Annotated in this window: 37 protein-coding genes (1 of these 37 only partly in view); 17 read left to right on the forward strand and 20 right to left on the reverse strand. The window is 66.5% G+C overall.

The annotated features are described in order from the left end of the window. Positions 1 to 100 precede the first annotated feature (100 nt). The 3 genes from BM009_RS20515 to BM009_RS20525 form a co-directional block, all read right to left on the reverse strand. Positions 101 to 820, reverse strand: coding sequence for a hypothetical protein (locus BM009_RS20515; protein WP_139216697.1), 720 nt, complete (start codon positions 818 to 820; stop codon positions 101 to 103). Next, positions 792 to 2,276, reverse strand: a complete 1,485-nt coding sequence (locus tag BM009_RS20520; RefSeq protein WP_175488146.1) for a LysM peptidoglycan-binding domain-containing protein — start codon at positions 2,274 to 2,276, stop codon at positions 792 to 794. The genes BM009_RS20515 and BM009_RS20520 overlap by 29 nt, the downstream gene beginning before the upstream one ends. A 302-nt stretch (positions 2,277 to 2,578) precedes the next feature. After that, entirely contained in the window at positions 2,579 to 3,310 is a 732-nt protein-coding gene (locus BM009_RS20525; protein WP_093299080.1) for an SDR family oxidoreductase, read from the reverse strand. Positions 3,311 to 3,498: 188 nt separating this feature from the next. On the opposite strand from BM009_RS20525, the gene BM009_RS20530 reads away from it, so the two are divergent. After that, positions 3,499 to 4,395, forward strand: a complete 897-nt coding sequence (locus BM009_RS20530) for an AraC family transcriptional regulator (RefSeq protein ID WP_093299257.1) — start codon at positions 3,499 to 3,501, stop codon at positions 4,393 to 4,395. A gap of 96 nt (positions 4,396 to 4,491) precedes the next feature. Here the strand turns inward: BM009_RS20530 and BM009_RS20535 are convergent, their stop codons facing one another. The 5 genes from BM009_RS20535 to BM009_RS20555 form a co-directional block, all read right to left on the reverse strand. After that, positions 4,492 to 5,424, reverse strand: coding sequence for an N-acetylglucosamine kinase (locus tag BM009_RS20535; RefSeq protein WP_093299083.1), 933 nt, complete (start codon positions 5,422 to 5,424; stop codon positions 4,492 to 4,494). Then, positions 5,421 to 6,560: an SIS domain-containing protein gene (locus tag BM009_RS20540; RefSeq protein ID WP_093299085.1), complete on the reverse strand. Its 1,140-nt coding sequence runs from the start codon at positions 6,558 to 6,560 to the stop codon at positions 5,421 to 5,423. Before BM009_RS20540 ends, BM009_RS20535 begins: the two co-directional genes overlap by 4 nt. Then, positions 6,553 to 7,836, reverse strand: a complete 1,284-nt coding sequence (locus BM009_RS20545; protein WP_093299088.1) for a D-tagatose-bisphosphate aldolase, class II, non-catalytic subunit — start codon at positions 7,834 to 7,836, stop codon at positions 6,553 to 6,555. The genes BM009_RS20540 and BM009_RS20545 overlap by 8 nt, the downstream gene beginning before the upstream one ends. Before the next feature lie 69 nt (positions 7,837 to 7,905). Further along, a complete protein-coding gene (locus tag BM009_RS20550) occupies positions 7,906 to 8,817 on the reverse strand; it encodes a DMT family transporter (RefSeq protein WP_093299091.1) in 912 nt (303 codons plus the stop codon). Continuing rightward, positions 8,814 to 10,895, reverse strand: coding sequence for a glycoside hydrolase family 36 protein (locus BM009_RS20555; RefSeq protein ID WP_093299093.1), 2,082 nt, complete (start codon positions 10,893 to 10,895; stop codon positions 8,814 to 8,816). Before BM009_RS20555 ends, BM009_RS20550 begins: the two co-directional genes overlap by 4 nt. 136 nt (positions 10,896 to 11,031) lie before the next feature. On the opposite strand from BM009_RS20555, the gene BM009_RS20560 reads away from it, so the two are divergent. Then, a complete protein-coding gene (locus tag BM009_RS20560) occupies positions 11,032 to 12,135 on the forward strand; it encodes an amidohydrolase family protein (protein WP_093299096.1) in 1,104 nt (367 codons plus the stop codon). Positions 12,136 to 12,185: 50 nt separating this feature from the next. Here the strand turns inward: BM009_RS20560 and agaR are convergent, their stop codons facing one another. After that, the gene (agaR, locus tag BM009_RS20565) at positions 12,186 to 12,980 is read right to left on the reverse strand and encodes a transcriptional repressor AgaR (RefSeq protein ID WP_093299098.1); all 795 of its coding nucleotides are present in this window, start codon (positions 12,978 to 12,980) and stop codon (positions 12,186 to 12,188) included. A gap of 411 nt (positions 12,981 to 13,391) precedes the next feature. Here agaR and BM009_RS20570 point away from each other — a divergent pair, with 411 nt between their 5' ends. Continuing rightward, positions 13,392 to 16,244 (forward strand): TonB-dependent receptor, encoded by a 2,853-nt coding sequence (locus tag BM009_RS20570; protein ID WP_175488147.1) that lies wholly within the window; start codon positions 13,392 to 13,394, stop codon positions 16,242 to 16,244. A gap of 115 nt (positions 16,245 to 16,359) precedes the next feature. Here BM009_RS20570 and BM009_RS22815 read toward each other — a convergent pair whose 3' ends face one another. Beyond that, entirely contained in the window at positions 16,360 to 16,539 is a 180-nt protein-coding gene (locus BM009_RS22815) for a hypothetical protein (protein ID WP_217644235.1), read from the reverse strand. A gap of 168 nt (positions 16,540 to 16,707) precedes the next feature. Here BM009_RS22815 and BM009_RS20580 point away from each other — a divergent pair, with 168 nt between their 5' ends. Then, positions 16,708 to 16,965, forward strand: a complete 258-nt coding sequence (locus BM009_RS20580) for a hypothetical protein (RefSeq protein WP_093299104.1) — start codon at positions 16,708 to 16,710, stop codon at positions 16,963 to 16,965. A 101-nt stretch (positions 16,966 to 17,066) separates the two neighbouring features. Further along, positions 17,067 to 17,858, forward strand: a complete 792-nt coding sequence (locus tag BM009_RS20585; RefSeq protein WP_093299259.1) for a ThuA domain-containing protein — start codon at positions 17,067 to 17,069, stop codon at positions 17,856 to 17,858. 131 nt (positions 17,859 to 17,989) lie between these two features. Here the strand turns inward: BM009_RS20585 and BM009_RS20590 are convergent, their stop codons facing one another. Continuing rightward, positions 17,990 to 19,993: a response regulator gene (locus BM009_RS20590; protein WP_254772385.1), complete on the reverse strand. Its 2,004-nt coding sequence runs from the start codon at positions 19,991 to 19,993 to the stop codon at positions 17,990 to 17,992. Continuing rightward, positions 19,990 to 21,474 (reverse strand): ATPase domain-containing protein, encoded by a 1,485-nt coding sequence (locus BM009_RS20595; RefSeq protein WP_093299106.1) that lies wholly within the window; start codon positions 21,472 to 21,474, stop codon positions 19,990 to 19,992. Before BM009_RS20595 ends, BM009_RS20590 begins: the two co-directional genes overlap by 4 nt. Before the next feature lie 248 nt (positions 21,475 to 21,722). On the opposite strand from BM009_RS20595, the gene BM009_RS20600 reads away from it, so the two are divergent. Then, positions 21,723 to 22,109 carry a response regulator gene (locus tag BM009_RS20600; RefSeq protein ID WP_093299109.1) on the forward strand — a complete coding sequence of 129 codons (387 nt, stop codon included), beginning with the start codon at positions 21,723 to 21,725 and terminating at the stop codon, positions 22,107 to 22,109. Between the two features lie 13 nt (positions 22,110 to 22,122). Here the strand turns inward: BM009_RS20600 and BM009_RS20605 are convergent, their stop codons facing one another. The 5 genes from BM009_RS20605 to BM009_RS20625 form a co-directional block, all read right to left on the reverse strand. Continuing rightward, positions 22,123 to 23,613 (reverse strand): sensor histidine kinase, encoded by a 1,491-nt coding sequence (locus BM009_RS20605; protein WP_217644236.1) that lies wholly within the window; start codon positions 23,611 to 23,613, stop codon positions 22,123 to 22,125. 121 nt (positions 23,614 to 23,734) lie between these two features. Then, entirely contained in the window at positions 23,735 to 23,917 is a 183-nt protein-coding gene (locus BM009_RS20610; RefSeq protein WP_093299263.1) for a CsbD family protein, read from the reverse strand. A gap of 312 nt (positions 23,918 to 24,229) precedes the next feature. Beyond that, the gene (locus BM009_RS20615) at positions 24,230 to 27,100 is read right to left on the reverse strand and encodes a TIM-barrel domain-containing protein (RefSeq protein WP_093299115.1); all 2,871 of its coding nucleotides are present in this window, start codon (positions 27,098 to 27,100) and stop codon (positions 24,230 to 24,232) included. A gap of 35 nt (positions 27,101 to 27,135) precedes the next feature. Continuing rightward, positions 27,136 to 28,758: a DUF5597 domain-containing protein gene (locus BM009_RS20620; protein ID WP_093299117.1), complete on the reverse strand. Its 1,623-nt coding sequence runs from the start codon at positions 28,756 to 28,758 to the stop codon at positions 27,136 to 27,138. Continuing rightward, positions 28,755 to 30,962, reverse strand: coding sequence for a beta propeller repeat protein (locus BM009_RS20625; RefSeq protein ID WP_254772386.1), 2,208 nt, complete (start codon positions 30,960 to 30,962; stop codon positions 28,755 to 28,757). The genes BM009_RS20620 and BM009_RS20625 overlap by 4 nt, the downstream gene beginning before the upstream one ends. 171 nt (positions 30,963 to 31,133) lie before the next feature. Here BM009_RS20625 and BM009_RS20630 point away from each other — a divergent pair, with 171 nt between their 5' ends. The 7 genes from BM009_RS20630 to BM009_RS20660 all read left to right on the forward strand — a co-directional run bounded on the left by BM009_RS20630 (position 31,134) and on the right by BM009_RS20660 (position 44,767). Then, positions 31,134 to 31,985: a GDSL-type esterase/lipase family protein gene (locus BM009_RS20630; RefSeq protein ID WP_254772387.1), complete on the forward strand. Its 852-nt coding sequence runs from the start codon at positions 31,134 to 31,136 to the stop codon at positions 31,983 to 31,985. 203 nt (positions 31,986 to 32,188) lie between these two features. Continuing rightward, positions 32,189 to 35,251 (forward strand): TonB-dependent receptor, encoded by a 3,063-nt coding sequence (locus tag BM009_RS20635; RefSeq protein ID WP_175488148.1) that lies wholly within the window; start codon positions 32,189 to 32,191, stop codon positions 35,249 to 35,251. A 110-nt stretch (positions 35,252 to 35,361) separates the two neighbouring features. Further along, positions 35,362 to 36,861: a tryptophan halogenase family protein gene (locus BM009_RS20640; RefSeq protein ID WP_093299268.1), complete on the forward strand. Its 1,500-nt coding sequence runs from the start codon at positions 35,362 to 35,364 to the stop codon at positions 36,859 to 36,861. A gap of 43 nt (positions 36,862 to 36,904) precedes the next feature. After that, complete coding sequence (locus BM009_RS20645) at positions 36,905 to 38,476, forward strand: GH39 family glycosyl hydrolase (RefSeq protein ID WP_254772388.1); 1,572 nt, start codon at positions 36,905 to 36,907, stop codon at positions 38,474 to 38,476. 108 nt (positions 38,477 to 38,584) lie between these two features. Beyond that, the gene (locus BM009_RS20650; protein ID WP_093299125.1) at positions 38,585 to 39,520 is read left to right on the forward strand and encodes a 3-keto-disaccharide hydrolase; all 936 of its coding nucleotides are present in this window, start codon (positions 38,585 to 38,587) and stop codon (positions 39,518 to 39,520) included. A gap of 567 nt (positions 39,521 to 40,087) precedes the next feature. After that, positions 40,088 to 42,892 (forward strand): TonB-dependent receptor, encoded by a 2,805-nt coding sequence (locus BM009_RS20655; protein WP_175488149.1) that lies wholly within the window; start codon positions 40,088 to 40,090, stop codon positions 42,890 to 42,892. A 12-nt stretch (positions 42,893 to 42,904) separates the two neighbouring features. Then, a complete protein-coding gene (locus tag BM009_RS20660) occupies positions 42,905 to 44,767 on the forward strand; it encodes an alpha-L-fucosidase (protein WP_217644237.1) in 1,863 nt (620 codons plus the stop codon). A gap of 109 nt (positions 44,768 to 44,876) precedes the next feature. Here BM009_RS20660 and galA read toward each other — a convergent pair whose 3' ends face one another. Then, a complete protein-coding gene (gene galA, locus BM009_RS20665; RefSeq protein WP_093299130.1) occupies positions 44,877 to 47,384 on the reverse strand; it encodes a beta-galactosidase GalA in 2,508 nt (835 codons plus the stop codon). 183 nt (positions 47,385 to 47,567) lie between these two features. Here galA and BM009_RS20670 point away from each other — a divergent pair, with 183 nt between their 5' ends. Both BM009_RS20670 and BM009_RS20675 read left to right on the forward strand, forming a co-directional pair. Beyond that, a complete protein-coding gene (locus BM009_RS20670; protein WP_093299132.1) occupies positions 47,568 to 49,124 on the forward strand; it encodes an alpha-L-fucosidase in 1,557 nt (518 codons plus the stop codon). Between the two features lie 29 nt (positions 49,125 to 49,153). After that, complete coding sequence (locus BM009_RS20675) at positions 49,154 to 51,223, forward strand: beta-galactosidase (RefSeq protein WP_254772389.1); 2,070 nt, start codon at positions 49,154 to 49,156, stop codon at positions 51,221 to 51,223. 68 nt (positions 51,224 to 51,291) lie between these two features. On the opposite strand, the gene BM009_RS20680 is transcribed toward BM009_RS20675, so the two are convergent. Then, positions 51,292 to 52,074 (reverse strand): IclR family transcriptional regulator, encoded by a 783-nt coding sequence (locus BM009_RS20680; RefSeq protein ID WP_093299137.1) that lies wholly within the window; start codon positions 52,072 to 52,074, stop codon positions 51,292 to 51,294. A gap of 226 nt (positions 52,075 to 52,300) precedes the next feature. Between BM009_RS20680 and BM009_RS20685 the strand changes: the two genes are divergently transcribed. After that, complete coding sequence (locus tag BM009_RS20685; RefSeq protein ID WP_175488150.1) at positions 52,301 to 55,228, forward strand: TonB-dependent receptor; 2,928 nt, start codon at positions 52,301 to 52,303, stop codon at positions 55,226 to 55,228. 130 nt (positions 55,229 to 55,358) lie between these two features. After that, positions 55,359 to 56,864: a tryptophan halogenase family protein gene (locus tag BM009_RS20690; protein WP_093299140.1), complete on the forward strand. Its 1,506-nt coding sequence runs from the start codon at positions 55,359 to 55,361 to the stop codon at positions 56,862 to 56,864. Positions 56,865 to 57,145: 281 nt separating this feature from the next. On the opposite strand, the gene BM009_RS20695 is transcribed toward BM009_RS20690, so the two are convergent. After that, on the reverse strand, positions 57,146 to 57,671 hold the 3' portion of the coding sequence (locus tag BM009_RS20695) for a GGDEF domain-containing protein (protein WP_217644238.1). It continues 458 nt past the right edge of the window; only the last 526 of its 984 coding nucleotides appear in the window; its start codon lies beyond the right edge, outside the window; it ends in the stop codon at positions 57,146 to 57,148.

The raw sequence follows: 57,671 nt of genomic DNA on the forward strand, positions 1-57,671 counted from the left end.
CCGGAGAGGCGCCTCGAACACCGTGAATAAAGGAGGCGCGCGTGGCGCTGCCCAGCCCTTCGGGCCTCTCCCCCAAACCGAGTCGGGCGCCGCGAGCGACCTATCGCGAAGCTTCGCCCGAGCCGGCGTCTTGCGGCGCCCAATCCACCGAGCATGCCGCGATCACCTTCACCACAGTGCCATTGGTCTTGAGCAGCGCGGCATCCATGCCGTTGATCAGCGCGAACCGATAGCGTCCGGGCTCCAGAAACAGCGCCTCCGGCCTCGCTCCGCCGGGCCGCAGGCCGTCCAGATCGTCCGTGCTGACGGCGAACCGATTCTGGGTGCGGGCCTTGGCCCAGGAGATCGCCTGCGACGGGATGAGGAGGTCGCCCGCCTCCGCCGCATCCGCCTCATAGGGAGAGTAGATCTCCAGCAGCCCGCGCTCCGGGGTCACCGCCGCCAGCACGTGCCGGCGCGCGGACGCGTCGGCGGGCAGCGTAAGGGTGAAGGCCCTGGTAGCCGGGGTGGTCCCCACCAGCGCCGCGGGCGAGCAGTCCATCCCGCCGATACCGGTCACGCCTGCCGGGAAGGGCACCTTCTTCGCCCCCGCCACGGCCTGCGCCAGATCGGCGGCGTAGAGCGCGGCAGGGCTCGCGCTGGAGCTCGCCGCGGCATCGACTGCAGCGTTGGCCTGCGCCTGCGGTTGCCGCTGCGGTTCGGCGCCAGCAGCCTCATTGGGTGCGCTGCTTGCCCGATCGCACCCGCCGGCGAGCAGTAGCGCGACCGGCATAGCGGCTACCAGCAGAACGCTAGCGAAGCTGGATGTGGAGATGGTCATCCTCGATCCCTACAGACTGAACCTCGGGATTGTCACGTATGGCGGCCACCACAGCCTGGCGGCTCGTCGCGGGCGGCATGCGGATGTCGAGAGCGCGATCCGACATGTGGCGAGAGATCAGCACGCCCCGATCGACCTGACGTTGAAGGACGTTCGCCATGCCATCGACAATGGCTGCCCGTCCGAGACCCGCACGCCTGCCGGAAATATAGGCATCGCGAACCTCGTCGAAGGCGGCCTGGTTGGCGTAGCGGGGCGAACTGTTGTCCGCGAAATTGCCGTACATCGCCGACGCCTGGCGATCGGGACCACGCCGGCCGCTGGTCACGTGGATCGAATAGCCGGTCGCTGCCTGGACAGAATCATGGAGCGCGTTGGCGCTTCGCGTTGCCGCCGGCGTCAGGTCGATCCCGGGGCTGCTGGTGAAGCGGGCGGGCCCGTCGCCGGCCGCGGGGCGCGGGCTGACGGACGCGGTCGTGGCGCCGGTGGTAATTGCGGCGTCCATGTCTTGCATCCGCCGCGACTGGTCGGCCCGCAGCGTCCGCTGGACCTCGGCCTCCGTCGGTTTGCGGCCGAGCGCCTTCTGCGCGATGTTGACGAAGCCCGATCCTGCGCGACCTCCGCCGGACAGCGGGAAGCGTTCGCCGGTCGCTCGATCGATATAGGAGTGGATGCGAAGATCGGTGACGCTCTCCCGGGTAATACCGATCTCGCGCAGCGTGCCGATCTGGTCGAGAAAGCGGGCAGCCGCGGTCGGAGACTGATTGTACAGGTCCAGATAGCCGGTCGCGAGCGTCGCATTGTCGGGGTCCAGCCCGGCGGCACGGGCGGCGGCTTCGAACGCGGGAATTTGCCGGCTCAATCGCGCGAGCTGCTGGGCATCCGCCTGCTCCGGCGTCAGATTGCCGGCGTGCTGAAGCGAGAAGGAACCGCGGTTGCCCACGCCGTTGCCAGGATCGATATGCCCATAAAAGGCATCCCGGAAGCCGCCGCTCGGTGTGCGCGTTCCCTCGGCCTGACCGATGATGACAGCGCCGCGCGCGCGGCTGCCCAGTGCGGGGTCGAACATCGTCCGCACGTCATTGTCGGACTGCTGCGATACGGTAGGTGCAGTGCGTGTCGCGCGCGCCGTTGCCATTTCGGAGGCCTGGTTGGTGCGGCGGATCTCCTGTGGCGCAGGGAGGGTCAGCCGGTCGCCGGGATGGATCAGGTCCGGCCGCTTGAGGCCGTTCGCATCGATGATCGCCCTGGCTGAAACGCCGTGCTGGCCGGCAATGCCGCCGATCGTCTCACCGGCGCGAACCACATGGTTGGCGCCACCCCGGGTCGGGATGCGCACGCGATCACCAGGCAGGATGAAGTCATGGCTGGCGAGCTGAGGATTGGCGCCTTCGAGCTGGGCCAGCGACACGCCATAATGTCGTGCGATGCTCCACAGGCTGTCGCCGCGTTGCACAACATGTTCATTGTCCCCATCGGGCGGCGAACTACGGTGATCGGGGATCGCACCCACACGACTGATTTCGGGCATTGCTCAACCTCCTGCGGCGGATTCGCGCGTCGATGGGCAAAGTGCCACGGGTCTCGCGTCCCGTAACTAATCGGAACGCTTAGATGGGCGGGGCCCCGCAAGGCCGGGCGATCATCCGTCCCGGCCGCGGGCCGATCCTCCAGGACATGCCCGATACCTGCGAGCGCCTGATCATCGAAGCTGGACGGATGGCCAAGCCCAGCTATGTGGAACGCCGCTCTTCCCCGTCAGATCGTCGAGCGCACCGACCGGACGATCAGCGTATTGACGTCCACGTCGGCCGGCTGCTCCACCGCATAGGCGATGGCGCGCGCGATCGCGTCCGGGGTTAGCGCGATGGCGCGGAAGTCGATCATCGCCTGGGCCGCGACCGGATCGGTGATCGTATGGGCCAGTTCCGACTCCACCACGCCCGGTGCGATGATGGTGACGCGAATGTCGTCATGCTCCATGCGCAGCGCCTCGGAAATGGCGCGCACCGCATATTTGGTCGCGCTGTAGACGCCGCAGGTCGGCCACACGGCATAGCCGCCGATCGAGGCGATGTTGACGAACTGGCCGCTGCCCTGGCCCTTGAAGCGGGGAAGTGCCGCGGCGATGCCGTGGAGTACGCCGCGGATGTTGACGTCGATCATCCGGTCCCACTCGTCGACCTTGAGGCTGTCGAAGCGCGACAACGGCATCAGGCCCGCATTGTTGACCAGCACATCGACCCGGCCATGCTCGGCCTCCGTGGCGGCGATGAACGCCTCGAAATCGGCACGATCGGTGACATCGAGCGACCGGAAGGCGACCGTACCTCCCGCCGCGTTCAGTTCCTCTGCCAGCGCGGCGAGCCGGTCGGTTCGACGCGCACCCAGCATCAGCTTCGCGCCGCGCGCCGCCAGCAGCCGCGCCGTGCCTTCGCCAATGCCGCTGCTGGCGCCGGTAATCGCGATGACCTTGTCTTCGATAGCCATGAAAGTCACTCCGGTTCAGGCGGACCGACCCATCGATCCGATGTCGTGTAACTGGCGCCATCTGGGCGCGAGGCGGTAGAATGGTCGTGCGGAATGATTGCACGATATTCCAGATCCCGGCCGAAGGGCTGGATCGTCTCCCATCACCCGTGTAGGTTTACGGCTTGAACGAGGAGGGAAACGCGTTGGTGAGGCATCTGGGGCTGGCGGAGCAGATTGCCCAATATGCCGTGCAGGACGGCATCTTCGACACGTCCATCGCTCGCCTTGCGCTGGTACGCTCGGGCCGGAGCGGCGAGCCGGTGCACATGGTGCAGCGACCGGCGCTGTGCATCATCGCGCAGGGGGGCAAGCGCGTGCTGCTGGGCGACGCGGTGATCGACTATGGCCCCGCCAGCTATCTCGTCGCCTCGCTCGACCTGCCGATCACCGGCGCCGTGACGCAGGTGAGCACGGACGCCCCCTATCTCTGCTTCTGCCTCTATCTTGACCCCGCCCTTTTGTCGGAGATCGCGCTGAGCCTGCCGCCCCTGCCGGCCACCGCGGAGGATAGCGCCGGAATGACGCTACACCCGATGACGCCTGAACTGATCGACGCGGCGACCCGGCTGACGGCGCTGCTCGGCGATCCGGCCAACGCACCGCTGCTCGCGCCGCTGATCGAGCGGGAATTGCTGGTACGGCTGATGACCGGCCCGGGCGGGCCCGTCCTGCGTGCGATCGCCAGCGGCGAAAGCCGCACCGGTCAGATCGCCAAGGCGATCGCCTGGCTCAAGGCCCATTTCCGCGAGCCGTTCAGCGGGCCGCATCTTGCTGCCCTGGCCGGCATGAGCCTGTCGAGCTTCCATGACCATTTCCGCCGCGCCACCGCCATGACCCCGCTGCAATATCAGAAGCAGCTGCGGTTGCAGGAAGCGCGGGCGCTCATGCTGGCAGACCGGCTCGACGCGGCGGAGGCGGGCTTCCGCGTCGGATATGACAGCCCTTCCCAGTTCAGCCGCGAATATCGCCGCCTCTTCGGCGACCCGCCCCTCCGCGACATCGGGAAGTTGAGGGCGACGCCCCAGATGACGATCGCCATTTGAGGCAGGCCCCATGCCGCCCCCGCGCGGCGCCCGTCGGTACGCCCCGATCATGCCCCTGACCGCCTTCTCGTGCGAAGCGTAGAAGAGCTCGGTCCGTCAAGCGGCGGTGCGGCACCGCAACGCCGCGTACAGCGCGGCCCCGACGCCAGGCTCGTGCCGCGGGGGTACCACCGTATAGCGTCCGAGACTTGCGAGGCTTGCAAGAAACGAGTGTCGGACTTCTTCCAGCTTGGTCAGGACGCCGCCAGACCAGGAGAGCAACACGTTCTCTTCCGCCGAAAAGCCCAGTTGCTCCCGCAGCGCCTGCGCGATTGCGGCCAGCTCTGCGCCAGCACGGTCAAGGACCGCAGCTGCGTGAACGTCGCCGCTCCTCGCCGCCTGAGAGACGATCGGGGCAAGTCCGGCGATTGCGTCGCGGCCCATGCCGCGTTCGCCCATGATGCGGGCGCAAATGTCCAGATCACTGCCCAGCTCGAGCGCATCGCGGAACGCCTGCCACAGCGCCGTTCTGGCGAGGCGCCCGTCGCTCATGCGGGTGAACAGGTTAAGTCCCTGTATCGCGATCCAATAGGCCGAGCCTTCGTCGCTGAACACTTCGCCCCAGCCCCCGGCACGCGCCTTGCGACCTTGCCGCTCGCCATAGCCGATCGAGCCGGTACCGGCGACGAGGTTGATGCCGTCCTCGCAGGCAAGCGAGCCGGCCCAGCCGCACACCATGTCATTGTCGCAGGCATAGCGATCATGGCCCAGCAGCCTGCCACACGCGGCGGCGAGCAGCGGATCCACCGCCCCGTCCTCGCCATACGCCGGAAGCCCGAAAAAGGCATGCCCCAGATCGCCGGGAGCGATCCCCGCCTGCCCGCACACCGCAGCGATGCCCTCCGCCAGCCGCGCCACCGCGACCTCCAGCCCGACCTGCAGATGGTAGGTCGTGCCCGTCAGCGCGCGGGCGACGACCTTGCCGCCTGCCTCGATAAGGACGAACTCGGTCTTGGTGCCGCCGCCGTCGACGCCGAGGAACAGCGTCATGCGGCCAGCGTGTGGATTCGCACGCCCTGCACGACGCGGTTCACCGTACCGGCGGCGTTGGGCTGGTCCGGGGTGCGGCCAAGCCGCAGCGAGCAGTGCAGACCGTAGAGCTGCGCGAAGACGATATAGGGAAAGAGCAGGTCCGCGTCGGGAAGGTCGGCAGCATGCTCCACCAGCAGCGTCTCGCCGCCGGTTTCCTGCGCGGCGATGACCAGCACCTCGCTGCAATGACCGTCCGCGCGCAGTTCCTCGATGATGTCGAGGTCATAGCGCCGCGTCAGCGGATCGTTGGAAACGAACACCACCACCAGCGTGCGCGGCGTGACGATCGTCTTCGGGCCATGGCGAAAGCCGAGCGACGAATCGAACAGCGTCGGCACGGCCCCGTCGGTGAGTTCCAGCAGCTTGAGCGCGGCTTCGCGGGCAAGGCCTTGGAACACGCCGCTGCCGAGATAGACGACACGCTCGAAGTCGCGCGCGGCGAGCGACGCCGCCACCGCTTCCGAGCGACCGAGCATCGCTTCCACGGCAGCCGCGATCGCCTCCACCCTCGCATGCATGTCCTGCCCGGTGAAGATGGACAGCGCCGCCAGCAGCATCGCGCTGAAGCTCGACGTCATTGCGAAGGCGCGGTCATGCGTTTCCTCGGGCAGCAGCACGACATGGTTGTTGCCCGAACTCCGCCGCGACAGGGCTCCCTCGGCGTTGCAGGTGATCACGAGGTGGTGGACCGAGGCGATGCGCGCATCCGCCAGTTCCACCGCCGCGATGCTTTCCGGGCTGTTCCCCGAACGGCCGAACGACACCATCAGCGTCGGCCGGGCGGCGTCGAGATACAGATGCGGCGCGCTGACGATGTCGGTCGTCGCCACCGCTTCCACGGGCCGGCCGAGCGTCGCCGACAGCCAGGGGGCGAGGCACTCGCCGATGAACGCCGAGGTGCCGGCGCCGCAGAGGATGATGCGCAGGTCGGGCTGGTCGAGCAGCGGCTGCACGAACGCCGCGATCTCGGCCTGATGTGCATCGAGCAGCGCCTGGGTCGCGCGCAGCGTGGCCGGTTGCTGGAGGATTTCGCGCCGGGTCCAGCTCTCCGGGCTGGCGGACGGCGGGGCGTCCGCCGGGATCGTGTCACGCATTGGGGTTGCAAGCTCCATGATAGGCATCGAGCGTCGCGCCGATCTGCGCGACGATGAGGTCCTTGGGGTCGCGCGTCGCCGTCCCGGCGCGCACCGCCGCATAGGCAACGGGCATGTACTGGCTCAGCAGCGGCAAGGGCGGCACGGCTTCGCGCAGATTGGCGAACAGCCGCGCCTGGGCGTCGGCGATCTCGGCGTCCGGCCAATAATAGCGGATGCGGTCACTCAGCGAATATTGCAGCTGGAGATCGAGAGCGTGGCCGGCGTCGTGATAATATTTGCGCCAGTTGTTCGGCTCGGCCTTCATCCGCGCGATCGCGGTGGCGCGCAGGTTGGCGCGCTTGTCCGGCGCGACCGTCTCCTGCTCGATCGCGTCCAGCGCCCATAGCGCTTCGCGCAGCGCGAAGGTGACGCCCGGGCCGACCTTCAGGATGGCGAAATGGTCGCGCACCAGCGCGGCGAGCGCGCCGGCGGTCTGATAGTCCGTCGAGTGCGCCTCGAACACGATATGATCGACCGGCACGATCGCATCGCTGAGCGCGATCGCGGCGGCGGGCTGATAGTCGACCACCTTCATGTGGTCGAACTCGACGCCCGGCTGGACGACGGTGGCGATCACCCGCTGCCAGGCATCCGCCAGCCCCATTTCCGCGAACAGGCTGCGGTGCATGTCGAGCGTGGCGAGCGCTGCATCGGGCGTGGTCACGGCGAGCGTCTCGAGATCCTCCGCCGCGCCGCCGGGCACCGGCACTTCGGTACCGATCACATAGACCGGCGCGTCGGTAGGATCGCCGGTAAAGGCATCCTCGGCGACCCGGCACAGCCGGGCAGCCCGCTCCGCGATGGTGCGCTCGGGCAGCGGCGTCGGATCGTCGGCGCAGGACATCGAGCAGTCCAGGTGGATCTTGGCGAACCCGGCGCGGACATAGTCGGCGATCATCACCTCCGCCTTGGCCATGGCCGCTTCCGCCGGCAGGCTGGTCCAGGCGTTGGGGCCGAGATGGTCGCCACCGAGCACGAGCCGCGCGCGCGGAAAGCCGACGCGGTCGGCAATGCCTTCCACGAAGGCGCGGAAGTCGGCCGGCACCATGCCGGTATAGCCGCCGTCCTGGTTCACCTGGTTGGACGTCGCCTCGATCAGCACGAGCGGTGTTTCGTTCCGTAGCGCATGGGCGAAGGTTGCTTCGATCACCAGCGGGTGCGCCGAGCATACCGACGTGATGCCCACCGGCGTTCCGCGCTTGTGCTCGGAAACGAGAGTTCGAATCAACTGCATCCTAGTCTCCTTTCCCTGCGATCTACGGCGATAAAGAATATAACGCAATAAAGAGATGGAAAACGAAACTTATGCATTTTCCGGCGCAAGGGGTTCGGCACCATCGGGCTCTACCGCCAGCAGCAGCGAGGCCGCCACGGCAAGCACGATGCCGACCAGCTTGATGGAGCCCGGCATGACGCCGAGCGCGACGAGGGAGATGATCGCCGTCGCGAGCGGCGCGCCTGCGTTGGTGAGCGGCGCAACGATGATCGCCTTGCCGTAGCGAAAGGCGAATACCAGCGTCAGCGCGCCGATCGCGTTGAGGACCTGGATCACCGCCGCAAGTCCCGGACCGTCCAGCCCATAGTTGATCGGCCGGCTGAAATCGGTGAGCGCCAGCGCGACCGGCACCAGCCCCAGCCCGGTCACCATCATGTAGAAGAAGATGCTCTCGCCCGACATGATGTGGTTGGCGGATTTCATGAAATAGGCCTGGAGCCCCCAGCACAGCATCACGATCAGTGCGAGCAGCAACCAGCCGCCGCCCTGCGCACTCCCGCCGGGCGCGAAATCGAAGGTGGGCAGCGCGAGCAGCGCCAGCACGATGCCGACGGCACCGAGCCGACCCGTACGCTCGCCCATGAACAGGAAGGAGAGCGCGATCGTCACTACGGGCGACAGCGAGATGACGGGGAAGATTAGATAGGCCGGCCCGCGCGTCACCGCGTAGAACAGCACCATCTGCCCCCCTGCCCCAAGCGCGCCGACGGCGAGGCCATAGGCGATGGCGCGCGGGTTCAGGTCCAGCTTCCACTTGGCAAGTGCGAGGACGATCAGCGCGGGCGGGATCATCGTCAGCGCCCAGACGCAATAGACCAGCGTCTCGGGAAAGCCGTGCTGCGGCGACAGGCCGGAGAACGCTCCCCAGATGCCCCATAGCAGCACCGTGGTCATCGCATTGAGCAGCCAGGCCCGGCCGGTGGCAGCAGGCGCGGTCATGCAACAGCCTTTCCGTCGAGGGGCGCGGTCTCGAGCACGAGGAAATGGGTGAAGCGCGCAGGCAGCATCGCTTCCGGGCCGCTGACGGTGCCGAGCGACTGGCCGGTGAAACTGTCGGTCACGCGGTGCCGCCCCGGGGGCAGCCCGCGCAGCGCGATGGGGCCCGACCAGCTATCGGCATAGAAGGCATAGTGCATGCGCCCGTCCTTGCGGACCGCATGGCCCTCGGGCTTGTCGAAGCCGATGTCATAGAGCCCGCCGAGATACTCGCCCTTCGGCAGCATGTTGGCGCGGTACAGCGCGATCCACTTGCGCCACAGCGCCTCCTTTTGCGGGTTCAGCACGATGCCGCCCGGCGGCAGCGGATCGGTGGTGTTCACCGGATCCAGCGGCCAGGTGAACTTGGTCGAGAGCACCGCGCCGATGCCGTAGTGGCTGGCGAAATCATCATGCCGGTCGCTCAGCTCGACATGGTCGCCGGCGAACGGCGCCGAGGGCCCCATCATCGCCTTGAACGTCTTGCCCTTGAGGCGAACCTGCCAGGACGAGGTCGGGTCCGAAGCGGGCGTGTGGTTCATGCCCGGCATGTTGTGGAAGGCGAAGGCATCGCCGCAGGGGCAGATTTCCATCACCGCATCGGGGTTGATCGAGATCGCCTCGTCGTAGAGCGCCTTCCAGAAATCCTGGAGCTTCTCGTAGGATTCCTCGGGCCGCTTGTGGTTGTGCGCGGGGTTGTAGCAGGGGGCGACGCCGTTGAGGTGCTGGCCGTCGAGCTTGAGCCCCTCGAACCCCCAGCCCAGGATGCGGCGGACCTGCGCCCGGAAATAGTCGACCACCGGCGGATAGGCCGGGCACAGCGTGAACGCATCCCAGAAGCTGACATTCTGCGCCGCGCCATTGCGATCGAGCAGCAGCATGTCGGGATGATCGCGCAGCAGATCGGTGCCCGGGTCCGCGGCGAGCGGCGCCAGCCACAGGCGCGGGCGCATGCCGGCCGCCCGGATCTTCGCGACGAAGGCTTTCATATCCGCGTCGCCGCGCGGGAATTTGTTGCGATCGAGCTTCCAGTCCCCTTCCGAGGTCTGCCAGCCATCGTCGAGCACCGTCCATTCGAGGCCGATCTCGCGCGCCTTGCCCATGGCCGTGAGCACCTCGGGAATCTTGAAGTCGCGCCCATAGCCCCAGGCGCACCACACCGGCGCGTAGCTCGGCTCGGGTATTGCGGGTGCGGCTATTCCGCGCTCTGCCATGAGGCGGCGATAGGCGTCCAGCGGGCGGAAATGGTCGCCGCCATGCACCATCAGGAACAGCGGCGGCAGCGCGAGCGTGCCGCCCGGCGGCAGCACCGCCGCTTCGTCTCCGGCAATGCCGATGCGCGTGCCGCTCGGCTGGCCGGCGACCGGCAGGGAGACGAGCCGCGGCACCGTATCGACATGGCCGACGGCCAAGCCGGCGTCGCGCCGCCACACGACCGCGACGGGCGTGCCGCCGCCATAGTCGGACGCATTCATCCCCATGAAATTGCGCTGCCCGGTACCCGGGCGGATCGGCTGCACCCAGTCGCGCCGGTCGGGATAGGAAGCGCCGGAGAAGCTCCACGCGCCGTCGGGATGCGCCAGCAGGTCGTGCGTCGCGGCCTGCCACCCCGCGACCGCGAGCGGCGCGGCGCCGGTGTTGCGATAGCGGATGTCGAGCAGCGCAAGACCCGGATAGGCGCTCAGGAACGTCACCGCGATCCGCTTTTCGATGCCGCCCTGCGCGGTGCCGCGCAGATGGTGGACGCGACCGCCGGGCACGGCCTCCTGGCTATGATCGACCAGCAGGAAGCGATCGACGATCCGCTGGTCCTCCAGCCGAAGCGCCTCGCCCGGCTCCATCGCGGTGAGTGCCTTGCCGCCCTTCGAAACGCGCGAGTGCATGCCGGCGTCGAACTCGAGGGTGAGCACCCCGTCGCCCAGCGTCAGGATCGGCGCCTCCTCGAGCGTGATCCGGGCAGAGGCAGGGGCGGCCACGACCAGCGCGGCGGTGCCCGACAGCCTCGCAAGGAGGCTGCGACGGGTCAGCGGGATATGGGACACGGAACGAACCTCTCACAAAACGCCGCTTGGCATGTTGAACATGCGGCTTTCACGGGAATGTGCCCGAAGGTTAGCGCTTGCGCAAATCAAAACGCAACATAGTGTAAAGTTCGTTACGTTTCGTTTGGAGAGTATCATGCGCCTTTCGACGAGTCTGATTCCCATCGCCGCGCTTGCGCTGGCCGGAGCGGCGCCTGCCCCCTCCACCTATAGCGAAGCGGATTTCGCCCGCGTCGCCAAGCTCGACGCGCACGTCCACGCCAATCGGGACGCGCCGGAGTTCCTCGCGATTGCCCGCAAGGACGGCTTCGAGCTGCTGTCGATCAATGTCGACTATCCCGATTTCCCGCCGCTCCCCACCCAGGCGGCGATCGCCTACAAGATGCATGCGGCCGATCCCAAGCGCTTCCACTTCGCCACCACCTTCTCGATGGACGGGTTCGGCGGCAAGGACTGGACCACGCAGGCGATGCGCCAGGTGGACGCCGGCTTCGCGCACGGCGCCGTCGCGGTGAAGGTGTGGAAGAATATCGGCATGATCGCCAAGGACACGGCTGGCAAGCGCGTGTTGCTCGACGATCCGCGCTTCGACGCGATCATGGCGCATATCCAGGCGCGCGGCGTGCCGCTGATCGCGCACCAGGGCGAGCCGAAGAATTGCTGGCTGCCGCTCGACCAGATGACGACGGACAATGACCGCACCTATTTCAGCGAGCATCCCGAATATTACATGTACCGCCATCCCGAAGAGCCCCGCTACGAGCAGCTGATGGCGGTACGCGACCGCTTCGTGGCGCGGCATCCGAAGCTCGCCTTTGACGGCGCCCATATGGCGAGCCTCGAATGGAGCGTGGACGAGCTCGCCAGCTTCCTCGATCGCTATCCCAACGCGGTGGTCGATCTCGCCGCGCGGATGAGCCAGGTGCAGGTCCAGTCCAACGCCAACCACGCCAAGGTGCGCAGCTTCTTTATCAAGTATCAGGACCGGCTGATGTACGGCACCGACCTGACCGACAGCCCGCCAGATCCCAAGGCGCGCGCGCAAAACCCGCCGGCGACCGGCAATTTCACCAAGGAAGCCGACGATGCCTGGCGTTCGGACTGGCGCTATCTGGCCACGCCGCTACCGCAGCATATTGCCGCGATCAAGGCCGAGGCGCCGGGGCTGGCACTGCCGCGCGCCGTCATCGACAAGATCTACTACGCCAACGCGCGGCGCTTCTTCCATTTGAAGGGGTGACCGCGTGTGCAACGGTCCGGCGGGCGAAAGGCCCTGCCGGACCGCGGCGCTCACGCTTCGTGGATGGTGAACCCCAGCCGCTGGGCAGCCGCATGGATGTCCGCCGGCACGTTGCGATCGGCGATGAGGTGGTGGATCTCCTCCACCGTCACGATCCGGTGGAGGCAGACCCGACCGAACTTGGAGACGTCGGTGACCGCGATCACCTCACGCGCGGCCTCGACCATCTTGCGGTTCAGCAGCGCCTCGGGCTCGTAATGGGTGGTGATGCCGCATTCGATGTCGAACCCATCGACGCCGAGGAAAAGCTTGTCGACGCGCAGATTCTCCAGCGCCGCCACGGTCTGCGCGCCGTAAAAAGCGCGGTTCTTCCGGCGCAGCATCCCGCCGAGCATGAAGATGTTCAGCCGCTCCTTGGCGGCCAGCACCGACAGGATGTCGAGATCATTGGTGAGGACCGTGATATCCTCGTCATCCGGCAGGAACCTGGCGATCTGCAGCGTCGTCGTACCCGAATCGAGCACGATCGACTCGCCGGGGGAAACCATCGAAGCCGCGAGCTTGCCGATGCGCATCTTCTCGTCGGCATGGCTGGACCGCTTGACCTCGACCGCCGGCTCGGCGGTCACGTTCACTGCATCGGCGCTGATCGCCCCGCCATAGGAGCGCTGCATCACCCCCCGCGTTTCGAGATAGCGCAAGTCCTTCCGGATCGTCTGCATCGAAACCCCGAAGCGTTTCGCCAGCGGCGCAACCTGCACGCTGCCCCGTTCGCGCACCATCGCGCTGATCTGCAGCCGCCGCTCGCTCGTATCGCGGACAACGCCGCCGTCTTCCTTGCCCACCTGTCTGTACCTATCGTCCTCGGCGTTGGCGCCGTTGTGCCTTCGTTATGTCCCGCGCGCCCTTGTCGGGGAAGCCGACAATTTCGCCTGCCCCGCCGCAAGGCCGCGTGCGGCAGCGCTCGCTTGCCGCAACGGTGGCTCGCCCACATTCTCGGATCTGCGCGGTTGAACAGCGAGCACGGTACAAAACGAACGGCCATGCCGCAATGGATCGCCCGGCAAATGTGGCGCCACCTGTGCCAGGGGAACGCACGTGCGGAATAATATGACGTTTCGTTTTAAAGCGTTTGACATCTTTCTTTCGTGCGAGGTAGCAAAGCGCAACAAAGCGATCGTTCAGTGGGTCGTGCTGACAGCTGCTTGCGAGAGGGAGGAAGTATCATGGGCGAGGCTCCAACATGGCGCAGGATCGTGCGCACGGGCATCAGCATCGCAGCGCTGGCTGCCGGGACGCACGCGACGGCGCAGACCGCGCAGCAAGATCAGGGCGCAGCAGCCGGAGCCGGACAGACCAACCCCGGCTCGACCATCCAGTCCGGCCCCGGCACAAGCGGTGATGCGACGACCACCACGGTAGCATCCGGTGACGAGATCATCGTCCGCGGCGTTCGCGGCAGCCTGTTGCGATCGATCGACACCAAGCGCGACGCCTCCACCATCGTCGACGCCATTTCGGCCGAAGAGCTCGGCAAGTTCCCCAATCGCAACGTCGCCGAAGCGCTGTCCAACATCCCGGGCGTGACGGTCGGGCGCGATGGCCGCGGCGAGGGACGCAGCGTCACCGTGCGCGGACTGGGCGAGAATTTCGCGCTCACCACGCTGAACGGGCGCGTATTGCCCACCGATGGCCCCGATCGCTCCTTCGCCTTCGACGTGCTTCCTTCCGAAGTGATCTCGGGCGCCGAGATCCAGAAGGCGGCGCAGGCTTCGCAGCTGGAAGGCAGCATCGGCGGCAATATCGACCTGCGCACCGCACGTCCGTTCGACCATCGCGGCTTCCATGCGGCAGGCTCGCTGGAAGGCCAGTACAACCAGTTCGCCAAGAAGGGCGGCATCAAGGCGGCGGGCGTCGTCAGCAACACCTTCGCCAACGAGACGATGGGCATCCTGGTTTCGGGAACGTACAACAAGTACAAGTTCCGCACCGACAATCTCGGCGAATATTCGAGCAACGACATCTACGACATCGTCGCTGGGCCGAACGGCCAGCGCAGCGTGGTCAACGCGCCCGACGGCGGTGGTGTCATAGAGCCCTATTTCTACAGCGTCGGCTATGTGCTGGGCGAGCGCGAGCGCTGGGGCGGATCGACTGCCTATCAGTGGAAGCCGTCGGACAATTTCGAACTGCGCCTCGACGGCATCTACAGCAACTACAAGGACACCGAACATAACCACCGCGTCTCGGTGGGCCTCACGCCGTTCGATAACGACGGCAACGTCCGCTACGATCTCGACAATGTGAAGATCGACAGCAACAAGGTGCTGACCAACTATACGGTCAACGATGCCACGATCGACGTGCTGTCGACCGACGAACCGCGCAACTCGATCACCTACCAGCTGGGCGGCCATATCGACTGGAAGCCGCTGGAGAGGCTGAGCGTCGCCGCCGACCTGTCCTATGGCAAGGCGACCAACAACACCGGCGGCCAGGATCGCTTCGTGGTGGCGGGCATCCCCGGATCGCGCGCGCAGGTCACGACCCGCGACAACGGCCTTCCGGACCTGCTCCTGACCATCCCCAATGCCGACGGCACCGTCACCAACCGCACGCTGGACCAGGCGGGGAACGCGGATCTGCGCGCGCACTACATCGGTATCCAGGGCCAGAACATCGCCGATCGCAGCACCAGCGCCAAGCTCGACCTCGTATACGCGGCCGACAACGGGCTGCTGCGCTCGATCGCGTTCGGCGGCGCCTATACCGATCGCAAGAAGACCGTAGACGTGATCGACAACCAATATACGACCGCGAATAATTTCGGCGGCTATCCCTTCGCCTTTTCGGCGATCGGCGCGAACGTGGTGCAGGCGCCCGAATTCACCAACATCCTGCCGAACCTGTCCGGCGATTTCCCCCGCGCGATCCCGGCGTTCGACATCAACACCTATCTGTCATCGCTCTCCAAGGCGGAAAACAACCCCAACGTTCTCAATCCGCGGACCGGCGAGCCCTACCCGACCGGCTATGCCACGCAGCAGATCGTCCCCGATCAGCTCGCCTCCTATGCGATCACCGAGCGCACCTGGAATGCCTATGCCCAGTTCAACGTCGGCGGCGAGCGGTGGCGCGGCGATTTCGGGCTGCGCTACGTCAACACCAAGGTGGACTCGCTGGGCTATGGCACGACGGTGCGCAGCTATCAGGTGATCGGCGTGGGCACCGCCAATGTGGTGTTCAATCCGATCGCCCCGATTGCGGGCGGCGGCAGCTATCAGCGGCTGCTTCCTTCCGCGAACATCTCCTATGATCTCGCCGAAGGCCTGCGGGTACGGCTGGCGGCATCGCAGGCGATCTCGCGGCCGACCTTCGGGCAGCTTTCCTCGGCCAAGGACTATTCGGCCGCCCAGTCCAACACGCCGGTGGTCACCGACGCGGGCAACCCGAACCTCAAGCCGGTTTCGGCCGATCAGGCGGATATCTCGCTCGAATATTATCCCAACCGGCGCATCGCGCTGACGCTGGCGGCCTTCTACAAGCACCTCACCAATTTCGTGACGACGCAGGCAGTGGCGTTCGACCTCGTCCCCACCAACCAGGTGCCGGGCGCGCCGGCGAGCTTCCCCTTTACCGAGCTCACCTATGTCAACGGCGACAGCGCCAAGGTGTACGGCATCGAGGCGGGTGGGCAGTATTTCCTCGACAATGGCATCGGCTTCCAGGCGAACGCCACCTACAACCGGTCGCGCGCCAAGCGGGCCGGCCTGCCGACCACGGACCTGCAGGATGCGGTGCCCTTCTCGGCCAATGCCAAGATCTTCTACGAGAAGCATGGCATCAACGCTTCGGTCTCGTACCAATATCAGTCGAGCTTCACCTCGTCGCAGTACAGCTACATCAACACCTTGGCGATCAAGCAGGTGCCCTATCACGAGCTGGCGGCGAGCATCTCGTACGATATCCTGCCGCAGCTCACCGTCTATGTGCAGGGCTCCAACCTGCTGGATACGGCGACGCGGCGATATTCCACCTATACCAACGTGCCTGCGTTCTACGAATATACGGGCCGCGCCTTTTTCTTCGGCGTGCGCGCGCGCCTCTGATCGGGCCGGGACGGGCGGCCGAACGGCCAAAGGGGAGCGGGCAGCCGCAAGACGGCAACGCATAGGCGGTGACGTCCTCCTCAATCGGCGTCTTCACGAAGTGGTGCCCACCCGCCTAGATCACCAGATACCGGCCGCCGCCGATCTCATAGGGGATCGGCGGCGCGTGGCCGCCAGGGGGAAGCACGTTCTTCCACAGCGTCTTGCCGGTGCGCAGCTCGATGGCCCGGATCAGCGTGTCGGCGGCGGCGGCGACCAAGATCAGCCCCGCCTGCCGTAACCACCGATCCGCCATTGTTCGGCATGCCGATGGCAATAGGCAGCATCGAGGGGATCCTGAACGGTCCGTTGGTCCGCGCCTCGCCGAAAAGGCGGACCAGTCCTGTCATCCGGCCGAAACAGGAATGATCCCCGATGCGTTTGTCACCTGGCGTCGATAGAGACGTGCGGCAGGAGTGACGGCATGGACGGATCGGAATCGCTTGAGCTCGGCCTGCGTCGATCGGCGGAAATGGCGGCGATGTTCATGATCGGCGACGGCCTGCTCGGGCTGCTCCAGCCGCGGCGCCATGTCGCGCTCTGGCGGTCGAACGTCCCCGGGGTGGACCTGCTCGTTCGCCCGTTCGCGGCGCACCCCCATCGACGACGGGCCTATGGCGCCCTGCAGATTGTCGCCGGCATCGCGCTTGCCTCCGCATCGAAGCCTCGCAATCTGCCCTGATCCACCGCAAACGCCGCGTGCCCCGTGCTTTACGCTTGAACGGAGCGGTTCCCATCCGCAGGGTGTGCGGCCTGACAATGGCCGAGGCGGGAGAGAACGGCATGCGCAAGATATTGGCCGTATTGGCGCTTTTCACCATGGCGCAGACCGTGCCGGATCCGCATCTGCCCAAGCCGACGCTGGATTCCGTAGCACCCACCTTGCCCCAAGGATTGCAGCACGCGGTGCTGATCGTGTCGAAGACCAATGGCTGGCGGCATCTGGAGCACATCCCGCACTCGAACCGCGTGCTGGCCGATATCGCCAAGGACCTGGGCCGCGCGAGCTACGTCACCGAGAATGCTGCGGTTTTCAATGACGCGCAACTGCGCCATTTCTCCGTCATCGTGCTCAACAGCGCGAGCGGCGAATTCCTCACGCCCGAGCAGCGCGCCGCCTTTGCCCGGTTCGTCGCGCGGGGCGGCGGCGTCGTGGCGCTGCATGCGGCGGGCGACAACAGCCATACCGATCCCTGGTACGTCCGGACGGTGATCGGCACCACGTTCATCGGGCACCCGGGCGGCGCCGATCATCTCCAGTCTGCACGGCTGCTGGTCGACAAGCCCGACCATCCCGCCATGGCCGGCGTGAAGCTGCCCTGGTCGCTGGTCGACGAGTGGTATTCCTTCGATGCGAACCCCGCCGCGAAGGGCATGACCGTGCTCGCCCGGATCGACGAGGCCAGCTATCGGCCCGGCGCCAAGCTGGCGATGGGGGTGCATCCCGTCATCTGGGTCAATCCCTCGACCAAGGGGCGGGTTTTCTATTCGGCGCTCGGACATTCGCCGGAAGCCTATGACGATCCCCAGTATCGGCGCATCCTCACCAACGCCATTCGCTGGGCCGCCCGCTAGGCGCACAACCTTTTCCGACGAGGCGGGCCAGCCAGCCGCGCGGTCGCATTGCGGGTTCTGAAAGCGATCGGAAATCGTCGGGGAAACGATCGACGAAGATCCTTGTCTTCGGCATGACATGAAGTGCCCGGCTATGGCGTGGCGATCAGCTGATCGATGGCCATCGCGATATCGATCTGGCGGAACGGCTTGGCGAGCTGTGGAAGCGGCAAGTCCAGGTCGCCGCCGGCATAGCCGGTGACGATGAGGATCGGCATATCCGGGTGCCCCTCGCGGATGCGCTCGGCAACCTCCGTTCCGTTCATCCTCGGCATCATATAATCGGAGACCACGGCATCGATCTGGATGCCCGTCCGCAGCTTCGCCAGCGCCTGCGCGCCCCCGGCTGCCTCGTGCACTTCATGGCCCAGTTCGCGCAGCATCTCCGCCGTGCCCCGGCGGACCAGTTCCTCATCGTCGATCAGGAGCAGCCGGAGCGGACGCACCGGCTTGCCGGCGGCCGGGAGCCGCGCCGTCGATGGTATGGCACCTCCCGTGGCGACGGGCAGATAGAGGTCGGCGCGGGTGCCCTGGCCGACGCTGCTCTGCAACTCGAAGGCCCCGCCAAGCTGCGCCGCCAGTCCGTGCACCATCGACAGGCCGAGGCCGGTCCCCTTGCCGACGTCCTTGGTCGAAAAGAAGGGCTCGACCGCCTTGGCGAGCGTCACCTCGTCCATGCCCGCACCGGTATCGATCACCGAGATGCGGATATAGGCACCGGGGTTGAGCTTGCTCGGCGTACCGGGACCCAGCACGATGCGATCGGCAGCGATGGTCAGCACGCCGCCGCCCTCCATCGCGTCGCGCGCGTTGACGCACAGATTGAGGATGGCGAGTTCGAGCTGGTTCGGATCCGCGACGCCCGCAGGCAGATCGTGGACGGGAAGCATCCGTAACTCGATGGCAGGCCCGATGGAGCTGGCGATCAGGTCGCGCATCCCCTCGAACAGCTGCGCGATGTCGACCGCGCGGGTTTCCAGGGCCTGCCGGCGCGCGAAGCCGAGCAGGCGACTGACCAGGATCTTGGCGCGCTCCGCCGATTGCAGTGCGCCGTCCAGCAAGCGCGCCGAACGGGGATCGTCGGCGCCATAGCGCCGATTGAGCAGGTCGAGCGCGCCCGTGATCGGGGTCAGCAGATTGTTGATGTCGTGGGCGACGCCCCCGGTCAGCTGGCCGATCGTCTCCAGCTTCTGTGCCTCGTGCAGCTGAGCGATGACCGTCTCGCGCTCGGCGACGGTGGCGGTGACGCGCGCTTCCAGCCCCTCGTTCAGCTCCCGCAATTCCTGCTCGGCACGCTTCCGCTCGGTCACGTCCTGGAAGATGACCGCGACCGCCTTCCGGCTGGAGGGCTCGATGCGGAATGCAGACAGTTCGAGTTGGCGGCGGGTCGCGACCAGTTCGCGCTCGAAGCGGACCGGCTCCCCGGAGACGAGCACCTGGCGATAGAGCGCGACCCAGCCATCGGCCTCGTCGGGCACCATTTCGCGCACCCGCTGGCCGATGACGTTGGCGATCCCCGTATGCCGCGCATAGGCGGGATTGGCCTGGACATGGATATAGTCCGAAAGCGGGCCTTCGGGACCGTCGAGGAACTCGATGACGGCAAAGCCCTCGTCCATCGTGTCGAACAGCGTGCGGTACCGCGCCTCGCCCTCGCGCAGTTCGGTGAGCCGCGCCCGCGCCTCATATTGCCGCTTGCGCGCCCGTAGCGCCGAGCGCGCAAGGCTGATCAGTGTCGTCGGGTGAAAGGGGCGCTCGAGGAAGGTGACGTTGCCGAGCACCTCCAGATAGCGCACCGCCGCCGGATTGCGCTCAAGCCCGCCGCCCCGAGTGGTGAGCAGCACGAAGGGCATGTCCGACCATTCCTCCTGGTGCGACAGCCACTCGGCCAGCGGGTTGAGGTCGGCGCTGGTGATTGCCTCCTCGGTCACCAGGACGAAGGCCGCACCGGCATCCAGCTCGGTGATCAGCGCGAGCAACGACGCGCAAGCGGTTGCTTCGATACCGCCTTCGCGCAGCATCGCCGCGGCGATCGTAGCGTCCCGTCCGCGCGGGGCGAGCACCAACGCCCGCTCCGAAAGCGTGCTGTGCTTCACGTCTCGGGATCGTCGAGCAGGGTCGCCTCGCCGACCATGACCGGCACCCCGCGGAGCACCCCCTGGAAGTTCGCCAAAGGCGGCCCGAGGGTGAGCCCCCGCTCGCCGATGCGATATTCGCGGATCGTGTCCTCGTGCGGACCCGTGCGCTTCTTCACCACCGAAACGGCGCGCCGCACGCGGCCCAGCGCCTCGAAATAGCGCAGCAGGATGACGGTGTCGGCCAGATAGGTGACGTCCACCGGCGACTTCATGTCGCCCACCAGCCCGTGCTGCGCCACCGTGAGGAAGGTCGTCGCGCCGCGGCGGTTCAGATACTGGAGCAGCTCGTGCACGTGGAGCACCAGCGCATTCTCCCCCGGCATCGCGGCCTGGTAGCCGTTGAGGCTGTCCAGAACGACCGTGCGGGCGCCGTGCGTCTCGACGCAGACGCGTACCCGTTCGGAGAATTCGCCCGGCGTCAGCTCGGCGGCATCCACCTGTTCCAGCACCAGTGAGTCGGCGTCGATCATCGCCTGCAGATCGATGCCCAGGCCCTTGGCCCGCTCGATCAGCAGCCCGCGCTCCTCGTCGAACACGAACATCGCCGCCCGTTCGCCGCGTGCGATGGCATTGCGCACGAAGGTGAGCGTCATGATCGACTTGCCGGTGCCTGCCGGGCCCAGCACCAGCACGCTGGAGCCGCGCTCGACGCCGCCGCCCAGCAGCGCGTCGAACTCGGGCATGCCCGTGCCCAGCACGGTGCGTTCCACCGGCCGCTTGTGTTCGGCCGACACCAGCCGCGGGAAGACGCGCACGCCGCCGGTCTCGATCGCGAAATCGTGGAAGCCGCCGCGGAACCGCCGGCCGCGATATTTGATCACGCGCAGCCGCCGGCGCTCCGCCCCATATTCGGGCGCGAGTTCCTCCAGGCGGATGACGCCATGCGCGATCGAATGCACCGTCTTGTCGTTCGCGTCGGTGGTCAGGTCGTCGAGCATCAGCACAGTCGCATTCTGCTGCGCGAAATAATGCTTGAGCGCGAGGATCTGCCGGCGATAGCGCAGCGAGCTTTGCGCGAGCAGCCGGATCTCCGACAGGCTGTCCAGCACGACGCGATCGGGGCGGACCCGCTCGAACACGTCGAAGATGCGGCGCGTCGTCTCCCCCAGTTCCAGGTCCGAGGAGTAGAGCAGGCTCTGCTGCTGCTCCTCATCGAGCAGGTTTTCGGGCGGCACCAGTTCGAACAGATCGAGGCCCTGCAGATCCCAGCCATGTGCGGTGGCGGTGGCCCGCAATTCTTCCTCCGTTTCGGAAAGGGTGATGTACAGGCAGCGCTCGTCCGATGCCGCGCCCGCACGCAGGAACTGCATTGCGATCGTCGTCTTGCCTGTGCCGGGGCTGCCCTCGAGCAGGAAAACGCGCCCCCGTGCGAGGCCGCCGCTCAGCACGTCGTCGAGTCCGTCAATTCCGATGGTCGCTTGATGGTCGGCTAGGGTCATATGGTCTCCTGCGAAGCGTTCGATAGGGTGCCTTGCAGGCGAACCCACCAACCCTGCGGCCGCGCAATCGCGTTTGTTTCCGGGTTGTTATCAACTGGCGGGCAAGCGCGATAGGCCCCGGAAGGTCGAATGTTGCTAGACAAGAGTTAAGCAGCCCAACGCGCAGCGTCAGAAAGCATCGGCAGTAGGCCCCTTTGAAAGGGAACGGGCGCGCCGCTGCAGCATTGTGAACGAATGAGGGTCCCACTATGAAATCCGTGCTCATCGTCGAGGATGAAATCTTCATCGCCATGGAGATCGAGCGGGTCCTTCAGGATGCCGGATACACGGTCGTTGCTATTGCGGCCGACCAGACGGAAGCGCTGGCTGCAGCAGCGGCAGCCGAGGTGGCCTTTGTCGATCTGAATCTGAGGGACGGGCCGACGGGCCCCCGCCTGGCGCAAGAGCTGGCGGACAGGTTCAGCCTGAGGATCGTCTATGTGACGGCCAACCCAAGCCAGATCGAACAGCCTGCTCCGACAGCGATCGGCTATATCCGCAAGCCATTTTCGGAAGAGGCGATCCTCGCGGCCGCGGCCATCGCAGCCGAGCCGGAATCAGCACAGCTGATCCACCAGGACATCGTCATCCTCTAGCAGACAGAGTCCGCTAGCGGTGCAGGGCCGTTTCGGGAACCGCAAGGCGCAGCCGCAAGCCCTGGGCTGGCCAGTCCCGCTCGATGCGGCCGCCCAGCTGCTTGATGGCGCTCAGCTCGATCAACCTGGTGCCGAAGCCGTCATGCGCGGGCGCGGAAACGGGAGGGCCGCCACGCTCGATCCATTCGATTTCGACGCGATCATCGTTCGAGGCGATCACGATCTGGACCTTGCCATCGGCGGACGACAGCGATCCATATTTCGCTGCGTTGGTCGCCAGTTCGTGAAACAGAAGTGCCAAGGGAGTGGCAGAGCGGTCGTCGATCGTCGCATCATCCCCCAGAATGGCGACACGCCCGCCATAGGCTTCCATCAACGCACCGAGCATCCCGACGAGGCTGTCCTGCACGGCGCTTGGCCGGGATGCCTCGCTGTGCGGTCGGACGAAGTCATGCGCGCGGCCGAGCGCCAGGATCCGCTCCCGCAGGTCGTCGGCAAAGGGCTTCATCTGCGGGTGCTGCCGGGTCGAGAAGCTGATCAATCCACTGATCACGGCGAAGATGTTCTTGATGCGATGGCTGAGTTCGTGGGCCACGATCTCTTTTTGCGCCTGTATCATCTTCTGATCGTGGATGTCCGTGCACGCGCCGAACCACCGGGTGATCACGCCGCTTCGATCCCGGATGGGGAGCGCCCGGCCCAGCGTCCAGCGATACTCGCCGTCCGCGCGGCGCAGGCGATACTCGATCTCGTACGGTTCTCCCGTTTCCAGCGACTTGCGCCAGACCGACCAGGCATGCGGCTGGTCCTCCGGGTGGAACATGCCGTTCCAAGCCTCCCCGTCGGTCGAACCGTGCGGCATGCCGGTGAATTCATACCAGCGCGCGTTGTAATAATCGTGGAAGCCGTCCGGGTGCGTCGACCACACCATCTGCGGCATCGCATCCGCCAGGATCCGGAACTTGGCTTCTCGCTCGTCCAGTTCCCGGTCGGTCCGGCGCGACGCGCGACGTGCGGTCAGCAACGCCATGACGTTCGCGGCCAGGACGAACAATCCTTCGCGCTGTACCGCAGTCAGCCCGGCGCGCGGCTCGCGATCGATGACGCAAAGCGCGCCGAGCTGAACGCCGTCGTCCGAGACGAGCGGCGCGCCGGCGTAGAAGCGAATGTGCGGCTCGCCGGTCACCAGTGGATTGTCGACGAAGCGCGGATCCTGCGTCGCATCGGGCACGATCATGATGTCGGTACCCCGCATCGCGTGCGCGCAGAAGGAGGTCTCACGCGGCGTCTCGCCAACCGGGAGCCCGGTTCGCGCCGGGAACCATTGGCGTTGGCTTTCGACGATGCTCACAAGGGCGATCGATGTCGCACACAAGGTCGAGGCGAAATCGGTGATGCGCGTGAGCTCGGCGCTCCCAACCAAGTCCGCCAAACCGAAAGTTTCGAGGGATTTGGCCCGTGCGGCCTCGTCCTGGACGCTTGCACTGTCGAACTCTGCGATCATCAGCGGGACATTCGCTTCCATCGGTCGCACGGACAGGCAGCGATTGCCGCGCCGCGGTTTGGGCCAAAAAAGAGGAATGCCGCCGCGGCATCCCGCGGCGGCAGCCCAATAACGCGACAGGTCAGATGTCGTCGCCGAGCGCGCCCTTGACGCTGCCCTTCACATCCTGCGCCGTACCCTTGAGCTGCTGCGCCTCGCCTTCGGCGACCAGCTTCTCGTTGTCGGTCGCTTTGCCGATCGCTTCCTTCACGTTGCCAACCACCTTGTTGCCGGCAGCGCTGATCTTGTCGGTGAGTTCGCCCATGGTCATTCCTTTCACGAGACTGTCTTGAGGCAGTGCCGATCAACGTACTGATCTAGGTCAAGTTCCTCGCCGAAGGTCGAAGCATGGCTGCAATCAGCCTCGCCAATCGCGAGGTTGACCGGCGCGGTCGGCAGCGTCCGGCGGAAGCGGATAGGCGCTCTGGTGCGGTGAAGCGCCGGCCTTGGCCAAAAGCGCTCGAGTCTGGCGGCCGCTATGGACCGTTCCGGCGAGCGGGGCACGCCGGATCCCAAGGGCGGCAGGGCGGCAGCCCGCGCCCGCACGGCGCGACGCTGCCCCCCTGCCGCGATCCCGTCAGGCCCGCTTCACCACAAGGGCACGGCCGTCGTATCGGACTTCGGTATCGAAGCCGTTGTCGTCGGTCACCGGCTTGCCGGCACGCACCCATTTCACCCGGAAGCTGCGGGCAGCGGGCATGCCAGCCCAGCCCTTGCCCTCGCGCGCGCCGATGGTCAGCGTGCCCGTCTTGTCGTCATAGGTCAGCGGAATCCGGCTGAACGCGCCGGTCTTGTACTGCTCGCTGCGACCGTCATCCTCGTAGAGCGAGAAGGCGCCGTTCGCGCCCGTATAGACGGTGATGGTCAGGGGAGCGCCCGGCTGCTGGTCGACATATTGCGTGACGGGACCCATCGGCACGATCGCGCCGGCGCGCACGAACAGCGGCATCCGCTCGGCGGGCGCAGCAATCCCGGCGCTGGTGCCGCCGCGATAGGTCTTGCCGGTGCCGAACTCGTACCAGGTGCCCGCGCCGGGGAAGTAGACGGTGCGGCTGCGCGCCTTGTACTCGGTCACGGGTGCTACGAGGAACGCGTCGCCGAACAGATACTGGTCGTCGATGTTCCGGGCCCTGGCATCGGTCGGGAAGTCCATCGCCAGGCCCCGCATGATGCTGCCGTCCTTCATATAGGTGTCGGCGCCCAGCGTGTAGATATAGGGCATCAGGCGGTAGCGAAGTTCATCGTACCACACCATCGAGGCGCGCATCGGCGAGCCTTCGGGCGAGATCTCGTAGATCTCGCGGTACGGGAACTCGCCATGGCTGCGGAACAGCGGGCTGAACGCGCCGAACTGGAACCAGCGCAGGTTGAGCTCGCGCCATTCGGCGAGGTCTTCCGGCTTCGGGTTCTTGGTCTCGTAGCGCGGCTCGACCGCGAAGCCGCCGATGTCGTGCGTCCAATTGGGCAGCCCCGACATGGCGGTGTTGACCCCCGCCGAGATCTGCGCGCGCAGATCATACCAGCGCGTGGCCACGTCGCCCGACCATACCGCCGCGCCGTAGCGCTGCAGGCCGCCGAAGCCTGAACGGGTGAGCAGGAACGGCCGCACGTCGGGCTTGAAGCTGCGCCAGCCCTCGAAGAAGGCGCGCGCGTTCATCAGCGGGTAGCTGTTGAAATACTGCGCCGCCGGCCCGATCGCGGTCGGCCCCATGGTGTCGATCCGCTCCGGAATCGAGAGGTTCGAGTGCATGTCCGGCTCGCTGGCATCGGCCCACCAAGCATCGGTGCCCAGCACGCCCAGCCGCTCCTGGATCTGCTTCCAGAAGATGCGGCGCCCTTCCGCCGAATAGGGATCGTAGAAGGTGTTGGCATAGCCTGGGCCGACCCAGTCCTTGTTCCCCTGGCGCAGATTGCCCTGATAGGCGGCACCCGCTGCGTTCAACTCCTTGTAGGTGTCGGTCGTCGGGTAGAATTTCGGCCAGACCGAGATCATGAAGTTGGCGTGCTGGTCATGCACCTTGTCGATCATCGCCTTGGGATCGGCGAAGCGGGTGGGATCGAACTTGTGGCTGCCCCAATCGTCGTCGCGCCAGTAGCGCCAGTCGAGCACGATGTTGTCGAGCGGGATATTGAGCGACCGGTACTTGTCGACCACGCCGGTCACCTCGGCGGCGGTGTCGTAGCGCTGGCGCGACTGCCAGAAGCCATAGACCCATTTGGGCATCATCTCGGCCTTGCCGGTGATCTGGCGATAGCCGGCGATCACGCCGTCGAGATTGTCGGCAGGCACGAACCAATAGTTCTTCGCCTGACCCACCTCGCTGGTGAACCACACCGAATGGCGGTCCTGCGCGGGCAGCGGATCATTGTGGAGCAGCGCCATATAGCCGGCGTTAGGTTCCCATTCGATGCGGATCTGCACCGGCTTGCCCTTGGCCATCGGCAGGTCGAAGTTCGCGTACCAGGGGTTCCAGTTCTGGCGCCAGCGGTCGAGCACCAGCTTCCCGTCGGCATAGACCTTGTAATAGCTCGAGCCGTAGAGCTGGAACTTGTGGGTGCCGGTCACCTCGGGCTGGACGTCGCCGGTCCACACCACGGTCTGCTTCTGCACCGCGTTGCCGGCGGTGTTCTGGCCGCCCGTCGCCGCCACCGTCTTTGCCTTGGCCGCCTCCGGCCAGTTCTTCTGGTCCTTGATGTACTGGTAGTCGATCGTGGCTTCCTGGCGGGTGACCGCGGGCTTGCCGTCGAGGAAATATTCGGCCTTCCAGCCCGGCTTGCCGCCGCTGGTGACCTTCAGCCCCTCGCCGACCAGCGTGTAGGGCTTGGGGTTGCCGAAGCGGCTGATGCTCGCATTGTCCCACAGCAGACCGTAGCTGCGCGTCGAGACGACGAACGGCACCGCGATGTCCATATTGTGCTGGGCGAGTTCGACGTCCTCGCCATTATAGTTCATCTGCGCATTCTGGTGCTGACCCAGGCCGTACAGACCCTCGTCGGTGCCGCGGTTGAACTGCTGGCTGACCGCGACGAAAGGCTTGCCCTCGACGGTGACCGGCTTGAACGCCGCCTGGCCGGATTCGGCGAGCAGCTCGCGGCCCTTGGCATCGGTGAAGCGGACGCGGCCGGTGGCGAGCTCGACATCGGCGGTGGCGCGCCTGGCCTTTACCAGCACATGGCCGTTCGCCTGGGAAACCTCGAACGCACCGGCGGCCGGCGGATTGGGCGCCATCAGGCTGGGCGCGAGCGTGCCGGTGTCGACACCCTTGGGCAACGCCACGACATGGAAAATGCCGTCGCCGTGTACGGTGACTTCCACCTTGGCGGCGCTGCCGCCGGTCGGCGTGACGACCACGCCGGTATCGGTGCGGCTATAGCCGTTTTCCTGCGCCGCCTGCGCCGACGCCACCGCGCTGCCGGCGAGCAGCGCCGCGATCCAAACCCTCTTCATGACCAAATCTCCGGCTTTTCTTCTGTTTCCGCCGCTCAACGATAGCGGCCCATGGTGATCTTCAGGACCTGCGGCTTATCCACCAGGTTGAGACCGTAATCGGTCTGGTCGCCGTTCCAGACGCGCGACGTCTTCCACTTGCCGTCGACGAAGCTGCCCTCCTCGGCACGCAGCAGGATGCCGCCCGGCGCGCTGCCTTCCGCCGCCGAGAAGCTGACGCGGACATGATCGCCCACCACCAGGAACTCGTTGTCGGAAAGCTGCGCCACCGCGACCCCGCCGATCTTCTCCGCGCCCCAGGGGGCGGGCTCGCTCTTCAGGAAGGTCCATTCCTTCATGCCGAACTGCCACTGGCCCCAATCGGCGCTGATCTGCCAGCCGCCCATCGCGGTCGAGCGCGGCTTGCCGTCGTCGGGCCGCGCCACGCCCCAGGTCGGGCGAGTGAAGGCGATCCGTGCCCAGTCGCGCGCCATGCCGTGCAGCATGCCATAGGGCAGCGCGAACGCATCCAGCGTCGCCGGCTCGAGATCGCGCGAGCCGAGCGGATAGTTGTAATAGCCGGTGCCATCCATGCCGAACGGCGCAAAGCCGATCGCGCCGCGACCCAGCGCCTCGTAGAAGAAGCGAGCGAACTCGCGGGCGTTGCCGATCTCCGGCACCAGCAGCGCGTTGTCGGGACGGGCATATTTTTCGAGGTACAGCGCCACATTGTCGCTGGTGCGATCGTAGAGATCGGGCGCGGCGAAATCGAGCGCAGGCGCGGCGGCCTTCCAGATGTCGAGCACGTCCTGCTGCGGTCCGCCACTCGCCACGCCGTCGGGATCGGGCACGTTGGACGGGCCGGCGAGCGCCGCGTTGACGTACATCGGCAGCGGCTTCACCGCCTTGCCCGCCGCCGCGATCGCATTGACGTAGCGCGCGACATACCAGCTGTTGAACGCGCGATCGGCCTGGGTACCAAAGGCCTGCGCCCAGGTGCCGCGCTTGCCCGTCTTCTTCGCGAGTTCGGCCGGAATGGCCTGCGCGAACAGCCGGTTGCCCTCGGCGGAGAAGTCGCGGGGGTTGCGATAGCTGCCCGTCTCGTTCTCCGGCTGGACCAGGATCACGGTGTTCTGCGGATCATGGTCGCGAAGATATTCCATCACCTTCACGAAGGCGCGCATGTCAGCCTTCAGCGTCTCGGCCCCGTGCGCGCTCAGCACGCCGTGATCCTTGCCGTCGCGCGTCTTCATCCGCGGGAAGCGCTTCGCATCCAGCTTCACCCAGTCGGGCGTGTAGCTGTAGCTGGTGTTCTTCCAGGTGCCGAACCACAAGAGCACCACCCGCTTGTCGTGCGCGCGGGCCTGCTCGAGCAGCGTCTGGAGGAAGCTGAGGTCGAACTCGCCCTCGCGCGGCTCCACCTGCTGCCACGCGATCGGCACTTCCACGGTATTGGCATGCATCCGATCGAGCACCGCCCAGGCGGTCGCGAGCGGCTCGGCATAGTTGCTCGAATTGTTGACCTGCCCGCCCAGCATCAGGAACGGTGCGCCGTCGACGATCAGCGCATGGCGGCCGTTCTTCGTCTCGATGTGCGGCACCGGCGTCGCCGTCTGGGCGGCCGCCGTGCCCGCGAGCAGCAGCGCCAGCGCGGCGCCTTGAAGCAGTTGCAGTCTCATTTCTTCTCCCTTGCCGGATCGCCATAGAACAGCCCGCGCCCGTCCGTGCCGAGATAGACCCGGCCGGCGACGCGCGGATCGCCCGAAATCACGCGGAACCGCAGGCCCCATTGGTGCCCGTCGTCGTTGATCCGCTGCCAATGTTTCCCCAGATCGTCCGAGCGCCACACGGCGCGCAGGCCGGCCAGCGTGCCCACGGCATAGAGGCTGGGCTCACGCCCCTGCCCCTTGCCGAGGCCGAACAGCTCCACCTGCAGCGCGCCGCTCGCGGGCTGGAACGACGCGCCGCCATCTGTGCTGCGCCACAGCTGCGCGCCCAGCTTCAGCCAAAGCTCGCCTGCTGCGAAGGGCGAAGCGACCAGGGTCGACTGCTGCTCGCGGTTGCGGATACGCGCCGCTGATAGATCCTTCGGGAGTCCGCGCCCGGCGAGCGGCACGAAATGCGCGCCGCCATCGCGCGAGCCCAGCACATGGGCGTCGCTCACCGCATAGAAGCGCGCCGGATCGACCTTGTCCGCGGTTGCGCGGGTGCTGCCCGGCAGCCCCGCCACGGGCAGCCAGGTCTTGCCGCCGTCACGGGTGCGCAGCGGTTCGGGCGCGCCCACCAGCATCGTGGCACCATCGGCGGAAACGCTGATCGCCGCTTCGCCGTTCAGGTCGGCGCGGACGGGCGGATTGCCCATCGCCGGCACCTTCACCGGCACCCAACTGCGCCCGCCATCCTCGGAGCGGCCGAGCGAAGCGTCGCGCGGGCGGTTCGCATAGAGGCTGCCGCTGCGCACGATCACGCTCGGCTTGCGGCCCGCATAATCGAGCGTGTTGGTGTTGGAGAGATAGGGGTTGGTAAAGCTGGGCTGGGGCGAGACGGCGAAATCATCGTGCACGAACCCCGCCAGGTCGCCGAAGCCGGAGACGAGATGCGCGCCGCCGGTCGGCGAGATCAGCGTGATGATCGCGGTCTGCTCGATGCCGAGCACCCAGGGCGCCCAGTCGACACGGGCCTGCCCTGCCGCCCCGGTTGCATAAACCGTGGCCCCCGTCGTGTAGGCGATGTGCCCGGCATCGAACGGATCGATCGCGAGGCCGGTGATCCAATGGCCGAAATCCGCGCCCTTGCCTTCGTGCAGCAGGAAGGGCGACGCGGTAATGTCGCGGCGGCTGCGCGGCCCGAGATCCTGCCAGTGCGCGCCCCCGTCGCGCGACAGCCACATCGTATCGCCAAGCTTGTACCGATCCAGCGTGCTGATCGCCACGGTGCCCGGTGCCGAAGCGGCGACCGCGACTCCCAATATGCCGCCCTCGCGGTGATCGGGCGGCGTGATCGCCTGCCCCTTGCCGTCCGGCGTGAAGCGCCACACCGCGCCGTCCAGCGCATCGCTCTGGCCGATGCCGGTGGCATAGCCGACATATAGCGTGCCGTCCGCGGCGATCGCTGCCTTGACGGCGAGCATCTCCTGCCCGGGACCCGCGACCGGCAGCCAGCTCGCGCCGCCATCCTCGGAACGATAGAGGTGGACGGCTCCCGGATCGGCGACACCCGCCCAGATCCGCCGCGAGCCGGTGCCGCGCGCGCCGCTGCTCGGATCGAACGCGACGAACGCCACGCCGCCACGCCTCTGGCGGGGTGCGGGCGTGCCAAGTCCTGCCACGGGGAAAGCGGTAATCTTGGACCAGTGCGCGCCCGCATCGTCGCTGCGCCACAGGCCGTCATGCCGTGAGCCGAAAAACAACGTCGTCGTACGGTTCGGATCCACCGCCAGCCGCTCGCCAAGGCCGCGCCCCGCCTCGTTGCCGCCCATCGCGAAGGGCACCGGCGTCACCGCCCAGGTCGCCCCGCGATCGGTCGATCGCAGGATCGCCGCCGGGGCGTTCGCGCCCATCCCCGCGGCCATGGTGACCACCGCCGGATCGCGCGGATCGGGCGCGATGCTCTCGATGCCCATATAGCTCGAGACAACGTTGCCATCCTGCAGCGGCACCCAACGCGCCGCAGCAGCGTCCCACCGATACGCGCCGCCCATGTCGGTGCGCAGATAGGCGAGCCCGCGCTCGGCCGGGCTGAACACGATGCCCGGCGCATAGCCGCCGGCGCCCACCGTCACATTGGTCCAGCGATAGGGGATTTGCGCGCGCGCCACACCTCCGGCCGGCGCGGCCAGGATGGCAAGCGCCGCGAACATGCCGAGCGACATGGAACGCCTCATTCCTCTCCCCTCCCGCACACGAGCCGCTGGCTCTTTTACGATTGCGTGCAAGGAGGTTAGCGCTACCAGCCGCCGAAGGGAACCGTGTTTTGAAATTTACTTTTACAGATGAATGACTTTTACAGTGGCCAGCCTGCGGATAATCGCGGTCCGGTCATGAGGAATATCCAGATGCAACAGGCATTTGACCGCCCTTCATCGCCGCGGCTCGGGCGGCACATGGTCCGCATTGCCGCCCCGCTGCTTGCGCTGCTGCTGGCAGGCGCGAACGATCCGGAGCAACCCTATCGCTCCAGCCCTGAACGACGCATCGTCGAAGATCGTCGCGATTGGGGACCGTGGCTTGGGCCGTTCCGCGCCAAGCTCGTGCCGAGCATGATGCAGGATTTCGGCGAACGCTATCTCTATGCGGCTGCCAATGCCGCGCTTCCGCCGCCCAGAAAAGCTGAGCAGCGGGTGGTGTTCATCGGCGATTCGATCACCGACGGCTGGGACCTCACCCGCAGCTTTCCGGGCCAGCCCTATGTCAATCGTGGCATCGGCGGCCAGGTGACCGCGCAGATGCTGGTCCGGTTCGAACAGGATGTCGTGGCGCTCCATCCCCGGGCGGTGGTGATTCTGGGCGGCGTCAATGACGTCACCGGCGTTCTCCAGGTCGAAAGCGCCGAGTCGATCCTCGCCAATATCGAGGCAATGGCCGACATCGCCACTGCCCATGGCATCGCCGTCGTGCTGTGCTCGATCCTCCCCGTGAACGACGACGGAGAGGCCGCGCGGAACGTCGTGCGGGAGCGCAAGCCTGCCGAACTCCGTCGGATCAACGCCGGGCTCCGCGCCCTCGCCGCCAAGCGGCACTTTGCCTATGCCGATTATGATGCAGTGCTGGCGGACGATCGCGGCCTGCTGCGCGCGGGCTATGCGCGAGATGGCATCCACCCCCTTCCACAAGCCTATGCGCGAATGGCGCCGGTGGTTGCCCGTGCACTCCAGCGCGCGCTGACGCGTTCTCACACAAGTATTTGATTTAACTTCCAAATCGCATTGTTAACGTGAACAGGTTTCATGGGTAAACCTTCGTTTCACATTATTGTTGCGATAAATCCTAGCTAATGGTAGCGCAAACATCCGGATGCCGGGATCACACCGGCACCGCGTGCGCGACATGCGTTTCCATGCGCCGCCACACCATCTGCGATCGGCGCCAAAGGCGCCCAGGGAGGGGACTCATGATCAACCGCTTGCCATCATCTTTTCATGCTTCGTCGTTGACCGCCGCGCTGCGCGCTGGCGCTTCACTGGCAACGTTGTCACTGCTGGGACTGTCGGGCACCGCGCTTGCCCAGACCGCAGCTGCCGCGCGGCAAGACAGCGAAGCCGCGACCCAGGATGCCACCGGAGCGAATAGCAGCGCAGCCGACGGCGCCCAGGAAATCGTCGTCACCGGCATCCGCGCTTCGCTGCAGAGCGCGCGCAACCGCAAGCGCGACGCCGAGCAGGTGGTCGATTCGATCACCGCGCAGGACATCGGCGCCCTGCCCGACCGCTCGGTCTCCGAAGCGCTGCAGCGCGTGCCGGGCGTCACGCTCCAGCGCACCAACGAGAACCGCGATCCGGCGCGCCTGTCGTCCGAAGGCGGCGGCGTGTTCATCCGCGGCCTGTCCTGGGTCCGTTCGGAGCTGAACGGCCGCGACGTCTTCTCGGCGAGCAACGGCCGCGGCCTGTCGTTCGAGGACGTGTCGTCGGACCTGCTGGTCGGCGTCGACGTGTACAAGAATCCCTCGGCCGAGCTGGTCGAGGGCGGCATCGGCGGCATCGTCAACCTGCGCACGCGCAAGCCGTTCGATTCGCCCGGCTATGTCTTCGCCCTCTCCGGCGACGCCAACTATGCCGATCTGCGCAAGAAGACCTTCTGGTCGGGCAACGCGCTCGCCAGCGGCCGCTGGCAGACCCCGCTCGGCGAGATGGGCCTGCTGCTCAGCTATTCGATCAACAATATCGGCAACCGCACCGACAGCATCACCGCGGGCCGCTATGACCGCGGCACGCTGACCGCACCGCAGGACGGCCTCGCCGCCGGCACCAACGTCTACATCCCCGCCGGCATGGGCTTCCGCCGCATCGACTGGCAGCAGAAGCGCACCGCGTTCGACGGCTCGTTCCAGTGGAAGCCGACCGACACGCTGCAGCTGACCTTCGAGGCGCTGATCTCCAAGGCGACGCCGCACGACATCGAATATGCCGTGGGCGACTATGACACGCCGTCGTCGGACAACAGCAGCTACAAGTTCGGGCCGAACCATGAGCTGCAGTCGGGCACGATCACCAACCGCAACCTCAACCTCGACACGCGTGCCGGCAGCCAGGACAAGAAGACCCAGGACTTCTCGGGCAACCTGCGCTGGACGCCGAACGAGAACTGGTCGGTCACCGCGGACCTGCAGTACATCAAGTCCACCGCAAAGGTGTACAGCATGACGGCGTTCACCGGCGCCAGCATCCCGACGACGATCGCCTTCGATTTCAGCGGCGACGATCCGTCGATGACCTTCACGCCGACCAACAGTGCCCAGTCGCTCACCAACAAGAACGATTATTGGTGGGCCGCCGCGATGGATCACATCGAGGACAACGAGGCGCATGAATGGGCGAGCCGCGCGGACGTGGAGTACACCGTCACCGACAGCGACTTCCTGAAGTCGTTCCGGGTGGGCGGCCGCTACACCGATCGCAACGCCACCACGCGCCAGAGCACCTACAATTGGGCCATGCTCTCGGCACAATACTGGGATCAGAGCAGCCCGGTCTTCCTCAACCAGACCGGCCGTGCCGGGGGCCCGCAGAGTGCCGGCCTGCCGAACCAAACCTCGCTGATCAACTACAACAACTTCTTCCGTGGCAAGGTGCCCCAGCCGGGCGCGGGCTTCTGGTTCCCGTCGGCCGGCCTCGTCCAGAATGGCACGGCCAATGCCTATGACTATCTGAAGAACACCGAGAAGGTCGACGCGGACGGCCGGCCCACCGGCTGGACGCCGCTGTCCAACGCCTACGACCAGAATGGCGGCACCAACAACCAGACCGAGCGGACCTATGCCGGCTACGCGCTGATGCGCTTCGGCATGGACCAGAGCCCGATCGGCAAGTTCGACGGCAACATCGGCGTCCGCGTGATCCGCACGGAGAACTCGGCGACGGGCACGCCGATTTCCGTCGCCGCGCCCAATTCCTCGCCGAGCCTGTGCGTGGTCGGCACGCCGATCACTACCGGCCCGCGCGCCGGCCAGACCGTGAACGCCACCGACTGCGCGAACTATGCGGCTGCATTCGCCTTCGCGGGTGGCAAGATCACCCAGGCGACGGTGGGTGACGGGTCCTACACCGATGTGCTGCCCAGCCTGAACCTGCGCTTCTTCCTGAAGGACAATCTCCAGCTCCGCTTCGCTGCGGCCAAGGCGATCGTCCGGCCGACCTTCGCGCAGCTCAACCCCTATGTGCAGCTGGGCTTCAGTTTCGATTCAGTGACCGGCATCGCCACCGGCGTCGGCGCGAACGGCCAGTTGACCGGCTCCACCGGCAGCGCCGGCAACCCGAACCTCAAGCCCACCCGCTCGAACCAGTTCGACCTCAGCCTCGAATATTATTTCGGGCGTTCGAACAGCATCACGCTGGCCGGGTTCTACAAGGACATCTCGAACTACATCTTCGCCGGGACCACGCAGCAGACCTTCACCTCGAACGGCCAGACGCTGACCTTCAACGTGACCCAGCAGACCAACGGATCGAAGGGCAAGATCAAGGGCTTCGAGCTCGGCTACACCCAGTTCTTCGACATGCTGCCGGGCGCGCTCGGCGGCCTGGGCTTCAGCGGCAACTTCACCTTCGTCGATTCGTCGGGCGGCAAGAACACCGCGGTGAACGTGTTCGACTCGACCCAGACCGGCAATGCCGGCCTGAGCCTGCCGCTGGAAGGCCTGTCGAAGACCTCGTACAACGCCGCGTTGGTCTATGAGAAATACGGCATCTCCGCGCGTGCCGCCTATAACTGGCGCTCGCACTATCTGCTGACGACTTCGGCCGCGAACCTCAACTATCCGGTCTGGTCGGAAAGCTACGGCCAGCTCGACGCGTCGGTCCTCTACTCGCTCAACAAGCACATCAAGATCGGCGTGCAGGGCTACAACCTGCTCAACTCGCGGACCTTCCTCGACGTGGGCGATCCCAGCCTGAAGCCGCGCTACAGCTGGACGGACACGGATCGGCGCTTCGCCTTCCTGTTCCGCTCGGTCTTCTAAGCTTCATCCTCCTGCCCCCGGTACCGCATGGTATCCGGGGGCATATTCTATCGACCGCGGATCGCGCCCAAGCTCGGCCGCACGGATCTTTGAACCGAGAGGGTGGCGTGGTGGCCCAGCAAGTCCTGATCGCGGGTGGCGGCAGTGCCGGGTGGATGGCGGCGGCGCTGTTCGCGCGGCTGCGGCCTGCGCCGGACACGCAGATCACGCTGGTCGAATCCGAGGCGATCGGCACGATCGGCGTCGGCGAGGCCACCGTGCCGATCCTCCAGGATTTCAACCGCCTGCTCGGCCTGCACGAGCCCGACTTCGTCGCGGCGACGCAGGGCAGCTTCAAGCTCGGCATCGAGTTCGTCGGCTGGGGCGCGACCGACAACCGCCACTTCCACGGATTTGGCGACTTCGGCCCGCCGATCGAGGGCATCGCTCCGCACCACCATTGGCACCGCCTGCGCGCCGCCGGCCGCATCACCGACCCCATCGACGACTGGTCGATGCCGGCGTGCGCCGCCGCCGAAGATCGTTTCGCGCCGCCCGAGGCGCTGCGCGGCGAAGCGGCGCAATATCGCTACGCCTATCATTTCGATGCCGGCCTCTACGCCCGGCTGCTGCGCGGCTATGCCGAGGCGCGCGGCGTCACCCGGATCGAGGGCCGCATCCTCCACGCCGACCGCGATCCGGAGACGGGCGACCTGACCGCGCTCCAGCTCGACGGGGATCGGCGGATTGAAGCCGACCTGTTCATCGACTGCACCGGCTTCGCCAGCCGCCTGCTGGGCGACGCGCTGGACACGAAGTTCGTCGATTGGTCGCACTGGCTGCCCGCCGATCGCGCATTGGCGCAGGGCTGCACCCGCGCCGGTCGCTTCACGCCCTTCACGCGCTCCACCGCGCATGCCGTGGGCTGGCAGTGGCGGATCCCGCTCCAGCACCGCACCGGCAACGGGCTGGTCTATAGCAGCGCCTATCTCCCCGACGACGAAGCCGCCGCGCAGCTGGCGGCCAACCTCGACGGCGACGCGATCGGCGACCCCCGCCTCTTGCGCTTCACCACCGGCCGCCGCGAACGGTTCTGGGCGCATAACGTGGTTGCGATCGGGCTGGCGGCGGGGTTCCTGGAGCCGCTCGAATCCACCAGCCTCCAGTTGGTCCAGACCGGCCTCGCGCGGCTCGCCGAGCTGCTGCCCAGCGCCGGGCGCGCCGACCCCGCGATCGTCGCCGAATATAACCGCGAGACGATCGGCGAATATGCGCGGATCCGCGACTTCCTGATCGCGCATTACTGCATCAGCCGCAGGCCCGAACCCTTCTGGCGGGACATGGCGGCGATGGCGGTGCCGGATAGCCTGGCCCACAAGCTCGCCTTGTGGGACGCGAGCGCGCGGGTGCCGCTCTACGAGCTCGAATCGCATGGCGAGGCGAGCTGGGTGGCGGTGCTGCTCGGCCAGGGCCGCATGCCGCGCGGCCACGATCCCGCCGCCGACCGTCCGGCGCTGGATGCCCTGCAGCACGCGTTCGATGCCCGCCGGGCGGCGCTTACGACCGCACTGCCGCGGCTACCCGCGCACGACCATTTCGTCGCTCGAACCTGCCGCGCAGATGCGGCGTGAGACGCGTGACACCATGCCGATACCAGAATGGGGAGACACTCTCTTGAAGCGCACGCATTTCACGACCGCTGCCGCCGGGCTGTTGCTGGGGCTCGCCGCCTCGCCCCTGCTGGCGCAGACCGCCCCCCGCACCGTTCGCGTCGACGTTGCGACCGCCAAGGCGCCGGTCGACCGGTTCTTCGACCTGTCGATCGGATCGGACTATCCCGGCACGCTGCGCCGCGACGATTCCATGGCCCAGCTGAAAGCGGCGCATGACGAGCTCGGCTTCCGCTATGTCCGCTTCCACGCGATCTTCCACGACGTGCTCGGCACGGTGAAGCGCGAGAACGGCAAGATCAGCTATGACTGGACCGGCATCGACGCGCTGTACGACAAGCTGCGCGCACGCGGGCTGAAGCCGTTCGTCGAGCTCGGCTTCACGCCCGAGGCGCTGAAGACCTCGGACAATTCGATCTTCTACTGGAAGGGCAACACCTCGCATCCGGAGCTGGGCGCCTGGCGCGACCTGCTCACCGCCTTCATCCGCCACGCGCAGGCGCGCTACGGCCGGGACGAGGTGCGCAGCTGGTTCTTCGAGGTTTGGAACGAACCCAATCTCGACGGCTTCTGGGAGAAGGCCGACAAGGCGGCCTATTTCGACCTCTATGACGCCAGCGCCCGCGCCATCAAGGCGGTGGACCCGACGCTGCGCGTCGGCGGCCCCTCCACTGCCGGCGCGGCCTGGGTACCCGAGTTCCTGGCCGACATGCACAAGCGCGGCACGCCGGTCGATTTCGTGACGACGCACACCTATGGCGTCGAAGGCGGCTTTCTCGACGAGCAGGGCAAGCAGGATACCAAGCTCTCCCCCTCGCCCGACGCGATCGTCGGCGACGTGCGCAACGTCCGCCAGCAGATCGCCGCCTCGGCCTTCCCCAATCTGCCGCTCTATTTTACCGAGTGGAGCACCAGCTACACGCCGCGCGACCTCGTCCACGATTCCTATGTGAGCGCGGCCTATATCCTCACCAAGCTCAAGGCGGTGCAGGGCATCGCGCAGGGCATGAGCTACTGGACCTTCAGCGACCTGTTCGAGGAGCCCGGCCCGCCCACCGCGCCGTTCGAAGGCGGCTTCGGGCTGATGAACCCGCAAGGGATCCGAAAGCCGGCCTGGTTCGCCTATAAATATCTCGACGCGCTGCACGGCCGCGAGGTGCCGACCGGCGACCCGCACAGCATCGCCGCCGCCGACGGCGCGAAGCTGGCGGTGGTGCTGTGGGACTGGCACCAGCCCGACCAGCCGACGAGCAACCGCTCCTTCTACAGCAAGCTCGTGCCCGCCAAGGCGGCGCCACCCGCCACGGTGCAATTGGCGCACCTGCGCCCCGGGCGCTACAAGCTGCGGCTGTTCCGCACCGGCTATCGCCACAACGACGCGTTCTCGGCCTATATCGACCTCAACATGCCGAAGGCGCTGACCGACACGCAGGTCGCCGCGCTCCAGCGCCTGACCCGCGACCTGCCCGAGCGCGACGAAACGGTCACCGTGCCGCGCTCCGGTACGCTCAGCGTGCCGATAGCGCTCCAGACCAACGACGTGCTGTTGCTGCGGCTGGAGCCGCTGGCACGCTGAGGCGATCGGCGCTTCGGATTGCACGGGCGGACGATCCCTTGCCCATGCTCTCCGAAGCGCTAGGCTCGACCAGCCACTATTCCCCCTCGCCGACCAAGGATGCCCCTGATGCTCCGTACGCTCGCCCTTCTGCTTTCGCTGCCATTGGCGGCCGGCGGCCAGGACTCCAAGGACGTCGCCCGCGCGCTTGCCGGCGAGACCAGCGCGGCGCCGCAGCGGCTCATGCTGGTGGATCTACCCACGCCGGCCGGGCCGCGCGTCCGGCTGTTCGACGGCAAGTCGCTGGACGGTTGGCAGCCTTGGCTGGGCTATGCGGATCCCGGCATCACCTACAAGGGCGATCCGGCTGCGACGCCGATCGGCACGTCGCGGGACACCAGCGGTGATTTCGCGGTGCGCACCATCGACGGCGAGCCCGCGATCTGGGTGAAGGGCGAGACCTGGGGCAGCCTGGTGCACCGCGCCGACCTGCGCGACTATCATCTGCGGCTCGAATTCAAATGGGGGGCCAAGCGCTGGGCACCGCGCGCGACGCTGCCGCCGAACAACGGCCTGCTCTACCACACCCATGGCCGGCCGGGTGAAGTGTTCGGCACCTGGCAGCCCTCCGTCGAGTTCGAGATCATGAAGGGCTCGACCGGCATGCTGGTGATGGTGGGCAAGGCGCTCCGCGCCCACACCAATGTCGCCTTCGACGACACGCTGATCGCGCCGCACCTGCGGTTCCGCACCGACGGGCGCGTGGTCGACATGATCAACGGCACCCCCACCTGGAACGTAGAGGCTGCCGTCGATGCCGAGAAGCCAGAAGGCCAATGGAACGTGCTCGACCTGTACGTGCTGCGCGATCGGGCGGTGCATGTCGTCAACGGCGTTCCCGTCGCCGAGGCCCGCGACCTGGCCGTGATCGGCCCCGACGGGAAGCGCACGCCGCTGACCCATGGCCGGATCCAGCTGCAATCCGAAGGTGCGGAAACCTGGTTCCGCCGCATCACTGTGGAACCCATCAGGCGCTTGCCAAGGATCGTCCCGACGAGAGGCTGAGCACAGGGCGCCCTCGCCTGCCCTCGCCTCTTTTCACGCCGAAACCGAGTCGTCGATCGGCGCGGCCGGCGAGCTAGCGCGGATGCGCCAGCCGGTTGCAGCGATCGTATCCCGGTTCTCCGACCGGGCCGCCCCGGACGACGAGTGCGCCGGCTTATTCGCGCCTGCGGTCCCCGCGCCCCTCGACATTGCACCGGTTCCCGCCCTGCCCGGCACCGTGGCCACCACGCCTAGTACCCGGCAAAAACCAGATCGCACAATCCCACAGTCGAGGGCTTCACGACCAGCCGGGAATCTGAAACCCGCCCCTGGCGCCTCGCCGCTTATGCCTTGTTATTTCTCATAAATTCCTGCGCTCCCGGGGGTACTCGCGGAGCTGCCTTCCCGCGCCCGCCAGCGCTCGTCGCTCCGGGTTGGCCGATCTTAGAGTTTATCTGCGAAATGTGGTTGTCATTTGTAAAAGTGCATCCTAAAAACTCCGAGCAAATAAATGCCTTGCTGTCGTTTCTGCCGCCGCGTCCGATCCCTGCGGTGCCGGTCCAAGCAAGCACGCTCGGGAGAGGACAAATGACCAAGATGCGCCAATATCGCTCCAGCACCGCGCTGGCCTTGACGCTGCTGATGCTGCCTGCCGCGGCGAGCGCACAGCAGGCGAGCGGCAGCAATGAAGCGGCCAAGGCCGTCGATGCCGCGCCCGCCCAGGAGGAGATCGTCGTCACCGGTTTCCGCCGTTCGCTCGACAATGCGGCCGAGATCAAGCGGCGGTCGGACGTGATCAGCGACACCATCTCGGCCGAGGATATCGGCCAGTTTCCCGATCAGAATCTGGCCGAGTCGCTCCAGCGCATCACCGGCGTCCAGATCACGCGGTCCGCGGGCGAAGGCTCCAGCGTCTCGATCCGCGGCTTGCCCAGCGAATTCACCCGCGTGCAGTATAACGGCCGCACCCTCGGCAGCGGCGGGACGCGTTCATTCGACTTCACTGCGTTCTCGGCGCTGTTCACCAGCGCGGTCGAGGTACGCAAATCGCCCAGCGCGGACATGATCGAAGGTGGCCTGTCCGGCACCGTCGACGTGCGCAGCGCGCGCCCGCTCGACATCGGCAAGACGACGCTGAGCGCGTCGGCAGAGGGCGTGTACGAGCCCAATCGCGGCAACGTCACGCCGCGCGTCGCGGTGCTCGGCAACTGGGTCAACGCGTCCGGCACCTTCGGCGTCAATGCCGGCGTCGCGTTCGAGCGGCGCAAGTTCCGCACCAAGCAGGTGACGACCTATGGCGCGGAGACCAGCCGCGAAGCCCCGCTGTTCGATGCCTCGGGAACGGCGATCGCCGGCGGCAAGTCCCCGCCCGTCGACTACAACGTGGATGGCGACACCAACGACACCTACAGCTTTACCCACGGCGCCGATTATTCGGTGCTCGATGCGCGGCGTGATCGCCTGACCGCGATCGGCGGCTATCAGTGGAAGCCGGGCGGCGATCTCGAGCTCTACGGCGACCTATTCTACAGCCAGCTCAAGAACCAATCGACCACCGATCGCGCGCAGACCCGGTTCACCGACATCTCGCCGATGTTCGCGGGCGGCAATTACGGCGTGCGCGGCAGCACGATCGTCACCGATTACAACAGCTTGCTCGGCACGGGCAGCGCGGGCTTCCTCACCCGGCTCGATGCCGACGGGATCAGCCTCCAGGCGATTTCGCGCGGCGACGAGAGCAAGGTCGACCTTTTCTCGATCGCGCAAGGCGTGAAGTGGCGCAGCGGCCGCTTCTCGGTGCAGGCGGAAGGTTCCTATTTCAAGGCGACCAACACCACTCGGACGTTCGGGCTCGCCGCGCAGGCGCGCGCATCCGCCGAAGTATCCTATCCCGACGGCATCGGCACCGCGCCGCAGGTGGTGTTCAACCGGGGCTTCAACCAGCTCGATCCGGCCAATTTCTATCTCACCAACGAGGACATCCAGGCCTTCACCCGCAACGACCGCAACTATGAGGGGCGGATCGACCTGGGCTATGAACTGGGCGAAGGGTTCTTCCGCCGGCTGAAGGTCGGCGCCTATTATAACGACCGCCGCTTCACCAACACGTCCGCATACAAGGTGCTCACCGCCGACCAGCTGGCGGCGCTGTCCAACGGCACGCTTACCGTCACGCCCGGAGTGGAGGGCAGCGGCGGCATCCCGGCTTCGGGCTTCCTCCGCCCGACGGACCTGTCGGGGCTCAGCAATGCGCCGCAACTGCTGGTGGTGGATCAGGGCAAGTTCGGACAGTTGCTGTCCCGGCAGACCTATTTCGAGGATCAGGACATCACCCCGCAGCCCGGATCAGGCTTCGACGTGGGCGAGAAGAGCATCGCGGCCTATGCGCGCGCCGATTTCGCCACGTCGGACGACAAGCTCTCCGGCAATATCGGGCTGCGCTATCTCCGCACCCGGACGACCTCGGCCGGCCTCTCGCCCGACCTGAACGGGCTGATCGTCGAGGCGGATCGCGTGACGACGACGATCCCGACCGCGGATGCCGTGCTGGTCAAGTCGCGCTACGCGTCCTGGCTCCCCAGCCTCAACCTGCGCTACAATCTCACGCCGCAATTCGTCGCACGCTTCGCCGCGGCGCGCGTCATCGGCCGCCCGGGCCTTGGCGATCTGTCGGCCGGGACGAGCGTCGATGCCAACACGCGATCGATCAACTCGGGCAATCCCTCGCTGTCGCCGTACAAGTCCGACCAGCTGGACCTGTCGCTGGAATATTATCTGCCGCGCGGCGGGCTGCTGTCGATCGCCGGCTTCTACAAGCACCTGTCCGACTATGTCCTGTCCGGGCAGACCAGCCAGCTGCTCACGGTCCAATATCGCACCGGCGGTACCGCGACGCTCGAATTCCGGCGCAACCAGTCGCTCAATCTCGCCAATGGCGACATCAAGGGCGTCGAAGTCGCGGCGCAGCTGCCGTTCCAGTATTTCAGCGACTCGCTGGATTGGCTCGGCATGTTCGGCAGCTACACCCTGATCGACGCACCCAAATTCCCGCGCCGCCAGGGCGGCCGCGCATTCCCGCTCGATGGGGTTGCGCGCAACAACTACAATATCGGCGCCTATGTGCAGAAATGGGGGGTGGGGCTGCGCGGTTCCTACACCTATCGTGGCCGCTTCTCGTCGGGCGGCGGCACGTTCGGCGACGGCAGCTTCACGCGTACCTATGGCCAGGTGGACGCTTCGGCGGACGTGACGATTTCAAACCGCTTGTCGGCGACGTTCGACGTGTCCAACCTGTTCGACGTCAAGTCGTATCAGGAAAACAGCTTCGGCTTGCTCGTGACCGAGGCCTTTACCGGCCGCCGCTTCACCGCCGGGTTCCGGCTGAAGCTGTAAGGCACCCGCACGATGCCGCCGCTCCCGGGCCGCGGCATCGTCGCTCTGTCCGATCCGGCCGCATTGGAAATGAAGGAAGCCATGATGTCTCGTCCCCTCTCCACCATCACCTTCTCGCGCCGGGCGGCGCTGGGCGGCGCGGGCGCATCGCTCGCGGTGCTGGCCGCCGCACCGGTCGCGGCCAAGGCGAAGGTACAGTGGCGCATGCCGGTGCTGCCGCCGATGCCGCCGCTCGCCCCTGCGCGGCCCGAGGAATCGGTGACGATGGCCGATCCGGCCAAATGGCCCGAGACCAAGCTAGATTTCCCGATCGCCGACGGCCCCTATGCGGGGGACTGGCAGTCGATCATCCGCAACTATCCCACGGACGACATCGCCTGGCTGCGCGAGGCGAAGTTCGGCATCTGGGTGCATTTCGGTGCGCAGTCGTCGGGCAATGCGGGCGACTGGTACGCCAAGCGGATGTACGACCAGAGCGGCCGCTTCGGCGCCCAGTATAAGAGCCACCTCAAGAATTTCGGCCATCCGTCGGAGGTCGGATACAAGGAGGTGCTGCGCCAGTGGAACCCGGACAAGCTGGATCCCGCCGCGCTGATCAAGCTCTATGAGGAAGCCGGCGCGCGCTTCCTGTTCCTGCTCGGTGTGCACCACGACAATTTCGACAATTGGGATTCGCGCTACCAGAAGTGGAACGCAGTCAATCTCGGGCCCAAGCGCGATCTGATCGGCGAATGGACCAAGGCGGCCCGCGCCGCCGGCATCCGCTATGGCATCACCTTCCACCACGAATATACCTGGTGGTGGTGGCAGACCGCGTTCGGTGCCGACAAGACCGGCCCCAAGGCGGGCGTGCCCTATGACGCGCATCTCACCAAGGCCGACGGCAAGGGCACCTGGTGGGACGGCTATGATCCGCGCATGCTCTACACGATCAACCTGCGCGAATATAAGGGCCTGGACACCCGCTGGGCGCCGCCCGGCGGCATCTTCCAGAACCACCAGGCCTATGCGCGCTGGTACGCGACCTGGTGGGCCTATCGCATCATGGACGCGATCGAGAAATACGACCCCGACTTCATCTATACCGACGGCGACAGCAACAAGCCGTTCACCGGCTTCAACAGCGGCACCGGCGCGAGCAACGATGCGATGCAGCGGGTCATCGCCCATTACTATAATCGCAGCCTACAGCGCCGCGGCAAGGTGGATACGTTCAGCATCGTCAAGTTCCGCCCGCCGACCAAGGGCGTGGTGCGTACCCATGAGGGCAGCTTCCCGGAGGAGATCAAGCGCGACCAGCCCTGGGTCGGCGAAACCGCCGTCGGCGACTGGTTCTACGGCCCCGGCTTCGTCTACGATCCGGGCACCGTCGTGCGCTATCTGCTGGAGACGGCGTCGCGGGACGGCGCCTGCGCGGTGTGCATTCCCCAGCGCCCGGACGGTTCGCTGGACGCCGAATGCGTTACCATGCTCAAGCGCATCGGCCGCTGGATGCGCGTGCATGGCGAGGGCATCTACGGCAGCAGTGCCTGGCAGGTGCTCGGCGAGGGCCAGCAGGTGGACGGCAAGCTCAAGGTCGCCACGGGCGGGGCGCTCGGCGCCCGCCAGGTAGAGGATAGGTTCGGCGCGCAGGACTTCCGCTTCACCCAGGGCAAGAACGGCGCGATCTATGCGTATTGCATGACCGTTCCCGAAGGCGGGTCCGAATTGACGATCCGGTCGCTGGGCAGCGCCACGGCAGGGGCGATCCGGCAGGTCGCGCTGCTCGGCTATCCCGAGCCGCTCCGCTGGCGGCAGACCGGCGATGCGCTGCTCGTAACGCTGCCCGCCCTGCCCGACAGCGACATCGCAATCGGCCTGAAGGTCGAGCGCTGACGGGCCTTTCGTTCGCGCGCTGCCGGCGGCCGATACACGGTCGCCGCTCCTGACATCGGCCGGTCTCGCACCCGCCGGGCGCCACGCCCGGCGGGTGTCGCGCCGCCGTTCAGATACCGGGGCGGGCCGCCCGCACCAGGATTTTGCCGGGCAGCAGCGGTTCGGCACGCGGGCCGTCGGCAACGGCGGAAACGGTGATCGTCCCCGGTCGTCCCGTGGACTGGACGATCACCTGCGCCAGCCCGTTGAACAGCGAGCGGCGCGGCTCCTTGTCGCTTTCCAGGCAGTTCGGGTCGCCATTGCCGACGCCGATGATCGCGCCGGGGCCCTGAATCGTGAACGCCAGCTTGTCCATCGCCGTCGGGATCGGGCGCCCGCGCGCGTCGAGCAGTTCCGCCTTGAGCATCGCCACGTCGCGGCCGTCGCCCTGGATGGTGGTTCGGTCCGCGGTCAGCCGGATCGTGCGGCCCGGTCCGGTGGTCTCGCGCCGCTCGGTCAGCACCCGCCCGCCCTTGCGCCCGCGTGCCTCGATCGCGCCCGGCTGGTACGGTACCTTCCATTCGAGGTGCCCGAGCGGCGGCACCGATTGGGTGCCCATGCTGCGGCCGTTGACCAGCAGTTCGACCGTGTCGCAGTTCGAATAGACCCAGACCGACACCGTCTCGCCTTCACGACCTTCCCAGTTCCAGTGCGGGAACAGGTGCAGTGACGGCTCGGCGCGCCACCAGGCGCGGTAGTAGTAATAATAGTCCTTGGGGAAGCCGCACATGTCGACAATGCCGAACTGCGAATTGATCGACGGCCAGCCATAGGGCGTCGGCTCGCCGCGATAATCGAAACCCGTCCAGGCGAAGCCGCCGGCGGACCATTCCTTGCCGCCATAGAGCTTCCACCAATCCTCGGGCGTCTTCCCCCAGCCCACCACGCCGTCATAGCTGTTGACCGTGTTGCGCGTCTTGTCGCTGCTATATTCGCCGCGCGTCGAGATCGCGCTGGACGTCTCGGAGCCGTAGATCGGCCGGGTCGGGTGCTTGGCGTGATAGGCTTCGGGATATTCCTGGTGATAGTTGAAGCCGATGATGTCGAGCGGATCGCTGACGCCCTGTTCGTTGTCGTCGTTCACCGCCGCCGAGACCGGCCGGGTGGGATCCAGCGCATGGCAGCGGCGCACCATGGCGGTGGCGATCGGCTTGCCCTGCTCTGCCATCTTCTTCTGCAGCAGCCATTCCTCGTTGCCGATCGACCAGAGGATGACCGAAGGCGAATTGCGGAACCGCTTCACCATCACCTCGAGCTGCGCCATCGCCTCGGGGTTCGAGCTCAGCTGGCGCGCCTCGCACATCACCAGCACGCCGGCGCGGTCGCACTCCTCCACCCATTCGGGCGTCGGCATATTGTGGGTGGTGCGCACCGCATTGCAGCCCATCTCGCGCAGCACGTTCAGCCGGTAGCGCTGGATCGCGTCGGGGAGCGCCGCGCCGACCCCGGCATGGTCCTGGTGGTTGCAGGTGCCCTGCAGTTTCATCGGCTTGTCGTTGAGGAAGAAGCCGTGATCGGCGTCGAAGCGGAAGCTGCGGACGCCGAAGGTCACGCGATCGGCGTCGCGCACGCTGCCACCGGCCGCCAGCCGGGCGGTGGCGGTGTACAGCGCCGGCGTCTCCGTCGACCACCGCGTCGCCGCGGGCAGTGTCGCGCGCACCTGGCTCTCGATGGTGCCGCCCGCCGCCACGGTGACGGCCGGCGCGGAAGCGCGCGCGACCACCTCGCCGGTCGCGTCGGCGATGGTCCACTCGACCACCGCCTGCTGGGCAGCGTCGCTCTCGTTGGCGATCACCGTGGCAAGGTCGAGCGTCGCGCCCTTCCCCTCGGGCGTCGCGCGCACCACGCTTTCCCATTTGCCGAAATGTACCGCGTCATGCTTGGCCAGCCAGACGTGCCGGTAGAGCCCCGCGCCTTCGTAGAACCAGCCATCGCCCAGCGACGCATCGACGCGCACGACAATGACGTTGTCGCCGCCATAATGCAGGAAGTCGCTCAGGTCGAAGCGAAACGGGGTGTAGCCGTCATTGTGGCGACCGATATAGCAGCCGTTCACCCACAGGATGACGTCGCGCATCGCGCCGTCGAACTCGATCCAGGTGCGGCGTCCGCGATCGCTTGCCGGCACGTCGAAGCGGCGGCGGTACCAGCCGATGCTCGTCTCCGGATACCGCCGGCCGAGCGGCTTGTAGCCATGGCTGCGGCTGTTGGCATCGCCATTGCCGCGATCGTCATGGACGAAGGGCAGCTCCACCGCCCAGTCGTGCGGCAGGTCCAGCGCGCGCCAGTCGCTATCGTCGAAATCGGTCGTCGCCAGCTTGAAGTCGCCGGTCTTGGCGAAGTCGCTCTGTCCATAGCCGAAATCGAAATCCTTGGCCGGATCGCTGCCATGGCCCAACGCGAACCGCCAGCCGGTATCGAACGGCAGCACCTCGCGCGGTGCAAGCCCCGCGCTGCGTGCCACGGCCGGATCGGCCGGCGCCGGCGTCGCGGCGCGCACCGCCTGGGGCAGCAGTGGCGCGGCCGCGGCAAGCGCCAGCACGGTACGGCGCGAAGGATCGGACAGGCGGTCGCTCATGATCGGTTTCCGGTGCTGAGAGGTTGCTGAAGATTGAAAGAAAACGATTTCACTGCATCATTCCGGCTGTGCGGTGCGCCAGCCGCGCAAGATTACACTTGCCACATGAAAACCAGCTTGCAAATATGCTAGCGGTAACAGCGCGCTCCCTTGCGGGTGCAAGAAAATGGATCGAGGGAGCGGATGACGAAGTTCAGCAAGCGCGAGATTCTGGCCGGTTCGTTCGCGAGCGCGATGGCGTTGAAGGGCGCCGGGCGCGCGCAGGCGCAGACGCTTGCCGGTGCCGATGTCACGCCCGTCGCCGCGCCGGGGCCGTTCAAGCCGACAAGCGCATCGCTTTCCACCTATCAGACGCCGGACTGGTACCGCGACGCCAAGTTCGGGATCTGGGCGCATTGGGGCCCGCAGGCGGTGCCGGCGCAGGGCGATTGGTACGCTCGCTTCATGTACGTACCCGGCCACCCCCATTACGAACACCACCTCAAGACCTACGGCCACCCATCCGAAAAAGGCTATAAGGACATCATTCCCCTCTGGACCGCAGCCCAGTTCGATCCGGAGGCGCTGGTCACCCGATATGCGGCCGCCGGCGCAAAGTATATAGTATCCATGGGCGTCCACCACGACAATTTCGACCTGTGGAAGTCGCGGCATCACCGCTGGAATGCGGTTGCGATGGGCCCGAAGCGCGACATTGTCGGGGAGCTCAGGGCGGCCGCCAAGCGGCGCGGCCTGCGCTTCGGAGTGTCCGAGCATCTCGGCGCCAGCTACAATTGGTGGTACCCGAACCAGCTCTACGATCAGTTCTGGCCGAAGATGGGTAAGCGCTATGACGGCGCCGATCCGCGCTTCGTCGATCTCTACCACGGCAATCGGGACGAGCCCTTCCTGGGCGACTCCGACACCTGGTACACCAAGAACCCGGAATATCAGCGCCACTGGTTCGCCCGCATCCGCGACCTGGTCGACAGCTACCAGCCCGACCTGCTCTATTCGGACGGCGGCGTGCCGTTCGGCGAGATCGGCCGGTCGATGGTCGCGCATCTCTACAACAGCAGCATCGCGCGAAGCGGCAAGCTGGAAGCGGTGTACAACCACAAGGCGCTCGGCTCGGGCGAGTTCAACAAGGCCTGGGGCGTGCAGGACGTCGAACGCGGCGTGCTGAGCGGCATCAACCCCCTGCCCTGGCAGACCGACACGTCGAACGGCGACTGGTTCTACACCGGCGACGTCGGCGGGTACAAAACGACCGACGAAGTGATCACCATGCTGGCCGACATCGTAGCCAAGAACGGCAACATGCTGCTGAACGTCGTGCTGCGCCCCGATGGCAGCCTGCCGCCGCCGTCCGAGCAGCTGCTGACCGAGCTGACGCCCTGGATGGCGGCGAACGGCCCGGCGATCCACGGCACCCGCCCCTGGCACATCTATGGCGAAGGCCCGACCGAAGCCAAGGAAGGCGCCTTTCAGGAAAAGGCCGCCTACACGCCGCAGGACATCCGCTTCACGGCCAAGGGCGAGACGCTCTACGCGATCACGCTTGGCGAGCCCAAGGGGCCGGTGGCGATTACCGCGCTTGCCCGCGGCAACCCGCACGAGAAGCGGCGGGTGCGGCAGGTACGGCTGCTCGGCCATCGCGGCGCGATCGACTTCCGCCAGACCGATCAGGCCCTGGTGATCACGCCGCCGGCCAGCCTGCCCACGCGCCACGCCAGCGCCTTCGAGATCAGCTTCGCCTGACCGGCGACCCTTCAGACGGACGAATGACCATGACCCCTCGCCTTTCCAAGCGCGGCCTCGCCGCGCGCCTCGCACTTGCACTTGCCATGACAACGCTGCCGGGGGTGGCGCTCGCCCAGAGCGCTGCCGGCCATCCCGAATGGCCCGGCAAGGGCGACCTGTTCGTCGGCACCTGCTACCAGCCGGTCGATCGCAGCCCTGAGCAGATCCGCCAGGACATTGCGGTGATGAAGGCCGCCGGCTTCACGATGGTCCGGATGGGCGATCTCTCCTGGGATTCATTCGAGCCGCAGGAAGGCCATTTCACCTTCGAATGGTTCGACAAGATCCTCGACCAGATGCACGAAGCCGGCATCCGCGTGATCGTCGACATCCCCGGCCAGCCCGCGCCGATCTGGCTGCACAAACACTATCCGGGCGTCGATCTGGTCAGCCAGGCGGGCACGCGGCTCAATGCCGCCTCGCGTTATTGGGACAATATCAGCGATCCCGATTATCGCCGCCTCGCCCGGCGCCTCGCCGACAAGCTGCTGCAGCGCTATGCCAAGCATCCGGCGGTGATCGCGGTCGGCTATGACAATGAGATCGGCAATGGCCGGATGTCCTATTCGGAGGCGGACAAGAAGCGCTTCGTCGGCTGGCTCCAGAAGAAATACGGGACGATCGAAGCGCTCAACACCGCCTGGGCGACGCAGCGCTGGTCGCGCCGGATCAACAGCTGGGACGAGGTCGACCTGCCCTATGGCGAGGGCCCCGGCCCGAACGAGCGCAATCTCGACCTGCGCCGTTACTGGTCCGACGACACGATCGCCGCGCTCAAGGATCTCGAGGCCTCGCGCAAGGCGAATGCACCGAACCTGCCCGCTGCCTCGAATTTCTGGCCGAGCGCCTGGACCAAGGGCTTCGACTATCTCCGTTCTTGGGACCAGGTCTCCACCTACGGCGCACAGGGCTTCTACCCCGGCGATCCGCTGGGTGCCGGCTTCGACGTGATGAGCAATCGCGCCGGGCATGACACGCCGATGTGGTTCAACGAGTTTACCGCCGGCGGCGGCGGCTATTACGGCACGCCGGGGCGCTCGCGGATGTGGGCCTATTTCGGGCTGCTCTATTATTCGCAGACCTTCCTCGCCTGGACCTTCAACTCGCACCTCGGCGGCGAGGAGCAGGCGCTGTTCGGCCTGCTCGACCATGACGACCGTCCGTCCTGGAAGGTCGGCGAATTCGCCACCATCGCGCGCGAGTTCCAGAAGCTCCGCAAGCTCGGCTTCCCGCGCTACCAGGCGCCGCAGGTCGCCATCGCCTATTCCTTCGACACGATGTGGCTGACCAGCCCGCCCCCGGGCCCGAACACGATGAAGGAATATTTCAAGGTCGACTATACCGAGCAGGCCAAGGCCGGGTTCGCGCCCTTCTTCCGCGACAATGTCGATGCGGCAGTGATCGATATCGGCCACGACAAGATCGACGCCTACAAGCTGGTCGTGCTGCCCGCCGCCTATCTGATCGACGAGAAGACCAGCGCGGCCGTACGCCGCTATGTTGCCGCGGGCGGCACCGTGATCATGACCGGCTATTCGGCCAAGGTGGACGCCACCGGCAAATGGTTCGGCACGCCGCTGCCGGGCGGGCTGACCGACGTGTTCGGCCTGCGGACCAACGAATTCTACCGGTCGGACACCCCGCTCAAGGTCAGCTTCCAGGGCCAGACGATGACCGGCACCGACCCCTATTACGAAGTGCTGGAGCCGAGCAGCGCCACCATTCTCGCCAGCTTCGACAATACGCCGAAGAAGAGCCCGGCGATCACGGTCAACCGCTTTGGCAAGGGCCGCGCGATCTATCTCGCGACCGCGGCGCAGGAAGCGCTGCTCGCGCCGCTGGTCCGCTCGCTCTACCCGACGCTCGGCATCGTGCGCGGCCCCGAGACGCCCGAGGGCGTGGTGGCGCGCGTCGTCGAGGGACGCACGCTCTACGTCAACACCAAGGCCGAGCCGGTGCGGGTGACCATCGCCGGCCGCAAGCACGACGTGATCGGCAATGCCGACGTCAGCGGCACGCTGGCGATGCCCGCTTATGGCGCCGCACTGCTGGAGTAATCCCCGACCATATCGTTTTCGCATATGCAACATGGCGTGCATATGCGAACGTTTGCACTCGGCCGCGCCTATCCCGGTTCGTACCCCAGGCGATCCGAAATACGCGCGGTTGCGGCGCGCAATTTCTCGCGGGCGGCATCCAGGTCCATCTTCTGCGAGCCGTCGATCAGCGCGAGGAACGGGATCGTCAGCGCCGCCACGACGATGCGATCGAAGCCGAAGATCGGATAGCTGATGTCGGTGACGCCAAAGGTGATCGGGCTCTTGCGGCTGTCATAGCCCAGCCGCCGCACCGTCGCGAGCCGATCGGCCAGCCAGCTGCGGTCGACCTCGGCGCCCTTCTCCTCCTCCGCCGCGCGCACCATGCGCTCGGCGAGGTTGAGATTGGAAAAGGCGAGCAGCACCTGCCCCGAACAGCTCTGCACGAGATCGATATGGGCACCGATTTTCAACGCGAAACCGCGCGTTGCCGGCGATTCCTCCCGCGCCACGACGAGCCCGTGCCCGCGGCTGGGGACGACCAGGTGGCAGGACTGCACCGTGTCGCGCGCGAGCATCTGCATCTCGGGCATTGCCGCGCGGACCAGGTCCTGCGACGGCGTGGAGCGCAGCGCGACGTCGAGCAGCTTGTAGGCAACGGCATAGCGATCGGTCACCTCGGAGCGCCGCAGATAGCCGAGCTGTTCCATCACCACGACGATCCGGAACAGTTCGCCCACCGACCGTCCCAGATCCGCGGCCATCTCGCTGACCAGCGCGCCTTCAGGGCGACCGGAGAGCAACTCGATGATCTCGAACGCCTTTTCGATCGCCGGGGCGGAATAGGTCTTTTTGGACCCCGCTCGAACCATAGTGCCTCCTTCTCCCTGTCGACCCCTCCCTCGCCCGAAACCCCTGCCCGCGCAACGGCGGACCGCACTGGCCGCCCCTGCGGACAGGTCCACGATTGCGGCAGAATAGACACACCAAAAAAATTTAGTTGCCGCATATGAATGCTAGTTTTCATATGTGGCAGGTAGCGCTATCATCCGATTTATAAGCCGACGATCAACGCCGGCTATCTGGAGGGGATGGACCATGCGGGGAACCACACGCACGCTCGCCACGGCATCGATGCTGGCGATCACGACCGCGGCACTAGCACTGCCGGCCGCGGCACAGACGACGCAGCCACAGGAAACGCAGCAGCCGCCGGCACCGGCCGGCCAGGCAGACAACGCTGCCAGTGAAAGCGAGATCGTCGTCACCGGCCTGCGCGCCAGCCTCGCCTCGGCGCAGGCGGTGAAGCAGAATGCCGAGCAGATCGTCGACTCGATCACCGCGCAGGACATCGGGCGCTTCCCCGACGTCAACGTCGCCGAGTCGCTGCAGCGCATCTCGGGCATCCAGATCCAGCGCAACCTGGGCGAAGGCAGCACGGTCGCGATCCGCGGCCTCAGCGACATCCGCACCGAGCTCAACGGCCACGACATCTTCACCGCGAACGGCGGCGTCGGCCTGTCGTTCGAGGAAGTCGGCCCCGACCTGCTCAGCCGCGTCGACGTCTACAAGAATCCCTCGGCGGAAATGATCGAAGGCTCGCTGGGCGGCACGATCGATCTGCGCACCCGCATGCCGTTCGATGCCAGCGGCCGCATCATCTCCGCCACCATCGCCGGCACCCGCTACGATCTCGCCAAGAAGAATGGCTGGAACGTCTCCGGCCTCTACAGCAACCGCTGGCAGACCGGGATCGGCGAGATCGGCTTCCTCGTGAACGCCTCGTACCAGAAGTCCGCGTTCCGCCAGGATCTCGACCAGGTCGAGCCTTATCTCTGGCACGGCCCCAACCCGACCACCGATGGCTCGCCGGTGCAGCCCTCGCTGGTGCCGGGCTATACGACGCAGAACGTCCAGGTGCAGAAGGGCGGCGGGTTCAACGTCGCGCAGGGCGATCGCCGGCGCACCAGCGTGTCGGCCGCGCTGCAGTGGAAGCCTGCGGACAATGTCGAAGTCTATGCCCGCGTGCTCAACGCCAGCTACAAGTTCCGCGACACCGGCGTCTCGTTCTTCGCCACCGAGGACGGCGCCGCGCCCGTCGGCACCTTCACCGTCGACAATGGCGTCGCGACCTCCGGCGCGCTGGCCAGCCCGTCGGGCTCGTCGGTCACCTATGGCGCCAACCGCTCGACCCGCACCACCGATCTCAGCGCCGGAATCAAATGGGCGCTCGGCGAGCATCTGCACCTGGTGTTCGATTACCAGCACATCGATGCCAAGGTGGACCAGGATTCGCTGAACCTCACCATCACCCCCTATGCCGCCAGCGACGGCGCGGCGGGCGTGTTCAGCGGCGACTACACCTATGTGTTCGACAATCGCGGCAAGTTCCCCACCCAGGGCATCGTCGATCCGGTCACCGGCCAGCCGTCCAACTTCTTCGCCAACCCGGCCAATTACGGCTTCACCGCGATCCAGCCCGACCGGACGCGCAATACCGCCAAGGGCGACAGCCCGCGACTGGACCTGACCTGGGACTTCGACGAAGGCAGCTTCCTCAAGTCGATCACCGCCGGCGCGCGCTACAGCGGCAAGACCGCGATCAACCGCGATACCAACGTCAACAACTGGCAGACGATCGGCGGCACCTGCGCCAACTGGTCGAGCGCGGCGAGCTGTTACCGCGTCGCCGACCATCCCGAGGTGGTGGAAGTCAATCCGGGCCAGGCGACGCTGCTGCGCGGCGACGGCGCCGCTTCGGTGTTCGGGCCGGTGCTGCAGTGGAACCTGTACGACGCCCAGCATCCGGACTCCGCCTTCGCGCATCTCAAGGCGATCAGCGGCCAGACGATCGGCTTCGGCGACCTGGACAACCCGCAGCAATCGACCACCAGCCGCGTCAAGGAGCATGACTACGCCGCCTATCTGCGCACAGCCTTCGGCACGGACATCGGCGGGATGACCTTCGACGGCAATGTCGGGCTGCGCTACGTGCGCACCGAGGCGACGGGCGTCGGCTTCCAGGTGCTCAGCTATCGCACCTCTGGGGGCACCAACCCGACGAGCACCTCGATCATCGATCCCTATGAGGGCGGCCGCAACTATTCCAAGTGGCTGCCCAGCGTGAACCTGCGGCTGCGCATCACCCCCAAGGTGCAGGCGCGCTTCGCCTTCTCCAAGAACATCTACCGCCCGACCTTCACCCAGCTGAACCCCAGCTACTCGCTGTCGCCGGTCTATGACGGGGCGAGCGCGACCCCGACGCCGCTCAACCCCTCGGCACCGTACAACCCGACGACCAATCCCTATCAGGGGTCGGGATCGGTTTCGGGCAATCCCAATCTGCGGCCGGAGCGGGTGACCTCGTTCGACGGGGCGCTGGAATGGTATTTCGAGCGTAGCGGCAACGTGTTCATCACCGTGTTCCGCAAGGATCTGCGCGACATCATCGATACGCGCAGCTTCCTCACCACCCGTGACATCGCCAATGTCGGCGTCGTGCAGTTCAACGTCAGCGCGGTGGTGAACACGCCCAGAGGCTCGGTGCAGGGCTTCGAGATCGGCGGCCAGAAGTTCTTCAACTTCCTGCCGGGCGCGCTGTCGGGCTTCGGCGTGCAGGCCAACTACACGTTTGCCGACAGCGATGCCGGCACGGTCGCGTCCGGATCGATCGGGTCGCAGACCCAGTTCGCGGTGCCGCTGATCAACCTGTCGCGCAACAGCTACAATCTGATCGCGCTGTACGACAAATACGGGATCAACGCCCGCGTCGCCTATAACTGGCGCGACAAGTATCTCGACTCGATCTCCGAAGTCGGCGCCGAAAGCCTGCCCATCTACTTCAAGTCCTACGGCACGCTCGACGCCTCGATCAGCTACGACATCACCAAGCAGTTCTCGGTGACGCTCGACGGGCAGAACCTGCTCGATACCGTCAACAAGAGCTATCAGGGGGAACCGCGCTACCTGCGCAACTACCAGATCAACGATCGCCGCTTCTCGGTGCGCCTGCGCGCCCTGTTCTGATCGCAGCGCCCGGCCTCCCTCCTCGGATCCGGGCGTACCTCGGGGCAGCTGCGCGCACGGGCGTGCGGCTGCCCCTTTTTTCGGATAGCAAGCGGGGGGCGCAACCATGCGCTGCCCGGGGGAACGCAGCATGCACGACAAGCCGGTGACCAGCGTCGTCATTGCCGGTGGCGGCACGGCCGGGTGGATGGCGGCCGCGACGCTGTCGCGCAGCTTCGCGCCCGAAGCGCTCAAGATCACGCTGGTCGAATCCGCCGAGATCGGCACGGTGGGCGTGGGCGAGGCGACCATTCCGCCCATCCTCCCGCTCAACGCCCAGCTCGGCATCGACGAGGACGAGCTCGTCCGCCGCACCCAGGGCACCTACAAGCTGGGCATCGAATTCGTCGACTGGGGCGCGCGCGGCAGCCGCTATTTCCACCCTTTCGGCAGCTATGGCGCGGACCTGGGCGGCGTCGCCTTCCACCACCACTGGCTGCGGACGCGCGAAGGCGCGCTGGACGACTATTCGCTCAACGCTCGCGCGGCATTGTCGGGCCGGTTCGACCGACCGGCGGAAGACCCGCGCAGCGTGCTGTCGAAACTGTCCTATGCGCTGCATTTCGACGCGACGCTCTATGCCGCCTTGCTGCGCGAACGGTCGCTGGCGCAGGGCGTGGAAGCGATCGAGGGGAAGATTGCCGAGGTGGTGCTCGACCCGGCCTCCGGGCATGTCGACCATCTGTCGCTTGCCGACGGGCGCGTGCTGCGCGGCGATCTCTATATCGACTGCACCGGCTTTCGCGGCCTGCTGATCGAGCAGGCGCTGCAGACCGGCTATGAGGACTGGAGCCACTGGCTGCCGATGAACCGGGCGCTGGCAGTGCCGACCGCGCCCAATGGTCCTCCCGTGCCGTTCACGCGATCGACGGCGGATGCGGCGGGCTGGCGCTGGCGAATCCCGCTCCAGCACCGGGTGGGGAACGGCCATGTCTACAGCAGCGCGTTCACCGATGAAGCCGCCGCCACGGAGGCGCTGGTCGCCGGGCTCGACGGGGCGATGCTGGCGGACCCACGCACGCTCTCCTTCACCACCGGTAGGCGTCGCAAGGCGTGGCACAAGAATGTCGTGGCGCTGGGGCTGGCCGGAGGGTTCGTCGAACCGCTGGAATCGACCAGCATCCATCTGATCCAGCGCGGCGTGGTGACATTGATGTCGCTCTTCCCCGCCGCCGGCTTCGTCCAGGCCGAGATCGACTGCTACAATCGCCTGATGCAGACCGAGATGGAGGAAGTGCGCGACTTCGTCATCCTCCACTACAAGCAGACGCTGCGCGACGACACGCCCTTCTGGCGCCAGGTGCAGGCGATGCCGGTACCCGACAGCCTTGCCGAGCGCATGGCGATCTTCGCGCATAGCGGCCGGGTACTGCTGGGCCCGGGCGAGCTGTTCCGCGAGACCAGTTGGGTAGCCGTCCTGCTCGGGCAGGGGATAATGCCGCGCGGCCATGATCCGCTTGCCGATGCCATCCCCGAAAAGGATCTGCGGCTGACCTTGCAGCGGATGCGCGCCGTCATCGGTCGCGGCGTGGAAGCGCTGCCGACGCATGCCGATTTCCTGGGTCGCCTGTCGGTTGGAAGACATCCGACAACGTAACGGCGACGGCTACCCGCGCCTTGCCCGCCACGATCGTAGGTGCGCAGCATGGCGCAGGCCGGACCGAAGCAGTAAGGGTCGGACCGCGTCGATCCAGGCCGGAAACTCGGGCCTGATCGTCGGCACGCCGAGCGATCCTCGGAAGATAGGGGGGACCATTCGCTTCAGGTTGCGATAGCGGCAACGGCAACGTCGGCGAAAAGGTGCCGTTCAGACCTCCGGCAAGGAGCGCCCAACCTGGGCCAGGAGCTTCCCGGCCAATGCTGGGCAGGATGCGGGCGTCACGCGCAAAGGAGCTGGTTTCGCCCGTTCTGCTTGGCGCCATAGAGAAGCCTGTCGACGCTCTCGCAAAAGTCGCGGGCATGCTGGCCGTCGCTCGGGAACACGGTGCCGACACCCAAGCTCGCGGTGACGAACGGGCTGCAGTCAGACGCTGCGTTGGGGATGGAGAGCGCCTCGATGGCCTGGCAGCAGCGGCGTGCGAGGTCCAGCGCCGCGGCCTCGTCGGTCTCGGGCAGGAGCAGGACGAACTCCTCGCCGCCGAACCGCGCGACCACATCCTGCTCGCGGCCGATCTTCTTCAGCGCGGCGGCTACCGATACAAGGCACTCATCGCCACGAACATGGCCGTATCGATCGTTGAACCCCTTGAAGTGATCGATGTCGAGCAGGATCATCGACAGCGGCCGGTCCGTGCGACGGGCATCGTCCCAACACGCTTCAAGCCGTTCGTCAAAGCGCCGGCGGTTCGCAATTCGGGTCAGCCCGTCCTCGAAGGATAACGCTTCCAGCTTCCGCTGCATCTTC

Origin of the sequence: Sphingomonas sp. NFR04 (assembly GCF_900114095.1) — a bacterium.
Classification (GTDB): Bacteria; Pseudomonadota; Alphaproteobacteria; order Sphingomonadales; family Sphingomonadaceae; genus Sphingomonas.

Bases quoted from the DNA above. Each gene is read 5' to 3' on its own strand.
- BM009_RS20515 (WP_139216697.1), bottom strand. From the start codon at position 820: ATGACCATCTCCACATCCAGCTTCGCTAGCGTTCTGCTGGTAGCCGCT.
- BM009_RS20525 (WP_093299080.1), bottom strand. From the start codon at position 3,310: ATGGCTATCGAAGACAAGGTCATCGCGATTACCGGCGCCAGCAGCGGC.
- BM009_RS20535 (WP_093299083.1), bottom strand. From the start codon at position 5,424: ATGACGCTGTTCCTCGGCGTCGACGGCGGCGGCACCAAGACCGAGTTC.
- BM009_RS20540 (WP_093299085.1), bottom strand. From the start codon at position 6,560: ATGCGTGACACGATCCCGGCGGACGCCCCGCCGTCCGCCAGCCCGGAG.
- BM009_RS20545 (WP_093299088.1), bottom strand. From the start codon at position 7,836: ATGCAGTTGATTCGAACTCTCGTTTCCGAGCACAAGCGCGGAACGCCG.
- BM009_RS20550 (WP_093299091.1), bottom strand. From the start codon at position 8,817: ATGACCGCGCCTGCTGCCACCGGCCGGGCCTGGCTGCTCAATGCGATG.
- BM009_RS20560 (WP_093299096.1), top strand. From the start codon at position 11,032: ATGCGCCTTTCGACGAGTCTGATTCCCATCGCCGCGCTTGCGCTGGCC.
- BM009_RS22815 (WP_217644235.1), bottom strand. From the start codon at position 16,539: ATGGCGGATCGGTGGTTACGGCAGGCGGGGCTGATCTTGGTCGCCGCC.
- BM009_RS20580 (WP_093299104.1), top strand. From the start codon at position 16,708: ATGGACGGATCGGAATCGCTTGAGCTCGGCCTGCGTCGATCGGCGGAA.
- BM009_RS20585 (WP_093299259.1), top strand. From the start codon at position 17,067: ATGCGCAAGATATTGGCCGTATTGGCGCTTTTCACCATGGCGCAGACC.
- BM009_RS20595 (WP_093299106.1), bottom strand. From the start codon at position 21,474: ATGACCCTAGCCGACCATCAAGCGACCATCGGAATTGACGGACTCGAC.
- BM009_RS20600 (WP_093299109.1), top strand. From the start codon at position 21,723: ATGAAATCCGTGCTCATCGTCGAGGATGAAATCTTCATCGCCATGGAG.
- BM009_RS20605 (WP_217644236.1), bottom strand. From the start codon at position 23,613: ATGATCGCAGAGTTCGACAGTGCAAGCGTCCAGGACGAGGCCGCACGG.
- BM009_RS20610 (WP_093299263.1), bottom strand. From the start codon at position 23,917: ATGGGCGAACTCACCGACAAGATCAGCGCTGCCGGCAACAAGGTGGTT.
- BM009_RS20615 (WP_093299115.1), bottom strand. From the start codon at position 27,100: ATGAAGAGGGTTTGGATCGCGGCGCTGCTCGCCGGCAGCGCGGTGGCG.
- BM009_RS20620 (WP_093299117.1), bottom strand. From the start codon at position 28,758: ATGAGACTGCAACTGCTTCAAGGCGCCGCGCTGGCGCTGCTGCTCGCG.
- BM009_RS20625 (WP_254772386.1), bottom strand. From the start codon at position 30,962: ATGAGGCGTTCCATGTCGCTCGGCATGTTCGCGGCGCTTGCCATCCTG.
- BM009_RS20630 (WP_254772387.1), top strand. From the start codon at position 31,134: ATGCAACAGGCATTTGACCGCCCTTCATCGCCGCGGCTCGGGCGGCAC.
- BM009_RS20635 (WP_175488148.1), top strand. From the start codon at position 32,189: ATGATCAACCGCTTGCCATCATCTTTTCATGCTTCGTCGTTGACCGCC.
- BM009_RS20650 (WP_093299125.1), top strand. From the start codon at position 38,585: ATGCTCCGTACGCTCGCCCTTCTGCTTTCGCTGCCATTGGCGGCCGGC.
- BM009_RS20655 (WP_175488149.1), top strand. From the start codon at position 40,088: ATGACCAAGATGCGCCAATATCGCTCCAGCACCGCGCTGGCCTTGACG.
- BM009_RS20660 (WP_217644237.1), top strand. From the start codon at position 42,905: ATGCCGCCGCTCCCGGGCCGCGGCATCGTCGCTCTGTCCGATCCGGCC.
- galA (WP_093299130.1), bottom strand. From the start codon at position 47,384: ATGAGCGACCGCCTGTCCGATCCTTCGCGCCGTACCGTGCTGGCGCTT.
- BM009_RS20670 (WP_093299132.1), top strand. From the start codon at position 47,568: ATGACGAAGTTCAGCAAGCGCGAGATTCTGGCCGGTTCGTTCGCGAGC.
- BM009_RS20675 (WP_254772389.1), top strand. From the start codon at position 49,154: ATGACCCCTCGCCTTTCCAAGCGCGGCCTCGCCGCGCGCCTCGCACTT.
- BM009_RS20680 (WP_093299137.1), bottom strand. From the start codon at position 52,074: ATGGTTCGAGCGGGGTCCAAAAAGACCTATTCCGCCCCGGCGATCGAA.
- BM009_RS20685 (WP_175488150.1), top strand. From the start codon at position 52,301: ATGCGGGGAACCACACGCACGCTCGCCACGGCATCGATGCTGGCGATC.
- BM009_RS20690 (WP_093299140.1), top strand. From the start codon at position 55,359: ATGCACGACAAGCCGGTGACCAGCGTCGTCATTGCCGGTGGCGGCACG.